This is a genomic window from Nitrospira sp., from assembly GCA_037045225.1.
Lineage (GTDB): Bacteria > Nitrospirota > Nitrospiria > Nitrospirales > Nitrospiraceae > Nitrospira_A.
The window spans coordinates 1-57,671 of the sequence record JBAOHZ010000003.1; the positions used below are offsets into that span (position 1 = coordinate 1).

The 57,671-nt window shown below is 55.4% G+C and carries 50 protein-coding genes (1 of these 50 running past the window's edge); 21 read left to right on the forward strand and 29 right to left on the reverse strand.

Annotation, left to right across the window (positions count from 1 at the left end):
* From traN to V9G17_00105, 5 genes are all read right to left on the reverse strand, one after another.
* On the reverse strand, positions 1-735 hold a 735-nt coding region (gene traN, locus V9G17_00085; GenBank protein MEI2750970.1), incomplete at its 3' end, for a conjugal transfer protein TraN.
* 15 nt (positions 736-750) lie between these two features.
* A complete protein-coding gene (locus V9G17_00090) occupies positions 751-1,242 on the reverse strand; it encodes a heavy metal-binding domain-containing protein (GenBank protein MEI2750971.1) in 492 nt (163 codons plus the stop codon).
* A gap of 6 nt (positions 1,243-1,248) precedes the next feature.
* A complete protein-coding gene (locus V9G17_00095; GenBank protein ID MEI2750972.1) occupies positions 1,249-2,220 on the reverse strand; it encodes a hypothetical protein in 972 nt (323 codons plus the stop codon).
* Between the two features lie 44 nt (positions 2,221-2,264).
* Entirely contained in the window at positions 2,265-2,909 is a 645-nt protein-coding gene (locus tag V9G17_00100) for a hypothetical protein (protein MEI2750973.1), read from the reverse strand.
* 15 nt (positions 2,910-2,924) lie between these two features.
* Positions 2,925-3,554, reverse strand: coding sequence for a hypothetical protein (locus V9G17_00105; protein MEI2750974.1), 630 nt, complete (start codon positions 3,552-3,554; stop codon positions 2,925-2,927).
* Positions 3,555-3,930: 376 nt separating this feature from the next.
* On the opposite strand from V9G17_00105, the gene V9G17_00110 reads away from it, so the two are divergent.
* Entirely contained in the window at positions 3,931-4,959 is a 1,029-nt protein-coding gene (locus V9G17_00110) for a hypothetical protein (protein ID MEI2750975.1), read from the forward strand.
* Complete coding sequence (locus tag V9G17_00115) at positions 4,956-6,080, forward strand: hypothetical protein (GenBank protein MEI2750976.1); 1,125 nt, start codon at positions 4,956-4,958, stop codon at positions 6,078-6,080. Before V9G17_00110 ends, V9G17_00115 begins: the two co-directional genes overlap by 4 nt.
* Positions 6,081-6,518: 438 nt before the next feature.
* On the opposite strand, the gene V9G17_00120 is transcribed toward V9G17_00115, so the two are convergent.
* The 17 genes from V9G17_00120 to V9G17_00200 all read right to left on the reverse strand — a co-directional run bounded on the left by V9G17_00120 (position 6,519) and on the right by V9G17_00200 (position 26,483).
* Positions 6,519-7,343: a hypothetical protein gene (locus tag V9G17_00120; protein ID MEI2750977.1), complete on the reverse strand. Its 825-nt coding sequence runs from the start codon at positions 7,341-7,343 to the stop codon at positions 6,519-6,521.
* A 91-nt stretch (positions 7,344-7,434) separates the two neighbouring features.
* Entirely contained in the window at positions 7,435-10,986 is a 3,552-nt protein-coding gene (locus V9G17_00125) for a conjugal transfer protein TraG N-terminal domain-containing protein (GenBank protein MEI2750978.1), read from the reverse strand.
* Positions 10,987-11,030: 44 nt separating this feature from the next.
* Positions 11,031-12,365 (reverse strand): conjugal transfer protein TraH, encoded by a 1,335-nt coding sequence (locus V9G17_00130; GenBank protein ID MEI2750979.1) that lies wholly within the window; start codon positions 12,363-12,365, stop codon positions 11,031-11,033.
* A 10-nt stretch (positions 12,366-12,375) separates the two neighbouring features.
* Positions 12,376-13,278, reverse strand: coding sequence for a conjugal transfer protein TraF (locus V9G17_00135; GenBank protein ID MEI2750980.1), 903 nt, complete (start codon positions 13,276-13,278; stop codon positions 12,376-12,378).
* Positions 13,248-14,336, reverse strand: coding sequence for a TraU family protein (locus V9G17_00140; protein MEI2750981.1), 1,089 nt, complete (start codon positions 14,334-14,336; stop codon positions 13,248-13,250). Before V9G17_00140 ends, V9G17_00135 begins: the two co-directional genes overlap by 31 nt.
* Positions 14,329-15,405 carry a TrbC family F-type conjugative pilus assembly protein gene (locus tag V9G17_00145; protein MEI2750982.1) on the reverse strand — a complete coding sequence of 359 codons (1,077 nt, stop codon included), beginning with the start codon at positions 15,403-15,405 and terminating at the stop codon, positions 14,329-14,331. The genes V9G17_00140 and V9G17_00145 overlap by 8 nt, the downstream gene beginning before the upstream one ends.
* Positions 15,406-15,579: 174 nt before the next feature.
* Positions 15,580-16,158 carry a signal peptidase I gene (gene lepB, locus V9G17_00150; GenBank protein MEI2750983.1) on the reverse strand — a complete coding sequence of 193 codons (579 nt, stop codon included), beginning with the start codon at positions 16,156-16,158 and terminating at the stop codon, positions 15,580-15,582.
* Positions 16,088-18,601, reverse strand: coding sequence for a type IV secretion system protein TraC (traC, locus tag V9G17_00155; protein MEI2750984.1), 2,514 nt, complete (start codon positions 18,599-18,601; stop codon positions 16,088-16,090). The genes lepB and traC overlap by 71 nt, the downstream gene beginning before the upstream one ends.
* Positions 18,602-18,625: 24 nt before the next feature.
* The gene (locus V9G17_00160; GenBank protein MEI2750985.1) at positions 18,626-19,357 is read right to left on the reverse strand and encodes a TraV family lipoprotein; all 732 of its coding nucleotides are present in this window, start codon (positions 19,355-19,357) and stop codon (positions 18,626-18,628) included.
* Between the two features lie 38 nt (positions 19,358-19,395).
* Positions 19,396-20,172 carry a DsbC family protein gene (locus V9G17_00165; GenBank protein ID MEI2750986.1) on the reverse strand — a complete coding sequence of 259 codons (777 nt, stop codon included), beginning with the start codon at positions 20,170-20,172 and terminating at the stop codon, positions 19,396-19,398.
* Positions 20,173-20,201: 29 nt separating this feature from the next.
* Positions 20,202-21,488, reverse strand: coding sequence for a TrbI/VirB10 family protein (locus tag V9G17_00170; GenBank protein MEI2750987.1), 1,287 nt, complete (start codon positions 21,486-21,488; stop codon positions 20,202-20,204).
* Positions 21,489-21,508: 20 nt separating this feature from the next.
* Positions 21,509-22,282, reverse strand: coding sequence for a type-F conjugative transfer system secretin TraK (locus V9G17_00175; protein MEI2750988.1), 774 nt, complete (start codon positions 22,280-22,282; stop codon positions 21,509-21,511).
* A 10-nt stretch (positions 22,283-22,292) separates the two neighbouring features.
* Positions 22,293-22,874, reverse strand: coding sequence for a TraE/TraK family type IV conjugative transfer system protein (locus V9G17_00180; GenBank protein ID MEI2750989.1), 582 nt, complete (start codon positions 22,872-22,874; stop codon positions 22,293-22,295).
* Positions 22,875-22,879: 5 nt separating this feature from the next.
* On the reverse strand, positions 22,880-23,161 hold the full coding sequence (traL, locus tag V9G17_00185) for a type IV conjugative transfer system protein TraL (GenBank protein MEI2750990.1): 282 nt from the start codon (positions 23,159-23,161) through the stop codon (positions 22,880-22,882).
* A gap of 78 nt (positions 23,162-23,239) precedes the next feature.
* Entirely contained in the window at positions 23,240-23,560 is a 321-nt protein-coding gene (locus V9G17_00190; protein ID MEI2750991.1) for a hypothetical protein, read from the reverse strand.
* Positions 23,561-24,892: 1,332 nt separating this feature from the next.
* Positions 24,893-25,681, reverse strand: coding sequence for a hypothetical protein (locus tag V9G17_00195; GenBank protein ID MEI2750992.1), 789 nt, complete (start codon positions 25,679-25,681; stop codon positions 24,893-24,895).
* Positions 25,671-26,483, reverse strand: a complete 813-nt coding sequence (locus tag V9G17_00200) for a hypothetical protein (protein ID MEI2750993.1) — start codon at positions 26,481-26,483, stop codon at positions 25,671-25,673. The genes V9G17_00195 and V9G17_00200 overlap by 11 nt, the downstream gene beginning before the upstream one ends.
* Positions 26,484-26,845: 362 nt before the next feature.
* Here V9G17_00200 and V9G17_00205 point away from each other — a divergent pair, with 362 nt between their 5' ends.
* The gene (locus tag V9G17_00205) at positions 26,846-28,252 is read left to right on the forward strand and encodes a transposase (GenBank protein ID MEI2750994.1); all 1,407 of its coding nucleotides are present in this window, start codon (positions 26,846-26,848) and stop codon (positions 28,250-28,252) included.
* 285 nt (positions 28,253-28,537) lie between these two features.
* Here the strand turns inward: V9G17_00205 and V9G17_00210 are convergent, their stop codons facing one another.
* Positions 28,538-30,325 (reverse strand): AAA family ATPase, encoded by a 1,788-nt coding sequence (locus V9G17_00210; protein ID MEI2750995.1) that lies wholly within the window; start codon positions 30,323-30,325, stop codon positions 28,538-28,540.
* Positions 30,326-30,484: 159 nt separating this feature from the next.
* On the opposite strand from V9G17_00210, the gene V9G17_00215 reads away from it, so the two are divergent.
* Together V9G17_00215 and V9G17_00220 are read left to right on the forward strand one after the other, a co-directional pair.
* Positions 30,485-31,621: a hypothetical protein gene (locus tag V9G17_00215; GenBank protein MEI2750996.1), complete on the forward strand. Its 1,137-nt coding sequence runs from the start codon at positions 30,485-30,487 to the stop codon at positions 31,619-31,621.
* Between the two features lie 38 nt (positions 31,622-31,659).
* Positions 31,660-32,994: a hypothetical protein gene (locus V9G17_00220; GenBank protein MEI2750997.1), complete on the forward strand. Its 1,335-nt coding sequence runs from the start codon at positions 31,660-31,662 to the stop codon at positions 32,992-32,994.
* A gap of 102 nt (positions 32,995-33,096) precedes the next feature.
* Here V9G17_00220 and V9G17_00225 read toward each other — a convergent pair whose 3' ends face one another.
* The gene (locus tag V9G17_00225; GenBank protein MEI2750998.1) at positions 33,097-33,771 is read right to left on the reverse strand and encodes a helix-turn-helix transcriptional regulator; all 675 of its coding nucleotides are present in this window, start codon (positions 33,769-33,771) and stop codon (positions 33,097-33,099) included.
* Between the two features lie 265 nt (positions 33,772-34,036).
* Here V9G17_00225 and V9G17_00230 point away from each other — a divergent pair, with 265 nt between their 5' ends.
* The 7 genes from V9G17_00230 (at position 34,037) to V9G17_00260 (ending at position 41,326) form a co-directional block, all read left to right on the forward strand.
* Complete coding sequence (locus V9G17_00230) at positions 34,037-34,387, forward strand: hypothetical protein (GenBank protein ID MEI2750999.1); 351 nt, start codon at positions 34,037-34,039, stop codon at positions 34,385-34,387.
* Between the two features lie 22 nt (positions 34,388-34,409).
* Positions 34,410-35,087, forward strand: a complete 678-nt coding sequence (locus V9G17_00235) for a sigma factor (protein ID MEI2751000.1) — start codon at positions 34,410-34,412, stop codon at positions 35,085-35,087.
* Positions 35,088-35,602: 515 nt separating this feature from the next.
* Positions 35,603-36,697: a ParB N-terminal domain-containing protein gene (locus tag V9G17_00240; protein ID MEI2751001.1), complete on the forward strand. Its 1,095-nt coding sequence runs from the start codon at positions 35,603-35,605 to the stop codon at positions 36,695-36,697.
* Between the two features lie 120 nt (positions 36,698-36,817).
* Complete coding sequence (locus tag V9G17_00245) at positions 36,818-37,432, forward strand: hypothetical protein (GenBank protein ID MEI2751002.1); 615 nt, start codon at positions 36,818-36,820, stop codon at positions 37,430-37,432.
* Positions 37,433-37,506: 74 nt separating this feature from the next.
* Positions 37,507-39,618, forward strand: a complete 2,112-nt coding sequence (locus V9G17_00250) for an ATP-dependent helicase (protein ID MEI2751003.1) — start codon at positions 37,507-37,509, stop codon at positions 39,616-39,618.
* Between the two features lie 65 nt (positions 39,619-39,683).
* The gene (locus tag V9G17_00255; protein ID MEI2751004.1) at positions 39,684-40,214 is read left to right on the forward strand and encodes a hypothetical protein; all 531 of its coding nucleotides are present in this window, start codon (positions 39,684-39,686) and stop codon (positions 40,212-40,214) included.
* Positions 40,211-41,326 carry a site-2 protease family protein gene (locus V9G17_00260; GenBank protein MEI2751005.1) on the forward strand — a complete coding sequence of 372 codons (1,116 nt, stop codon included), beginning with the start codon at positions 40,211-40,213 and terminating at the stop codon, positions 41,324-41,326. Before V9G17_00255 ends, V9G17_00260 begins: the two co-directional genes overlap by 4 nt.
* Here the strand turns inward: V9G17_00260 and V9G17_00265 are convergent.
* Positions 41,295-42,704 carry a TraM recognition domain-containing protein gene (locus V9G17_00265; protein MEI2751006.1) on the reverse strand — a complete coding sequence of 470 codons (1,410 nt, stop codon included), beginning with the start codon at positions 42,702-42,704 and terminating at the stop codon, positions 41,295-41,297. The two genes, V9G17_00260 and V9G17_00265, sit on opposite strands and share 32 nt — an antisense overlap.
* Positions 42,705-42,863: 159 nt before the next feature.
* Between V9G17_00265 and V9G17_00270 the strand changes: the two genes are divergently transcribed.
* The 8 genes from V9G17_00270 (at position 42,864) to V9G17_00305 (ending at position 49,898) form a co-directional block, all read left to right on the forward strand.
* Complete coding sequence (locus V9G17_00270) at positions 42,864-43,574, forward strand: hypothetical protein (protein MEI2751007.1); 711 nt, start codon at positions 42,864-42,866, stop codon at positions 43,572-43,574.
* A gap of 44 nt (positions 43,575-43,618) precedes the next feature.
* Complete coding sequence (locus V9G17_00275; protein ID MEI2751008.1) at positions 43,619-43,840, forward strand: hypothetical protein; 222 nt, start codon at positions 43,619-43,621, stop codon at positions 43,838-43,840.
* A gap of 92 nt (positions 43,841-43,932) precedes the next feature.
* The gene (locus V9G17_00280; GenBank protein ID MEI2751009.1) at positions 43,933-45,486 is read left to right on the forward strand and encodes an AAA family ATPase; all 1,554 of its coding nucleotides are present in this window, start codon (positions 43,933-43,935) and stop codon (positions 45,484-45,486) included.
* A 34-nt stretch (positions 45,487-45,520) separates the two neighbouring features.
* A complete protein-coding gene (locus V9G17_00285; protein MEI2751010.1) occupies positions 45,521-45,838 on the forward strand; it encodes a hypothetical protein in 318 nt (105 codons plus the stop codon).
* Between the two features lie 21 nt (positions 45,839-45,859).
* Positions 45,860-46,063 carry a hypothetical protein gene (locus V9G17_00290; GenBank protein ID MEI2751011.1) on the forward strand — a complete coding sequence of 68 codons (204 nt, stop codon included), beginning with the start codon at positions 45,860-45,862 and terminating at the stop codon, positions 46,061-46,063.
* 11 nt (positions 46,064-46,074) lie between these two features.
* Entirely contained in the window at positions 46,075-46,986 is a 912-nt protein-coding gene (locus V9G17_00295) for a hypothetical protein (protein ID MEI2751012.1), read from the forward strand.
* A 58-nt stretch (positions 46,987-47,044) separates the two neighbouring features.
* Positions 47,045-48,100: a hypothetical protein gene (locus tag V9G17_00300; GenBank protein MEI2751013.1), complete on the forward strand. Its 1,056-nt coding sequence runs from the start codon at positions 47,045-47,047 to the stop codon at positions 48,098-48,100.
* Between the two features lie 223 nt (positions 48,101-48,323).
* Positions 48,324-49,898: a DUF4942 domain-containing protein gene (locus V9G17_00305; protein MEI2751014.1), complete on the forward strand. Its 1,575-nt coding sequence runs from the start codon at positions 48,324-48,326 to the stop codon at positions 49,896-49,898.
* Between the two features lie 323 nt (positions 49,899-50,221).
* Here V9G17_00305 and V9G17_00310 read toward each other — a convergent pair whose 3' ends face one another.
* On the reverse strand, positions 50,222-50,941 hold the full coding sequence (locus V9G17_00310) for a response regulator transcription factor (GenBank protein MEI2751015.1): 720 nt from the start codon (positions 50,939-50,941) through the stop codon (positions 50,222-50,224).
* On the reverse strand, positions 50,938-52,431 hold the full coding sequence (locus V9G17_00315; protein ID MEI2751016.1) for a PAS domain S-box protein: 1,494 nt from the start codon (positions 52,429-52,431) through the stop codon (positions 50,938-50,940). The genes V9G17_00310 and V9G17_00315 overlap by 4 nt, the downstream gene beginning before the upstream one ends.
* A 1,228-nt stretch (positions 52,432-53,659) precedes the next feature.
* Here V9G17_00315 and traT point away from each other — a divergent pair.
* The gene (traT, locus tag V9G17_00320; protein MEI2751017.1) at positions 53,660-54,475 is read left to right on the forward strand and encodes a complement resistance protein TraT; all 816 of its coding nucleotides are present in this window, start codon (positions 53,660-53,662) and stop codon (positions 54,473-54,475) included.
* Positions 54,476-56,415: 1,940 nt separating this feature from the next.
* Here the strand turns inward: traT and V9G17_00325 are convergent.
* Both V9G17_00325 and V9G17_00330 read right to left on the reverse strand, forming a co-directional pair.
* A complete protein-coding gene (locus V9G17_00325; protein ID MEI2751018.1) occupies positions 56,416-57,291 on the reverse strand; it encodes a hypothetical protein in 876 nt (291 codons plus the stop codon).
* Between the two features lie 82 nt (positions 57,292-57,373).
* Positions 57,374-57,671 carry the end of a hypothetical protein gene (locus V9G17_00330; GenBank protein ID MEI2751019.1) on the reverse strand. 3,578 nt of this gene lie beyond the right edge of the window, so 298 of the gene's 3,876 nt are visible here — the last part of the coding sequence; its start codon lies off the right edge, out of view; its stop codon occupies positions 57,374-57,376.

Here is a 57,671-nt window from a genome sequence, read left to right on the forward strand (position 1 = left end):
CCCTTTATCCACGCAATGTGTTCCAATCAAATGGGCCTTCCAATCCTGTTTATCACGCGCTAGCGCGATCTCCTCCTCAGAGCATTTCCCAATCAATTTGTCTGGGTCCGAATCACAGCAATTGATCAGCGAGCGCCCGATCGTGCTGAAATCACAGGTGCTCCTTTTGCCCGTGAAGATTCGCAGCCGGTCCGGATCCCAATCCTCTTCGACATTCTTCGTCATCGATAACCAGGTTGCCGCTAACGCCAAATTCTGATTTGGGGGAGTGTTGGTATCCACGCAAAAAGGCACTGAACTATCCTGGCTGCCGCATGGGATGGAATCCGGCGGCAGGGTCTCCGCTGCGGATTGAGCTGTCGTCACTGCACCGCTCGTCCGTAGGTCCCATCCATCACGGTCCACCCTGCTCTGCCGTATTTTGGTGTACCTCTCATCGCTACCGGCGGCCGTTCCGCCAGCCGTACTCAAACTTCCAGGATCATCGTAATACTTCTCTTCGGCAGCCCCAGAACACCCTGCCGTGACACAGCCCGGCGTTCCTGAGTACTGCGGTACTCTTGTCATGTTCGGCGCCAAAATCCCCCCACCAATCAAGCCTGAGGCCTTTTGCCCCTCCACCTCGCACTTTGCTTTGAGGTAGAGATCATCAATCCCACTGCAATCTGCGCGGGCCTCCACGACACCACACACCAGACAGATCGCGAGGCAAATCCCCATGAGCATGCGCTTCATCACAGACAGCCTCCCCTAGCGACGCGTGCCTAACCGAGCCGTATCCAATGAGGGCACCGTCATCTCGTCCATCCCTACTGCTTCTCCCAGTGAATTTCCGTCCGGCGGATGTCGCGGAGACTGGTCGCTTGCAACGAAGGGGGACAGTTCACCGGCCAAAATCGTCCCAAGCGTGTCACGATCCATAAACTGAATCGGCGTTCCCCGCATGATGATTTGTGCCATCCCCCACCCCCAGTATCGTGCCGTCACTTGATGAATCTGAATGTCGAAACCAATTATCAGGTCAGCCCCCAACGCCGCAGCGCTTTGCGCAAGCCTATTCACCATGCTCTGAGTCGCATGGACGATCGGACTGTCATACGTCTTCGCGCGCCCTCCCCAGAAATCCGTGAATCGGACCACGGCATCCCGCCAAGAAGCGATCCCGACGGTCTCGATCTGAATCAACGCCTGAAAATACCGATAGGTATGTCCGGGAATGACATCGACCGTAAGAATTTTCATTCGGGCCTATCGCTTTTCGGTATCAGACGGTGACGCCTCAGCCTTCTTCTGAGCATCCGCGTCAATACTGATCGTCAATGTGTTCATCGGCGCGGCCATCACTTCGCCATCAGTGGGCGGAGGTAGGACACGACCAGGTGAGGCTTTCCCCGCCACCCCAGAAGCCAGCGGCGCCGATACCGGTTCCGCGTTTTGCCCATTTCCCCCACGGAAGCCATCCAGAAAACGCCGCAACCATCCTTTGTCCGCATCGGGCTTGGCTCTAGGCGATTCGACCTTAGCCTCTATCACCCTCTGAGGAACGGGCATCGGCGCATCCAGTTTGGCAGGGACAGTAGTCGTCGCCACTGGACTTGGAGCGACCGCTAGGCTCGTCCCGCTCGGTTCAAGACCCGAGCCCCCAGCGCCTAAGCTCCCCTCCATATTCGGACTGCCAGCCTTGGCGACAGGTTCCGTTTTGGGAGCACTTCCTGACTTACCCTCACCCAACTGGACACGCGTTTTCTGGACGTCGGGAGCACCCCCTCTAGCCTGCAAGGACTTCCCAAGTTTCCCAATCGACAGTTCAACACGTTCGAAGCGATTGGCTAAGGCGACCGTCGTTTCTGTGAGGGTTTCGATCTTCCCCGCAATATTTTGCAGGCGCGCATCGACCCCGGACAGTTGTTGCGCCTGCTGCGCAAACTGCGCCCGTTGGGACTCGTACTGATTCTGGGTGTCTTTCACCACACCCTTCACGGTTAGGATGTCCCCCTGCAGTGTTTCCGCTTGAGCCTTCAACCCCATCTGCTCCTGCGCGACATGCCGATACACCTGGGACACGTTATCGACTCGATGGGACAGCTCGTCATGCTCGGTCTCCATGACTTCCTTCACCGCGAGTTGATGCTGGTACTTGGTTTCCAAATCCTGATATTCCCCGGCGCTGACGCAACCGGACAACACTGCGAGACTAACGACCGCCATGCGTTGCCACATACCGTGCTCCTTTCATACGACAGGGTTGACTGACTCTCTTTTCCCTACTGATGGAGAAATGCCTTCACCGCGCCCCGCGGTTCATACTCCGTCACCGTCACGCGGGCGACATGACCGATGACATCATGCAGGGCCACTACGAGATCATCGACGGCCTGAAAATGTTTCACATACGGGCTGAGATCTTCTGCTCGGAGACGAATGCTATTGAGCGCGTTATCCAGTGCGCGAATCACCGGCACCAGTCTCACCGTGTCTCCGACCCGTGGCGTAATGACCCGCGCATTGCGCCTCGCCGCCATCACGCTCCGCTCTTTCAGATCGGGATACGGCTCCTGGGGAAGCAACTCGAACTCCCCCACTCCAAGTTCTCGTAGGATCCCCTTTGCCCGCGCCACCCATTGCTCCACACGAGCCAACTCGTTGCGCACTTGCTCAATGGAGAGCTGAGATCCTGCTGCCCGCCGAAGCCGATGAATTACCTTGTCGAACATGTACAGCATGGAGACACAGGCCATCCCCGCCTTTGTTTGTGGTAAAAGGAGCACCGAATTCGGATCTTCCAGCCGCCGCTTGTTCTCCTCCGCCCGATCGGGCCTTCGTCCATTCGTCGGAGATGCGCTCCGAAGAGACTGGCCCTCGCGCCGTACCATCCCCAGTTGTCGCTCTGCGTCCACCCCATGAGCCATGCCTCACCTCCTCGATTACGCCCGAGCTGTCTTCCCCAGATCCGCTTCGTCCACGAGCACCAGTCCATACCCGGTCAATTTGCTGGCCACCGCAGCATTCATCCCCTTGCGACCAAGAAACTGTGCGATCGTGCCCCGTTCAACAATGACTCGCGCCTGATGTTCTTCCCGATACACGTCCACTCGTCGCACTGACCGACTCGGGGCAGGCGCTAATGCCTCGCGAATGTAGGCTTCCACCTCCGTGTGATACTTCACGAGTGCGATCGTGCGGGATGTGTAGGTCCGGAACTCGTACAACAGAGGCTTGCAGGTCGCGATGACATCTTCCCCCGTGCGATAAGTCTCGACCGCAATCTTCACAAACGACGCGGCTTGAGCCGTCGCCACACGCTTGATGTGCACATGGTCGTCCGCCAACACCGGAGCCAGCACTAACTCCGCAATACGGCGGAAGTAGTGCATCGATCGCTGCGACAGCATCGGAAACTCGTCACCGACCTTGTAAACAGCTCCCATCAATGAGTCGCGTACCTTGTACTGACGGTCGGCATACTGATGCGGCAAGATGGCGTACCTCCCGATGGAATCCGCCCACAGCAGATATGCGCTGTGCCCCGGATCCATCCGAATGACCCGAGCCATCACTAAGTCTCCCACCTGCACCATTCGTCACTCGCCTGTGCTATAGTTTTTCGACCTGTATACGCACTTGCCACCTGCGTGTAGTTCGAGACTCGGTCTCACAACTATGCCCAACAGGTATTACCGGATCACTCCCACTCCGCTTCTATCCTCATCCAGAGGGAAGATCCGCTCTCTTGCGTACCTTGCTTGGCTGTGGTCTAGTCGGACGATCAGCGTGCTCCTCCTCGTGCTCGTCACCTTGGTATCTTGTGCCCCCGTCTTCACGCCGACCACTTTGCAGAACTTCAAAGAATCGCGTGAAACCACCTCAACGACGGCTGTAGAACGTCCTCGATTGGCACTATCACCCCACAGCGATGGCCTGGGATGGACGGTGAGAGTCACCCAAACCGTTGAGGAGACGAATCGGATCAAGCGAGAAGAAGTCTGGGGAGGATATACCTATGAACGTCGGCTCAATCTTGTCACGATGGTGGGAGGGGGACTACTGTGCGGTCCAAATCTCCTGTTGAATACCCTCTTTTCCATAGGAACACCAAACCAGCCCGGATGGAGTTCACCATGGCAATACTGCCTTGCCGCCGCCGGCTACGACGTGCCTGGCCGCGCCGATACCCGAACTCGGATCGCTGATGACCTCGATCCCCAGGTTCAGACTGTTACGCGGATAATTGTGGACGGTGACCTTCGGCTCACTTTTGCCGCCGATGGACGGGACCGCATTGGGATTGCCGTCCCTGTAAGTAAGGATTCTCAAGGGACGCACATCCGCCTTCGATGGCTTGCACAGGCCTTACGGGAACACGGCGTGAATCCTGCCGACGTCCCAGACGGGACCGTCGAAATTTCCTACAGTCCAACTGTCGACAACCCCGGCCCGACCACACAGTTGCCGATCGACGGGCACGTACTCACCGCCATGCTGCAGCACGATCTCGCGGTGCTCCCCCAAGATCGCTGGCCGAAGCAGCCTCGCCTCAGGCTGGCGGTCAACAATGACTGGGGACACGAACAGTCCCAGTTGATAGTAGACAGGCTTATTGGCCGTATGAAGGAGCGCGGCCTTCCGCTGGTCGTCCGAAACGAACGGTATCGGAAACTAGTTCCTGTCCAGGTCCGGCAACTCGCTCCGTTCTTTACTGATGAGCGGCAACCGTCAGCCGGCATGGGCACCGGAGCCAATCTGCTCGTATCCATCGACATCGCCTCTGCTTCAGATCAGGGGCTGCTGCTCACCACGACTCTTGTCTCTGTTGAGACAGCACAAGTGCTGGCTCAGTTTGTCCTCGAATGTCCGATCAACGCCGTCGCGCCAACGGCCGAAACTCTGGCGGCAGTCGTCACCGATCTCGTCCTGCCCCATGATCCCACTCTCACACGGGGATGGTTCGTCACACCATGACACGATATGGCACATTCCTCATCTGCTTCCTCGCCACCAGTGCGGTCGGGTGTTCGTCTCTCATACTCTCCAACATCCCGGTGCCGGGAGAAAATACCTCGACTCGAGAAATCGCGCGCACTCCGATCGATGTACCAGAGGTTACCCTTACACCCCATCACGATCAGCAACGCCTCACCATTCGCGTGACACAACGCTCCCAAATCACCCTCGAGACGGACACGCCGATGCAGGCCGAGGCCCGACGCTATGTGTTTTCGCCTACCGCTCCCCTTGCCGGCGCTGTTCATTGTCCGGTACTGACTGTTGCCTACGTGATTTCAGCCGGACACCTAGGCTCACAATCTCTTGCTCCCGCCTGCCGACGGCTCCTGATGCAGGAGCCTCTTGCCGGATCGCCGCGGGTTGCCGCCGAGATCGAACACCGCTACGAGACACGCACCACAACAGAGCCCGTGCGCTACGCCACACTGAGAGTGGCATGGGACGATGCGATACATCCGCCACTGGTCTATGACGTGAATCCCGATGGAGAGGTGTCCATTCCTCAACACGCACTCCGTTCGGGGACGGAGCGCGACCCGTCGACGCTTCCCACACTGTCTATCCTCGTCGACAATCGCGTCCTCTGGACTCATCGCCTTACTCCTAGCGAGATGACACCAAGTGGCCCATTGCCAGACGAACCGAACACGGCAGGTACGAGCTGGCCACCGATCGTCGCACTCGTCCTCGAACCGCTCGATGGCGCTGCACCACCTGCGTTGAGAGCATGGGGACGTTTGGTGACACAGGCTTTATTAGAACGCCACATCTGTGTGGTCGCACCAATAACCTTCGCGAAAGACTTACAGGATGAGCTGCTACTCCACCAATCCGGGCGGATCAGTGACCAGACGGCTGTTCACTTTGGCAAATGGATACCCGCCTCTGTGGCGCTCACCATCAGAAACGGGGCCGCCAATCAGGGAATAGCTATTCTAGAATTTGTGGATATTCAGAGAGCGGAACGAATCAGATACGACGTCCTACGATATAGTAGCGACTGGAAAGAGGATGCGCAGATGCTGAAGGCCTATATGCAAACAGTCTTCCCCAAAGGATATCAATCCTGCTCATAGCAATCTCACTTCGCATCCTGTACCTCAAGCACGCAATCGCCATACACAGTGATCAGGAGTGAACCTGGATACATCGTGATGGCCTGTTTATCCGACCCACTCTTCGACATGTCCCCAACAGATGTCTCAATCCTAGTGTTTAAGAGCGCACGCCCCTTTGTCACATCTCGACAATAGCCTACAAGTTCATCCAATACCGCCAGGGCATTGGCCTCGAAGGATGGCCTAAAACGTTTTGAAAGCACGGCGATCGTCGAATGACCTGCCATCTTTCCAGGAATTGCTGATCCCACAAATGCGCCTAGCCAGTTATCTGTTCTGGTCTCTCCTATCGAAGGGTGAGCGGAAAACACGAATAGAAAACTTAGACTCAAAACACTACCCGACCGAAGCAGCCTCATAGCGGTCTCCATAGATCCGACTGGTAATCGTAGTCAGTTACTTGTTGCTACCGGTATTCACATCCGGTGATGACTGTTTCGGAATCTTCAACAGCGACTCTTGGCCTTCCTGCCACTTCGGCATAGCCCCAAAGGCACTCGACGCCTCTTCACCCATGATACCGATAGCCGATGTGCGTACCGCATTATACGCGGCATTGGCAGCAAAATTCTGTAATTCCTCGGGAGACATGCTTTGTGCCCGACCCGTCTTTTCCAAATGTTCGACAGAACTGCGCGCAAACGAGATAGCATTATCCATAACGCCGGAGTATTCTTTCCACCAGGCGCCCATATTTTGATGCGAGTCCAAAAGACCGCTCGGTCCCCCACCTCCACCAGGGCCATTCGGCACGGGTCCACCACCTGGCTGAACCGGTGTTCCTCCAACCCCTCCCCCACCAAATTTCCCCATTCGTCCTTTGAGGATCAAATATCGCGAAGCCCCATCCATTCCGATCCGACCAAATTCAAGCCCATAAGCAATCGCCTCGTCCGTCTGCGTAGGGTTTGAAATATCGGTGCCTTTGGCCGCAAACGCCATTTGGGTAATCGTGAGATTCGCCCCACTATCATGATGAAATTGCACGCGATTGAAGTCATGAAAATCGGAGCCTTTGTGACCGGACGAACTCAGCACATTCCCGCTACCGTCAAGTACATCGTTAACCGCAAATCCATGTGCCGCATACTCATTCTTCGATAGCTCCTTCGTATTTGCAATCACGCTCGCCCCATCAGGAGACTGCGTATACTCCACCACCTGGAAGTGTTCTTGCCCTTGCGCATCTGTGCGGTACTGCCCGATCTTTCCTGTTTGCAAGTCCGTCACTTCGGACGCGATCAACTGACCCGATTGAGGACTATAGTAGAACGTCCCTTGCAGCTCCTTCGTCTGGCCTGGATGCATAGGATCAGGCCACGGTGAAGATGCCGGATTTCCGCTCATTGTTATAGTACTGTGAGTCCAATCCGCCCAACACCGAATGATACAAGACTTCGCGCTGGCCGCCATCATCCTTCATAGGACCAAGGACTTGTGTGTCTATCGCTCCGTTTTTCGCCGCCACGACCTTCACCGTCTGATCAATAGAGCCGCTCATAGCCCCGCTGTTTGGATCCTCCAGTGACCTGGCAATTCCCCACACCTCGTTGCCTTCTCCATCTTTCATAAAAGTGGAATAGGTGTTGTCGGTCACATTGGTAATCGTCCCACCAAGTAGCTTGCGCTCGCCCGTCTCACTGCTGGTCGGGCCGTAGTAGAGATTGGCGTACACATCCATATCGCGATGCCCGTCATTGATCCGCCGCCAGCCTGACTCTTTATCGATCGACTGTACCTCGTTGTTGTACCCTCGTAGGGACTGCTCGAACTCGACGGTCATTTGGCGCGATCCTCTCATCTGATCGCTATACACACTCACCCCGTCTAAGTTTGTGGATGAACTTTTGAAGGCGTCGCCCTGAGGATTAACTGTTACGCCCTGAAAGTTTGATAGCGAGTGAGTCCCCCCAGGAGCACTATATGTTTCCTGTGCACCGATAGATTGAACAACGCCAGATTCAGTTCGTTCAATCACATCTCGGAACTCGTTTCCTGAGGCCCCTTTAAACGAGACAAGACTACCGTTATCAATCAGCCCTGTCACATCGCGAGCCGGTGCCCCCGGTTCCTGAGCATACCCATGAAACATCTCGATTTGATGTCCATCTTGTCCCATCGTATTTAATTGGGTGAACTGACCAGACAAATGCGTGCCATCCATCAGATTACGTTCCCCGGAAATACTCTTGGTGCCTCCCTCCCGCCCATCAAAGAAGCTTACCTGGCCGTCATATAACAGCGCATTGGCTTGAAACGCCGGCGACCCTGGCTTGCTATTGTCGATCGCCGAGCCGAAGAAGGCTGTCGGCACTCCTGGTTGATTGGCTTCCCCATGGCTCAGAGCCGTGAACGTGCCGCTCAGGGTGTAGGAACCGACCGTGTGGGTGTCGTGGGCAACACCGCTCGTGCCTGACTCAAAATGTTCCGTGGCTTCAACCAAGAACTGTCGTCCTGATGCATCGGTGCCCAATGTTCCTGTCACTGTGTGCGTGTGACCACCCTCATCACTGGTCAGACTGTAACTGGAATAGATGTCTCGCGGATGCACCGGGTCCGAGCGATCGACTGACCCAAACGCCCTGACATATCCCTCCATCGGCCGAGTCACCCCATCTTTCCCTAAGACCATCTGTTCCGCTTGCCCAGTCTCCACAAAATAATTGGAACCGTCAGGGGAAACGAACGATTCCCTGTGGACGCCGGCCTCCGTATCCTTGTTGTCAAATCCTCGGACGGCCCCGCCCTCGGTCGCCAGAAAATGAAACTGTCCATCGCGTTCTACCAGTCGCCCGGTATACGATTGTTTCGCCCCCATCGTGCTCTGAAATGTCGACTGTGTGAGGGTGTCTACCCGCTCGCCTGGCCCACGCTCACCCATCATCTGGACAAATCCGGCATCGGGACGTGTCTCGCCCGCGACTTCCAAAAACAACGGCACATTCCCCGATCGTGCAAAACTTTGACTACCGTCTTCAGCAATCGTACGCGTCTCGGACAGGCCTTTCCGAACGGATTGTTCCGTGCGCGCCACTAATTCTCCGGTATCCTGATTTTCCTGCACAAGCACGCTCTTCCTGGAGCCATCCTCCCCCATCGTATCGAAGCGATGCTCCACCATCGAACCAAACACCGAGGTTTGTGCATCGACCTGCTTCCCGGACTGTGGATCAAACATCTTGTGACGGAACACCCCACTCAGCAGATGCCCCTTTGAATCCATTGCATACTGTCCTTCTGGCCCCTTGTAGTTCTGAATGCCGTTCGCGCCAATACTGGTGATGCCGCCCTGGGAGTCGTGGATCTCACTCGTGCCGGATTGACTATCCACACGAAACCCACCCTGACCAGTCGGCACAGTCATCTGTGGTTCGACGTCATGGCCGATCATCTCGCCGAACTGGGCCCCACGCTGTTCGTGTCGATAGGACGGGCCTTCCTCCAAATTGGCACCAAGCCCACGCGAGAACTGTCCTCCCACTTGCCCCGCGACGGTTTCCGCAGTCCGCGATCCTGCCAGGATCGATCCCAACACCTGGCTTCCGCCCCACATCAGACCGAAACCGATCGCTGGCACGAGCCACACATAATCTGCGGCTGTGGAATTCAGCATGGCGACATGTTCATTGATTCTGTCTAACGTTGCATAGTTGACGGATTGGCCAACCCCGTTTGAGCTCAGGATCGCGCCGAGCCGGCTTCGCGCTTCCCAAAACATGACAAAATTCAGCACGGCATACAGAGGCGACCAGGTCTGGAGCCACATGAACAAGCGCCAATAGGTGCCCATCAACCGTGACATCCCAGGCGAAATGGCAAGCACTAGGAGGAACGGGGTCATGATGTACACAACCCCTTCCACAATGGTCCGTAATAGCGGTACGACCTTTTGAGCGACATAGGACTTCGAGTAGCTTTGGAACTTTAAGTCCTTTTGGATCGCCTGCTGCTGCAAAAGCACAGTGTCCGCAGTCGCCGCGCGCCGTTTGGCATCGGCGGATTCGGCGTTTTTCCACGCATGGATGAGCAGCACATTATTAATCATGTCTCGGGCCGATTGCCCGACGGATAACAAGAGATTCGCCCGGATGTCCTCAGTGAGCCCTTCCTCATCGCCGGTGGCCGGATCAAGCTGCAACTGTGTCCGCAAATGCCGCATCGCCCCTTCGTAGTCAGGCTGCCCGGTGGTATACGCAGGAAGGATGAGAGAACTATAGAAGTCGGGACACACCCGCGGGGCCGCTTCCAACGTCCCACCTGTATATCCGAGTGCCGTGAGTGCGTTATTCGTAGCCCCGATATCATTGAGCAGATTCGGAGAATTCATCAGCGTACCGAGGTTCTTCTGGAGCAGGCCCACCTCCCGAAACACACACATCATAAAATATGAATCGGTATTGCGGGCCAGATCCGAGTCTTGCAATCTCGCATTGAGGACTTTTTGCAGATCGAATAGCGGGCGATTGAATGACGCTTGTCCCTGGGTATATTGCACGGGCATCGGAAACGACGCTTCGACAAGCTGAGTCGTGTAGTACCCTACTTGCCCCGAGAGGTATGCCGGTAACGCGATCGCCAGCGGCACACTGTTCACAATTTGATCGGGCACATCGGGATTGACTTGGTCTTCCACGGACACGTCGACCGTGATTCGGACACTGACAAAGAGAATGAAAAAGGCCCCGACGACCAGCGGGACCAAGAAGCGCCGATTGAACACAAAATACACGAGTCCGAACATCGCGAAGACAAGAAGTGCGAGCTCCATCAGGCTTTCGAAGCGTCCGGTGGTCATCATGATCCGGATGCCCAGTAGAATCTGCGTCAGCACATCGCCGTTGCCAAACGTATAGATCGTCCACATGATGCGCTATCCTCTCCCTCACATCGCAGACAGACTTACTCCGACTACCGCAGCGATCGCATTTCGCCCTGCGTCTTCGTCAACTGCATAAGCTGGTTGATGTTATTCACCATACGTTGCCGCTTCGCGAGACTCTCACTAGCCCCCCTTAGGATCTGATGCAGCCGCCCCTGAAAGTCTTGCAGATTGCCTGGCCACTCGGGTTTGACCTTTTGGATATAGCTAACGTTCCTGGACGTTTCGGTGGCCGCCCACTTCACCCATTGATACCCCATGTCCGCAGCGACCACTTCTGAAGACAATCGCGCAATCTGATTGCCGACATCCCGTGGACGCCCATAATCGGCGAGCATGGTCAGAATGGGGACCGGGGTCATGTTGATGATTTGCTGATCTGTCGCGCTGATCGCTGAGCCGGAGTAGAGGTCTTCGATCAGGTTACTCATGGACGTATACACGCGACTCTCGAATCCTTCGATATCGGTCGCGTCAGTAATCGTGGGGTTCAAACATTCCGAGTCGCCCCCACAATTAAACACTTTCACCACGTCGCCCAGATGACTATCGACCAGCTGTTCGAAGGTCATCGTCGGATCGCGGGTTTGAACATCGCCATCGTTCCCGACAATAACGGTCCCGGTGACCGACATCACCATGACGATGAGATTCTGATCCAGGCCAGCCTGCGTCAGGACATCCCACACCAGATTGCCAGTGACATCGTATTCCGTGCCTTTCAATGCTGAGGCCGCATCCGCATTCGACTGGTTCTTGACGGTATCCCGGTCTTCAAACACGTCTCCAATGGCGCCGCCCGCTTCCTTCATCTTCTGCCAGGCATCGCCGAATCGACTCGCGAGCTTTTGTTTGGAGGCTTCGTTCCCGGCTAGCGCTTTGCCCAATTCAATCCCTGTTTGACAGGGTTGGATCCGTCCCGCAGCATTGAGCGCTCTCGCAGCCGCTTCAATCTTGTTGAGCACGTCCGCGCAGTCTTCACAAATGGCTTTCATCGCCAGCTGGAAAGCGTACCCCAAGACGGCACCGGTCCCGATTTGCTGCAGCAATTGGACGTACCGATCTAGTTTGCCGTAGGAAAACGAGCCCAGGTAAACGTCGATGCCCTGGCAGCCCACGCTCAATCGCGGCGGGGCAATCGACCACAACCGCATCGGGTCCTGCCACAAACGGACCGAGACCCCGCCGCCGCTGAAGTAGCCTCGACTTTGACTTTCGTAGGCACCTGGAGGACTCGTGATCCCGACACCCCACGACGTGAACATGTTCGTAAGGGCATCATTCATCGACTGCGCCTGTACCAGGGGAGGCCAGACCAGTACTGCCCACATACACACTCCCACCAGAATCAGTTTGCTTCGCATCGTGTGTCCTTTATCCCTGAGACCGTCGCTCGCCCAACAATCCTCGGTTACGCAACAACACCAGCAAGCGCTCCCGTAGATCCGCATTCGTCATGAGACCGGCTCCGAGCGGCTTTAAGAAGTTCTCCTCAGGAATTGCCAGATAAATCATGGGCACCATATGCACGCCCACATTCTCCGCCATGCCATTGTTAGTGGCGGGCTGCGGGTACTCCGGCAATCCCACCCCGTCCAGCGACACAGGTTTCACCGTCAGTCCGTAGGTATCGGCAAAGACCTTCAATACCTTGGACTGTTCTTGACAAAACGGGCAGGTCGAGGTGAAGAAGAAGAACAGTCCGACCCGGTCGGCTGTGCCCGCCAGAAGCTGCTCTTCGGTGTTCCGCTTGATCTCGGCTTCGACGCTATGCCCATAGGTGGACGTGGGGTGTTGCGACGCATAGTCGAGTTTGGGGTCCGTGTACATGGCGATCTGCCATGCATCGGTGAAGCGTTGCGAGCGGTCATACGCTTCCTTTTGCACTTTGATGTAAGTCGTCACATTCTCGACCGAAGGATGATCCAACGCGCGTTCCTTCTTGGCCGACACCAGTTCACGCAATACCGTCATCGGAAGGGCGTTCAACTTCACGCCCTCGACCGAAAGCCCCTTAAACAGAGTTCGGTACTTCGACGGGTCCAGCCAAGCCTCTGGTGGTAAGCTATCCATCGTAACGGGGACAGGACTCTCTTCTGCGTCCTCCTCTGCCTCGGCTGACGGGTCCTGATAAGAGAACCACCCCTGCCTGGGATGGTCGATAAAAGTCTGAGACCCAGGAGGCTCAGCGGCCAGCACAGCGCTGCTCACCCCTCCCACCGAGCAGAAGGTCACGCAATACCAAGCTAGAGCATGCAGCAGTTTTGTCGTTTCCATAGCAGCCACACAAAATCCTCTCCAACGGCTGGCACGATTTTCCCGAGCCCCCACATCATGAGTGTCCGTCCTAGAGGCTGACAGCACGGGGGAGGGAGTCCTGTGTTTGGAATCGGCCAGAGTAATTGAAACTTGTACTGGCTTTTCACAATGAGTGCGGTCGGGATGTCCTCACACAGCAGCGGACCATTAGCGGAGGTCCAAAACTCTGTTCCCGCGCGGGCCAGTTTCGCTAACAATCGCGTCATCGACAGCGCGGCAGGTTTGAGGTCCCCATCCGCTCCTGAGACATGCCCAGTCGGCGGATACATGAATCCAAAGCTCCCGGCGCACCAGAACAGCGGATCAATTGGGAAACCGACTGCTGCAGCTACCGAATCGGCCGCGCAGGCCGCGAGTGCCACCGGATTGGCCAGGACCAATGCCTCCGGAAAGAGAATGAGTGAAATCAGGTCGTCGTCCCACAAGGGATCAATCTCGGAGGCATAGGCCAAATCGATTTCGTCTGCGATCCCGGTAGGATTCAGACACAGAATGTCCATTCCGATACCAACGATGGCCCATAGGGGAAAAACGAAATAATGCACATGAAAAAAGGCATAATTTAGCTCGGAGTCCATCTGTGTCGTAGCCATGCCACGCCCGATGTAACTGAACCCCCCGGCCAAAGACACACCGAGCGTCGGAAAGCACAGTGGATCGTGGACCGCCTCGACAAGATTCTTCGGCTCCCAGATCCCCAGAGGTAGCCCAGGAATGCAGATCGGACCAAGACACACACACCCACACAACTGCGGCGGAAACGGGGCGTGTCCAGGACCGATGGCCGGTTCGGTAAAATCTTCTCCCAGGTTAAACACCGTGACCCCGCTGAGAGAAATGGGAAACATGCACTCCCAACACGTCGTAGCGAGACTATTCGCCAACACATTGGTCCCTGTCGTGCACACCGCCTCTGCAGAGCCCGACGGCCACAGAGTCGCCACGCCGATCAGGACACAACTCAGGCAGACCAGCAGCAGCATATGCTGTATCCGTCTTTTCGAGAGCTTATTCATGAATCGCCACCTCCTCCACCCGCAGATGCCGACCTAGCTGAGAGACGATACTGGGTACCGCACCGACCCCCATGCGACTGACAAGCAGAGGATTCGCCCAATAGACCCGCTGATGAAGTTGCTCCATCACTTTCTGCACGTCGCCGTCAGAGATGATCAGCTTCACAAACTTCGGATCATGCTCTTTTAAATACTGCTGCACCCAACCTACCTGCGAGGAACTGGTGCCATCGAAAAACACCAGAGTTCGAATCCACCGTACCTTGTCGAAGGGATTAATTTTGGTGCCGGACTTGATCAACACCGTGTTCGTCGTGGGGTCCTTAATATCCTCGGGATACTCGACCGTTGGATCAACGAGCACGACCCTCGCTTCTTCGGCATGCGGAAGGGCCAACCCTGGGCCCTTTGCGAACTGACGTTTGAGGGCGTCGCCAGACCGCCGTTGAATATCCGGCCAATCCGCCTTCGCCAACCGCTCCTTCATCACATCGATCATGTCCCGCTCCGCGATGTCGGCTCCACGTGCGTCGCCCTGCACCTTCACACTCCGCCCAATGGTCGGAACCTGTGGCGGAGCTTCTTCCGTCGGCCCCCCCTGAAGAAACCCTCGGTGCCGGCGCTCGAACCATTCGATCCATGGCGTCACACCGGCCTGTTCCTTCGACAACAACGTCAGGAGATGCGCGACCGAAGCTCCTCCGCTCGCTATTAGGAATTTCTCGTCTTTCACAAACACCAGGGCCGGAACTTCTGCCGCACCAACCGTCCGGTAAATGACTGGATCAATCCCGATTCCAACCAGCAGTGAGTCATCTGGATGATCCCCGGTGAAGAGCAGATGCTTGATCCGCTCCTGTGTAACCTTGAACGAATCCTGCACCAGTCCACGCAAGAGCACCTTGGCGCCCAGTAATTTCGCCTCTCGCAGGTAGTCTTTGAGGGTGTCGTTCGGTAACGAGAAGGAGAGTAGAAGGTAGACGCCGTCGCGGCGCACTTCTTTTGGTGACTCCTGAGGACGCCCATGCCGCAACGCTTGGCGCGAGTACCTTGCGATGTCCTGCGCCATCTCCTCAGGAGATGGGATACTTGGACGTACTGCTGATTGCGAGTTTCCCGCGAAAACAGAAGACCCGATGCTCAGAAGGGAGAGCCCTGCGACCGCTACCACACAGACAATACCGCTCGATACGTTCACGGTACCTCCATTTCAGAATGTCTGTATGGAGTATTACCGACCTAGCTAGATGAGTGGTGTCACCGTGCCGAGAATATCCGCCTTCCGAATTAGGCCATAGTACCGAGAGTCGAACGACCGCGGGTGTGGCAGCGCCACATAGTATTCCCCTTCCGGAATAACCTCCGGAAGTGACGCTAAATCGATCCGTTGCCCGTAACGATCGATCCCAAATCCACGCCCCACGGATTGCCCGTTGATATAGACCTCGTCCTCTTTGATCACGATATGGTCACCCGGCACTCCAACGATTCGTTTCATCCACCGATTCCCCACGTCCGCATAGTCACGGTGTAAATGGCCTGGCTGCACGCGTTCCACGTAGTCCCGCCGCATGATGAACGCCACGAGATCCCCTCGTCCTACGGGCTGCCCTTTTTGAATGAGGAAAAAGTTATGGTGCGGCCAACTCCCGCTCATGCGAGCGGCGACCTCATACCAAGGGGCGATAACGCCGGCAGTAATAATCGCACCACAGAACAACATCAACCCCACATGCGTCCAGCGATGCCGATCAAGCCAGTCGAGGATTGTCGGCGCCCGCTTGAGCACGTTCAGCAGCGATAATGCATTGAATAGCTTCATCGATGGAGAGCTCCTTTGGTCCTTCTTTTCTCACGCGATCAATCATCGACAGTTCATCCGGATTCGTCGTAAACAACAGCTGTGTCTCACGCGGCACGGTTAGCCTGCAAATGCCTCTCCCAAATGGGGTGATCATAAAAATCTCAGAGTACTCCGTGGTCTTTGTGACGGATGACAGGAGTCGGTATTCCATTTCCGACAATACAATGCGCCCATTGTTCCTAAACGCCGCGATGCTTTCGGTCTTTTGCTTGAGCAGTCCCACAAATTCCGCATTTTCAAGCAAATAGCGCCCAACATCCCGCATCTTGTCGTAGTAGTCGTTGATGCCCTGCGTGATGGTGATCATTGAGCCACCGGACTTCCGGACCCGGCGCGCGCCGGTTTCAAAAAACGCAGCGGTATTCCCTCCCTGAGACAACAAATCCCACGCCTCATCTAGAATGACGAATTTCCGCCGGCCACGGTTCTCCTTTTTGTACATCACTGCCTGGATATTCATCTGCATCTGCAGGAGAATGACTGACCGTAACTGCTTCTGTTCATTCAATCCGTCGAGTTCAAGCACCACAAAGTCATTTTCAAAATTGACGTTGTTCGCCCCGTTGAAGAGATGGGAATACATACCCCCCTTCGCATAGGAAGCCAGCACACGCGCGAGATCTCTGGCTCGAGGATCAGTCATGCTCTTCAACACCTTGTGTACCGAATCCGGACATCCCTCACATCCCTCTCCTTCGAGTACGCGCATGATCGCCTCTTCGATGAACGAGAGCTCGACATCGGAGAGCGGGCGCGAAGGTGACGCCATTTGCGCGTGCAACGCTTTGAGGGTCGCCAGTTCATCGGCTCGGTCACTTGGATCGTCAACCCCGCCGGCATTACTCCCCCAATGCACAAGTTTGCTGAACGGATTAAAACAAAGGCGTTGAGCGTTTGCGCCGTACTGGATGTATTGCCCCTTGAGCAACTCCACAAGTTTGACGTAGCTGAAGCCAGCATCGATGACCCACACCTGGCCACCAATACCCAAGTAGCTCTTGATCCAATTGTTCATAAAGAACGATTTACCCGCCCCCGATGTCGCTGCGATCGCCATGTTGTAATTCGTCTGTTGATTGGCGAACACATCCATGGTGATCAATTGACCTGAACGAGACGTCAGCAGCACCACTGGAGCTCCTCCCCCCTTCCAGTCAGCCACAATGGGGCAAATATGCGCCGGGACCTCGGTATGGTAAGTCTTCATTCGTCGCAGACCATCAATGAGCGCTTTGTCGTCCGACGGTAGTCCGAGGGGTAGACCCGTCATAAGGATTTTCCATCCAATGAAGTGATCTTCCTGCAAGTTGATATCCTTCGCCCGATAGAGAGCCCGAAGGGCGCCTGTCTGCTCCTCCACATGTCGCGGTGTATCCCCATACAGAACGACCTGGAAATAGGACCCTATGAGCTGTCTGCCATTTTCAAGTTGCGCTTGGACGCCATTGAAATGATCCAATTTGAACTTGAGGGAGGGAATGAGCCCCAGAAGAAACCCACTGGCCTGCTGATTAATAATGACGTGCTTCTTTCGTAACTTGCCTTTCGCTTTGACCTGGTCAAATTTCAACACATTCAGCGTCAGAAAAAATGGACAGGTAATTTGATCGGTGAACCGGATCAAGCTCCCAATCAACTCGCGATTGTTCCCGCCATGCCACTGCACAGGCCAGGACTGAACAGTCAGCGTCTTGAGAAACTTTCCGTCCAGTTCAATCATCTTGGTGCGAAGCGTCGCCTTCGTATCGAGACGGACCGCCTGATCTCGTATCGGCAGTTGGTCGCTGTACGCCGGCGGCCGACTCTCCCAGCTGTGGCCCGGATTGAGCAACACATGCAAGAGACTCAATAATTGCAGCGGCCCTACGCGCTCGGGCAATAATCCCAACGTGTTCAATTGCCCCTCAATGCCCGACACCGCTTGATGAATCCGCTCGTCTTCCCATCCTTGCGCCGTCGTTTCCTGCGTTGGGAACGCCACGGATACATACACCGTGAAATCTCGTGGGCGCAGAGGTGGGTTAGACGTCAGTTGTGTATCTCTGGCATGCAGATAGAACTCTGCGGTCTTTCTCGCATCAGCTACATAACGTTCCCCTGCCTGACCTCGTTGCGCCAGAATCACGTGATTGTCCAGATATGGCTCGATAATGGGGGACGCATGAAGCATGAATTGAAACGTGGTTCCAATTGGCAGGTCCGACTCGAAGAGATTCGTCAGCTTCTGAATAGACTCTTCCGACAATCCCAGTAGGGGCTTGCTAGAAAACACCACACCGATGCGCCCATCATCCAATCGATAGACCTGATTGGTGTCATCCCAAGCCTCATAGGGCAGCCAGTCACTGATGGCTGTCCGATCGACCAGCTGCTTTACCTTCCACTCAAGGATCGTTGACATATTCGCTCCTCTGGGTTCCTTCCACTACTGGGGTGGCAGCGGCCCATCATCGGTCAGATAATTGGACGCCCCGGTCTGAGGGAGCTGAGGAAATCCCTGCGGCATGATGCCACCCGAGCCAAGAGGGTTCACGGACATCGGCGCCGAACGTTGTCCAACTTCAGGAACATTCTCCGTCATGGCGTTCGCCGCCGCATTCCCACTGGGTGTTCTCTTTCCGTCTCGTTTCTCGACCATCCGCCCCATTCTCGGATACAGATCCTTTCCATGCCCCGAACTCGACCCAGCACTCACCCCCTGCGCCATGTGTCCGAAAATAAAATCTGGTTCGTCGACAATGAGATAGTGCCGCGACTGATCATGGAGGCGCTTTTTCGTATCCTTCCATGGAAATACCGTCACACGAAGAGCCGACACCGGCGTAATCACCGGCTTGCCTATGGCGCTGTCCGTCTTGCCGCTGAAGATCATCGGAGGAGTGACCTGACCAGGGCCAGAGCTTGAGCTGGTGTCTTGTCCACCGCCCTTTTGGTCTTTCGTGTACTGCGTCACCTTCTGCCCAGCAGAGAACCGCTTCTCGTAGGCTTCCGAGACGGACTCACACGTCGCTTGATCCGGATACCCCTTACAACTGAAATTAGACTCATAGCCCCCACAGCCCGCCAGAAGGACAGACAGGCCCATAGCTACCCCAGATCCCAAGCCGTACCATGATCCGCCTCGTGTGATGTAGCGCCTGATATACCCAGACATCATGTCGCATGCCTCCTCCAGAATCCGCCCACTCGACTTCTCTACTTCTGCTGGGCCTCTATCTGCAGTAAAGCCAATACTTCACTGGCAGGACGATAGCCGGCAAACGATTGTCCATTTGGCAAAAACACCATTGGGGTGGAGTTCACTCCCAAACGCTTCCCCAATTTGATGTTCTCGTCGATCGGATGACTGCAAGCCCCTACCTCACCCATTACTGGTTTTGACATCAGCGCGCGCCCCAGCGCCTCGGCTTGATCGGGAGCACACCAAATGGCGACAGACTTGCGATAGGCATCCGGATGCGTCCGTACCAGTGGATACAGAACCACGGCCACCGGAACACCTGCCTCAACAAGCTTCTGCACCTCCGGATGAAACTGCTGACAGAACCGACAGTCTGGATCGTCAAAGACCAGCACCGGACGCTCCAACTTCGATTGCATGGGAGACAACAGAATGGTTTTCGAGGTATCCATTCCGGCCAAGAGCGCCTGCTGACGGTCTCTCACATACTCTTGCGTAACATTTCGGCCCATTTGAATATCGAAGAGTGCCCCGGAGAGCACGTACCGCCCAGACTCATGCACGTACATATAGTTTTCCACCCGGTCACTGTCGCTCTCCACCAAGAGCCATCCAGGAATTTCCGTCTTGGACACTCGCAACACTTTCATGCCAGGAAACTTTTGCTCGATCACCGTTTTGATAGGCCTCACGGCATCATCCGTTTCGGCTCTCAGGATCGACTCTCCCGCAACCGACACACACACGGCACACACCAGCCCCGCGATTATCTGCTGATAGGATCGTCTCATCGCCATCATGCCCCCTTTCACACTACGAATTACTGGAAGAACCCCTCTAACTCACGTCCTGTCCCAACGATGAAATCCACTTCCCGTTGCGCGTCGATTTCAATCACCGGGAAAATGGAGGCAGCCATCATGCTGTAGTGGCGAGCCAACAATTCAGCCGCCCGACCGGCACCACCGGCCATTCCCGACATCGCCACAGGCCCGGCCGGCGGTAAGTTGAAGGCTTGGCTCGGGCTTTGTGCGACGAAAAATCCGGACTGGTAGGGCATAAAGGCTCGGGAGATGCCTGACACAAAACCAGCGAGCAGCGTGCGACCCAACAATGCCCCCTCTTTCAAGACAACCCGCCCACGCATTCCCTGTTTGCCATCTTCCCCACTCACAAACCCTTTCAATTCGATATCTACCGCTTCCCCATTCTTCTTCACGCACGACAAGGCATTGCCACGAATCATCACGCGTTCCGAGGACAAATCTCCCAAGCCTTCTCCCACTAGGAAACAGTCCTTCGCATCAATCCTCGCCTCATTCGGGAGCTTCATGATGTCACGCACCATCATCAGCACCGGGTAGGGACTGTTTGCGGAGGCGCCCCCACCCTGCGCCCCCGTCGAACGGGCCGGTGCATCCATGCCAGAAAGCAATTTGACGGGAATAATCGTCCCCGTATTCAGCCACAATTTCTTCTCGTTCTTTTTGGCGCCAGGCACTATCTCTGGCCGAAATACCTGAAACCCCTCGGTCAACCCGCCCCCGGCCCCAGGGGCCGGTAGCGTCCCGCCTGCCGGTTTCGGGGTGCTTTGCACCGGAATGGGGCCTTTCGGAACCGGCATGGCCGAGACAGGCGTCGCACTTCCTCCACCCACGGGATTGGCACTGAGCGGAGGCGGCAGCGGCGGCAACGCGCCACTCTTCGTCCCGGCTGAGACCACGCCACCAGACCGCGCCACTGACTCAATCCGCTTCTGCAGGTCACTCAACTGAGTCTTAATCTCGGTCTTGTCTCGTCCGTCCTGCTCCAACAATCTCCGCATTTGATCCCGCTGCTGCTCCAACGCTTCGATCCTGGCCCCGGCGTCTTTCATATAAATTTCTTTGTCGGTTTCCTCGCGATTGATCGACACGGTCTTGGCTGGAGACTTCCCACGGACAATCCCCGGTTGATTCCCTCGGAATTGCTGAAGCACCATGCTCAGCACGATGAACCCACCCACCAGAACCACTCCCGCGAGCAGTTTGGATGGAGCGGGTTTCTCTGGACGAATCGGGTCGCCAGGGTTGAGAATCGCGCTCTCCGTCGGTTTAATCGATGCCATCCTAGGTCTCCGGTCTGAGGTTAGCTTTTTGCGTCTGGATCCACTTTCGGCTCGGGCTTGGGTTTGGGCGGTTCAGGCGGTGCGTCATCCAGCAGGTACACCACCACTTCTTCCCCTGACTCGACCACCTCGCGATTTAAGGCGATTGCTTTTTGAACCCCGGTCAGGAATTCTTGTTCCCGCAGTGTGTATTTGTGTCCCGCGGTATTCACCAATCGATACACAATCACCCGGTACTTCGGCCCTCGATACTCGATTCCCTGCACCACCTTCAGCTCAAGCCACTTCGGATACCGTTCTTCGGCAATCGACGTCTGCCGATACCCTTTCGGTAACGCTCCCCGCGCAGCCATCTGCAAAGTCTCGAGTAGCCCATCCACATAGTCAGCGGCTTGGCGAGCAGGATCCGTGTCATAGACCACAGTCCCCACGCGCCTATCTTCAATACTAATGGTCTGCGCGCCTAACGACACGCTCACCCCGACCTCAAAGACGTAGGTTTGCTCGCCGGCCATCACGACCAGATCAGCGGGGCCAGTCTTCACCTGGACAATCAAGTTGCGCCCTTCCGGCTTCGCTTTGAGATCCGCCCTAGAGCTCGTCGCCATGGTAATCGGGGCAGGAAAGGTCAGGACGTTCAAATCTCTTCCAGACAATGTGAGGGACGTCGCACCCTCATCACCAACCACCACCGCAGCTCCTACCGACCTGGCCCAAGACAGAAACAACAGCAGGCCAAGGACGCACATCGCCATCGCCCGGTGCTTCGAGTCTCGATACACGCTGGATGTCATACGTCTCCCCCTACCCCTTTGCCGGATCTGATTGACTATCCTGCCGTGAACGATCTAAATGAGCCGCAGAGAGCCCAACCACCCACGGCCTGCCCTGATCCCACCGCATCGAGATACGGTACTCCCGCTCCTCTTCCCGTATCTCGCTCTTTCCCACAAATCGGCGCTCAATGCCCTCGAACACGGCCACGTCCCCGTCCACACGACTAGCCGTCACAAAAAACACACGACTGAGATTGTTGGTCTTCACGTACACGGCCTCCGCCCCGAGAGACTCTGACATAAGCCCATAGTGGCTTGACGGTACCCACTGCAGAAGCTGCCGATGGTGAAACTCAACAGAGGCCGGCGTGACATTGGCAATCCAGGGCAACATGGCCATGGCAATGGACTTTTTGTAATACTCGTCGCCGCCCATTGCGTTCGCCCAATATTCCTGCGTCGGATTGATCGGCACCACATGAACCGCGACGTTCTGCCGAAAAAATCCGTTCGCCACCAACGCCACCGCTAATACTGTTGCCAGGGCGGCGAACACCAGATTCAAGACCTGGGCGTTATGCAATTTTGATTTCCACAGCTCGATTGTCATCGTCGTTACTCCATCATCTCTCGGGTTGTTCCGTGAGGTGATCCCGTCAGCTGAAACGTGGGCACACCAGACCAATAGGCCCAATGGAAGAGGAATCCCTCGGATTTCCCGTTCTTCATTTTCGACAAAATCAACGTGCTCACGATCCCCACCACTATCAGGTAGGTCAGGAACTTCGTCACAATGCCGAGAAAGATGCACACAAAGAGCACGGCCAACTCATCAATCTCCCACCAAAAGATCTGGGGCAGGCTATCGAGATATCGTGGAATAAATGTGCCGTTCATCTGTCCCTCTTCTGCTTCATTGTGACGGCGGGGCCATGATCTGTCCCGCCGTCACGACACCATGCCTGTACCGCCCGCTTACATCAGTCCCGTGGTAATGGTCGGAATGATGTTGGGGATATAGAAGGCTGCTGCCGCCACACCGAATCCGGTGAACATGCCGGCCCACCGGCCCGCCATCGCCGATCCCAACCCGATCGCCCCCGCCACCAGGGCTAACAACGTCCCCAGCGACCCCTGCATATAGTTGGTCAACAACGTGACCAGCGGACCAAACGTCGCATCCGCACCTGCGAACGCGGGCACGGCCAGCACCACAAACGAGGCAAGCACCATGAGCCCCAACAAGAGACTCATTCGCCACATTTCTCCGGTCACTCTCTTCAAGACGTTGCCCATACTCCAGCCCCTCCTCTGGCTCGTCGCTCACTGTTTACAAGACGTGTGGTTGCCAAACCGAATGAGCGCCCTTAGTTCATTCCAGCATAGCCATGCTCCTCCTCAGCCTCTCCTTATGGTTTTACTGAGTCGCCTGTGACACCAGTGGACACAACAGATGTTACTGGAGGTATTTGGGATCGCTCCTCAACCGATGAGGGATCTCCACACCTACCTCGCAGCAGCATCGTGATCTCCACGCGTCGACTGTCCGCATGGTTCGGCATAAAGCAGCAGCCTCCGCGGCCGACCACTTCCACCTGAGTCGAGACCTTCAAGCCAGCCTGCAATGCTTTCGCCACCGCGTGTGCCCGAGCCGTCCCAAGTTCTTCGTTTGTCTCCCGAGACCCCGTCGGATCGGTGTATCCCTCCACCCGCAGATAGAAGACCTCCTCTGTGGACAGTTCCGTTAAGTCTCGTTGCGCACGCTCCGGTACAGCAGCCGAACCCATGGCAAACAAAACGGTTCGATGCCGCACCTCAGGATCGCGACGACAGGCGGACGGGGACGTCCTTCCTGTGAAACCAGGAGGTGCTGGTTTGTCCACGCTGCTCACCGCAGCGCGAGACATGTCACCTGGACGGCCTGCCAGCGCACCCGCAGAAAACGTCGGCAATGTCTGGAGCCGATGCATCACCGCCTTAATCGGTTTCGGTGTGAGATCCGCCACCAACGGTTTGTTTGGGACCTGCGTCAGGGGTGTTGGCTCTGGGCATCCAGCGGGACGAGACAGAAGCCATTGCGGACCAGATTGGACGGAAACCACCGTAGTCGGGAAGGTGTAGCCTTGCCCGCAGAGTCGCGTTGCCTCGGACATTGTTGGCGACGCAGCAGGTCGCGTCGTACAGCCCCCGACGGTCAGCAGTCCCATACAAACGAGACCGGCCCATGGCATGTAAGTCGTCCGTCCCCCTGTCATACTCCCCCCTTTCACCACGGCTTCCGAGTCGCCAGGTTCATCTTTGGTATTACCGACTGCCACGGTGTATCGAACAGAAACAGGGGTTGCCGGATGTCGGAAGGGACGTCGTCGACGCGACGACGGAACCAAGAAAAGACGCCAGCGGGTTAAGAAGCGATCAGATTAACAGTAGCCACCCCCCCACCCCAGGCCCGGAAGGACCCGTCGGGACATTGCTGGAATAAACGCGCGCACTGAAGACACTGATGAAGGTACCTATCCATGAATTCGTCACCATCGTGTGAACGATACCCAAACAACTCTCCGTTACAACGAGGACACGGTTTCAACAAATTTGCATACAGTCCCATTGTTTGCTCTCCTCGCTTCACTACAAGACACTCGTATTATTATCTGGGATAACTGCATGCATCACCGGTGCATGGATCAGCGTGCCGAGGGTCGCCATTCTGGAGGCAATCCTCGCGATTGCCTCCTGCGACTCACGCAGCGCCTCCAATTCGACGCCTCGCTGCTGAGCTTTTCCTTCCAGTGCCTCGCACAACACATCAAGCCGCCGCACAATGGTTCTGACGGCCATCTCTTGAAATTCTGCGGATTGCGTACAGGCCCCCACGAACCCTTCGGCTTCGAGATCCGTCGATCTTTCCTTGCCACCTTCCTGCTGCCGCGTACGATGAGCCTGCACACGCGCCTCGATACGCAAGACCGCACTCTCGAAGCCCCGTAATTCAGAGTCGTTGGAATACGTCACCTGTTCGGCATTCCAGGCACTATCCATAGTCAAGGCCGGCAGACAGAATCGGACGAGATAACTATAGGAAAGGGGAAAGCTCAATTGGGCGCGCAGGGCTTCAATCCGCTCCCACTGCCCTCCGAAGGCGTTGTAGATCCTCGCGGACTCGTACAGCATGTGTGGACGAATACACTTCCCGACCGCTGCGGACATACGTTCTGCCATCTTCACGACGACAGCATCCCCATGCTGGCTCCGTTCCAGGGCTTCAACCACTATACCGCCAAGCCGAAAGCGTTCGCGGATCAACTCTCCCGCCACATACGTGATGGACCTCGCACACTGTTCAGCCCGTTGCACCAACGATTCCTGCCAATCAGCCGCGTACTCCAGCATCAGCCCTCCTACTGCGCTAGAAGGCATAGATCACTCCCACTGACCCACGAAACGCCGCTTGCCCAACAGATCCGAGGAAATCACGGGAGGCACTCAACGAGAACAACCAGTGTTTGTCCAACGCCAAGACATACCCCAGCTCCGGACTAGCGACTTGCTTCTTGGAATTGAGCGGGTCTTCTTGGAATCGCAAGCCACCCACAATCGCAGAAGATTCATCCAGGGCTTTTACAAACCCCAAGTTCACAAAAATGATGCTCGAACGATGCGGGACCCAATGGCCTGGCTGAAATGACGGCACGACCTCATATCCCAGATTGCCATGGAGCCACCACCGATTCCCAAGATTCCAGGACGTGACCAACGCCCCGCGCAAGCCAGGATTCGTTCGGTCTCCCGCATAGGGCACCTCACCCAATACGCGCACGCTAATCGATGGCAGCAGCTCTCGTTCTTCGGCCTGTTTCCGGAACCGCGCTAGAATTCCCACCTGGATCGACCTAGGATCGTCCATCGTCCCAGGATTGAGCGGACCTCGGAGCGACGTCCCACTGACCGTCAATTCCATATTTTCTGTGGCGCCATAGCGAATATCGTGAGTCGCCCGGAAGCGCCCACTCTCAGAGCCCGAATCATTCCGCGTGATGTCGGGCCGGATCGCCGACTGGATCACCACTTGATCTGTGGGCACCGGGTAGGCGTCATCGAGAGACGTAGGGTAGCCCGGACTGATATTTACCGGGGAGAGTGCCATCACCACGTTGCCCCCCAGGCATACGAGCCCCAGGGCCCCCGCAACCGCCAGTAACCACTTCCTGCCTCCACGCATTAGTCCCAAGCTCCTTATAGGAATTGCACAACATAGAAGGTTGTTACCCTCGTATTACCGAAGGACCAAGGACAGGAAAGGCAGGAGATTTTGGATCGAGTAGACGTCAGGGGCAGAGGAGAGAAGATGTCAGTGTCACGCCCCCTGACAGGTCCCTAATGGCCCATTCCAGGGACCATGAGGCAGGCACAATTCGCAAGGAGAGCCGTGGATCAGCGCGATCCATTGGCCGTGTGATCCGGTAATTCCTGTATGAGCCTGCACCTCAGCCCAGCAGGCAGCTCAATACCTCGTTGAAGCCTTTCACAGAGCGTGCGGACATGGTCGTGCTCACTTCTCAGAGGCATCACTAGCAGTTCGTCATGAAGCGCATACAGGCCTACAAATTTGAATTGATGCCAGATGGCCAGCAGCAGAACCACATGCGTCGCTTCGCTGGTTCGTGTCGATTCGTATTTAATAGGGCTTTGGCGCTGCAGAAAGAGCGCTATGAGCGACGCGAAAAGAAATTGGGCTACGCCGGCTTATGCAAGCTACTCACCGAATGGCGCAACAGCCAGGAAACGGCATGGCTGGCCGATGCACCGGTGCACCCCTTGCAGCAATCGCTCAAGAATTTGGAGCGAGCCTATGCCAATTTTTTCGCCCAGCGTGCAGCCTGTCCACGTTTCAAGAAAAAAGGCCAGAGTGAGAGGTTCCGCTATCCGGATACTCGACAGATCAAGCTGGAGCAAGGTAATAGCCGCCTATTCCTCCCAAAACTTGGCTGGCTACGATATCGCAACAGCCGTGAAGTACTCGGCACGGTCAAGAACGTCACCGTGAGCCAGTTGTGCGGAAAATGGTTTGTCTCCATCCAGACAGAGCGAGAGGTTGAGCCGCCCCTCCCCAATGGCGACGCAGTCGGTATCGACATGGGGATTGCACGGTTCGCAACATTCTCTACTGGCAGCTATTTGGCCCCACTGAACAGCTTCACACAGCACGAAACTCGCCTGCGCAAAGCGCAGCGGGCGATGAGTCGTAAAACCAAATTCAGCAACAACTGGAAGAAGGCGAAAGCCCGCATCCAGCGTATCCATGCCCGCATCGGCAATGTCCGCCGTGACTACTTGCACAAAGCCACGACCGCGATCAGCCACAACCACGCTCTCGTAATCGTCGAGGATTTGCAGGTAAGAAACATGTCCGCGTCAGCGGGAGGGAGCCTCGAAGCACCGGGTAGACACGTTCGGGCTAAGTCAGGCCTGAACAAACACATTCTCGACCAGGGCTGGTTCGAATTCCGCCGCCAGTTGCAGTATAAGCTGGCATGGAATGCTGGACGGCTGCTCGCTGTGCCACCACGGAACACCAGCCGAACCTGCCCACACTGCGGCCACGTCTCAAGGCACAACCGACAGACTCAGACGGAATTCAGGTGCGTCGAATGCGGGTTCGAGGGCCACGCCGATGTGGTCGGGGCGATTAATGTATTAAGGGCGGGACACGCCCAGTTAGCCTGTGGAGAGGATATCAGTCACCCCACACCTGCAAAGGTGAAACGTGCAGCCTCTGCGAAGCAGGAACCCACCGAAGCGACTCTGGCGCGGTTCGATCACTCGCCCGAGCGCCGTAAGAATCCCCGGTCTTCAGGCCGGGGAGGATGTCAAAATCCCAAATCGTTCGCACATATGCCAGACCGCATCCTGCATCCCCGGGAGATCCCGTGTGATAAGATCGCCCGGCACATACTCCACAATCGCATAACACTCCCCCTGGATCGGTAGGTACGGCTGCATCCCCTTTAGCTGAGTCCTAAACTCCCGTTCCACATTCGTCAGCCACCGCATGAAGCGCTTCGTTGGATACCGGCGAATCCGGCCATCGACAACCAACAGCCCCATCTGATTCTTCCCCGACGGACTCGTATCGTGATATTCCAATGTCAGAATACGGTCCAGGCTCCGTGTCGCCATGGGCTTTACCACTGTGGCTCCGAAAGCACGCAAGGTCATGGGCCTCCGTTGCTGTGAACCTCGCCATTGACCGGGCCTCATGCACCAGCCCCCACGCTAATACACCATACAGACTGTCGCCTCACGTCCACGTGTTCTGCCAACATATTGCATGCGCTCCTCGACTGCAAAGGCCCCACATTCCCGCTCTGGAATGATAAACACCACGCACTGGTAGCGACTCCCCTGCGCTTTATGCACGGTAATGCAATAGCTTAACTGCAACTCATCCGCCCTGAGTGCTACCTCGCGCCCAGAGTCCAGGCGCAACGCTATCGTGTCACCCATTCCCCCAAGCACCCGCCCTTGCTCACCATTGACTGCTCGCTGACCGCCATCGTATCGAGTCTTCGTGACAATGACGCGATCGCCCGTTCGAAACCCACCGTGACATGGCAGTCCGTCCGGATTCACAATCTCCTGCAGCAATCGGTTCAACCGATCCACACCAAGGCCTCCTGCGTACACAGGGGACAACGCCTGCCACTCGACCCCAGTGTCTTGATAGCCACACACCACTTTCCGCAACTGATGCAGCAAAAGCGCCTCGGATGCGAAGCGAATCACCTGGACCTTGACCAGCAACGACCCCTTGGATCCTTCTTCGCCCAAGTGCACCACAGGCAAGACAGTCAACAGCTCCGCCATCACAGGAGTCGCTCCCACCGGGGCTAGTTGCGCCGGATCGCCGATCAACACGATTTGCCCGCGACAGCTCAACAACAATCGATACAGGATATGCCAGGTCAGCATGCCAGCCTCATCGACCAAGACCAAGTCGGCACCCACACTCGACACCGAATAGCCGCCGCCTCCATACCCCAGCAACTTGTGCAACGTCGTGGCGTCTTCCCCGAGGAGGGTCGCCGCTTTCCCGGTCATCGCCGTGGCCGCCACCGTCCCTCCTCGCTCACGCACCTGAGCACTGAGAGACCTCGCTAGCTCAGTCTTTCCACTTCCAGCCCCACCGGTAACCACCGTATACCGATAGCGCAACGCCCTGGCTTGCACGCTGGGACTCGCGTTACCTGAGTCCTGCTGATTCGCTCGAATCATGGCCAGGGCTTTCTTCCGCACAAAATACACCCCTGGGGAAAACCACAAGCCCTGCTCGCATTTCCCCGCACGTCCTGCCTGCAGTGTGATTGACGACGCTACCCGATCCGCAGGCAGTCCAATCAGCTCTGCGCACCGTGCCACAAGATGAGCGTCAGAAATCCCTCCGATCCCTTCTTCATCGGCTTGTGCAAGGGCCTCCATCACTGCGGCCTTATAGTGTTCGTCACTATACAAGTCGTGCCCCAACACCTGTGCGGCCGCCACCGCAGCCTGAAATGGGAGGCCTCGACGTCGATATAGTAGAAACGGATCTGCAGCGATGGCCTGCACCGATCGTAGCGTTCCCTTGACGAGTTTGCGCGCCACGGCTTTCCAGCCTGCACAACACAGCCATTCCACCAGCGGGCCCAACAATTGAAACACCTTCACGACCTGACGTGGGGGCGAACGACGCAAGCCGAGCACCCCCAACAACTCCGATGAGCTCGCGCAGGCTTCGAATCGTCGTGATCGTATCCTGGACACCATCAGAAAGGGATCGGGCCCATTGGCTATCACTCGCCCCCAGCACTCTCCCACCTCTCCGACCGAAGGGACTGACAGTCCGTCCGGAATAAACGCCCGATGCTTACGAGCTATTTCGATCCAATCGCCAGACCCACGGCGCGCACGGGTCCGACTCGTGATCACCCCAACCACCTTAGGCATTTCCTCAGGACTGCCCGCCATCTCGGCTGAGACGACCTCCCCTTGCACGCGCACTTCTAAGGATCCAGAGCAGACCATGCTTCTCCCTCCCCATGCTTCAGCCATCACGCACTCATCTCTGCAACTCTGTGACATACCGTTTTGGAACCAAAACGGTATGTCACAGCTCGTTCACTTCAGCGAACCGCACGACCTCCCGGTCGATCGACGCGCTGCACGAACTCACCCGGAGGCCCTATGCTCGCTGAACTCATTCATCCACTCGCTCTCATGGAACATCAGGAATGGGAGTACCGGCCTCGTCCCTCGAATGCCGGTCCAGACCACTGCATCCGCAAACTCACGTACCATGCCCGGCATGCTCCCGCAAAAAGTCCAAGCGGTCGATTCCTCGTTGTCCTCGACGACAGTACTTGGCACGAAGAACTGGTGTTAAACTGGATTGCTAAGAGCACGTTTCATCTCCACAGCCAGCAGCTTGAACTGACCTGCGCGACCACGACCTTCCAGGGTCAGCCCTTCCCAATTAAAGGCCACATTGACGGCGTCATCACGGACCTCTTGGGAATTGATCGCCTTCTAGAGTTAAAGGCTGTCGAACACTTCACCTTCACTCGCTATGCAGAAGGAAATTACCCGACTAACTATCTCGTACAAGTGGTCTTCTATCTGGTTGGTTTGGCCGCACTGAATCCTCATATCGACGAAGCTCTCCTCCTCATCAAAAACAAGAACCAAAGCGCATTCCTTGAATATCGAGTCCGCTACGACCGGGAAAACGACCGCCTGACGGTCCTGGAAATCACCCACAGTACAGGCACACGCGTATACCCCCACCAAGACTTCGTGGGCTTGTATCAAGAGGCACTCCGACGCTTTGAAGAGGTGGAACAGTACCGTGATCAGGACGCGTTGCCCCCACGCCCGTACCCCAATGCCGACAACTTCCATTGCGCCTACTGTCCGTATCAGTTTTGCTGGGAAGGGGTCGACCAGGTCCCCATTGAGGGAATCGCGGAACTTCGTACTGGGCTGGTGCCGGCCGTGGAGGAGTATCTCGACCTACAAACTGAGCTTGCAGCGCTCACTCCGAAACAAAAGCGACTGGACGCCCTAAAGCAGCAATTTAAGTTGGAATTGCGCACCGAGGGGATCACGCGCGCGGAGGGGCATGGCTACTACATCGCGTCATCACCCTATGAACAGAGCAAATTGGATCAAACCAAACTCTCTAAAGCCACTATTGAACGCGCGACCGTGAAGGAAACTTACAGCCGTTTCTCAGCAGGCCGACTGTCCAAAGTCGTCGACGCAACCAAACCGAAACGCCGGTCCCCTCTCAAAAAGCCTAAACCGACGACTCAAATCGCGTAACTGTATTCATCAGCTGATTATCATGACTAGGAGGCATCATGTCCGACGCAGACAAACCCACGTTCATTCCCATGAACCGCATTAACGGCATTTCTAACCGACGCCGCATGCCTATCATCGGCAAGATCCGTCTCGGCGTAAAAGTGAGCGGCCCCAGCGGGTTCTACCCCAAGGAAACGCCTCATTTCGTGGTCCCAGAAGAAGTAGCCAAGGTCTTCGGGGCGCAACCCAAGGAGTTGGAGGTGATGTTCGTCTCCAACGATCCCACGGTCAACTGCCCGCAAGCTCTCCGCTGGTATGGAGAATCCGCCGGACTACAATGCATTGGGAACAATCAGGTGGCTCGTCGCCTGAATCAAGACACCTGGAAAACTGAATCGCGATCTTGTCCATGCGAGAAACTCGAGTCCGGAGAATGCGGACCACGCGCAAATCTCATCTTCATGATCCCGAAAGTCAGCAGCGGCGGCCTGTTTCAGATCGATTCCAGCAGTATCAACTCGATGGAGAAGATTAACTCCTATTTCGATTTCCTCGCGCTCACCCTCGGACGTATTGCCATGATCCCGCTGAAACTCCGTCGCGTGCCCGTCACAAGACGCCGCGAAGGACGCCCGACCACTCATTATCCGCTCGAATTGCGCTATGAAGGCTCAGCGGACGAGACGACCAGGCACCAACAGGAAACGGAGACGGTCCTGAGAAAGATTAAGATGTTGGAAATTCAGGAGCCGATTGAAATCAACCCGGTTCTGGATCCAGGCGCACACGTCGTCATGGAAGAGGAGTTAGAAGAAGAACCCAGCCCCATACCAGCAGAGTCCGTGGGAGAGCCCGGATCTGAGACGCACAATCCGGCGATCCCACCGATGTCCACGCCCGAGACAGCCGCCGCGAAAGCGCCGGAGGCCACTCACCCACCAGCAGGTCCGCCCATCTCACTGGCCCAGACCAACTACCTGCTTCGGCTAACCAAGGACTTGCCACTCACAGAGGATGAGGTCCGCATGAAAGTCCGCGCACTCACACAGCGCGAAGCGTCGGGACTCATCAAGAAACTCCTCGCTGAAGACTTTTCTTTCTTCACACCGAGCCCGAACGCTCCTCCGGCCACGCCTGTGAACACAGGGTCAGCAGCCGATACCATGACCGATCCTCAGTTTAAGAAAATCATGGGCCTCGTCCTCTCGATGGGTATCCCAGAACCGCACGTGAAAACTCTGACTGCGGGATACACGAAACGACAAGCTTCGACGCTGATCGACCAACTTGTTAGTGGAGACTTTTCAGCCTTCCAGGAGATGAAGGAGGAGGAACTGCCAATCCTTACCACTTCTGGGACAGTACCAGGGGAGGAGGAACCGGAGTTCTAGGCCACTGTCAACCAGGCAAAGGGAATGTGAGAGTGCCTCAAGGGCGGCTCAAGGCCGTCCTTGAGCACTTATGACACGAGCGCAACACATTCCGGGACACGCTTACTCATGGGAAGCTGGTAGGCGCGCGCCATCCGTCACTGAAAGACTTCCGGACGCCTCGCCAAAACGCAACAATTCTTCCTGCGTTTCTGGGCGTAAAGACCCAAATATTTGAAGGATATTCACACAGTTGGGATTGCGTCCGAACAATAATCTCGCGGATTCAGATAGATACCCGGCATCCACCAGGTAGGTCTCCGACGATTGGCCTAAGACCTGGGCCAAGCGCGCCACTTCTGCTTGGCTCAACCGACCAATGCCTGACAGCATCTGCTTCAGTCGTCCACCCAGCTGCAGCTGCTCCGTAACCCGAGAAAGATCCTCGTCCGAATATTGACTTACGTCTTGCCGGACCCGCTCCAAAAAGGCAGCAGGCATACCCGAAAGAATCTGATCATCTAAAAGCTCTGCAACTTCGGGCGAACACACCTCCCGAGCTCGGGCGAGCAGGAGTTGATACGTTCGCCGTTGCACATCGAGCGGGGAACCACCTAGGCACTGCGCAATCCGCCGCAACATATCATCACTCGGGAGAATCTTTTTCCGCCCGCTGCTCTTTCCCCCTTCAATAATCGATATGTGCGAGGCAGTACACCCCAATTTTTCAGCCAACTCCGTTTGAGTTAGATTCTGGGCAATCCGCATGCGGACTAACAAATCTTTGACCAGCACCATACCCGCTGCACTCTCCCGATCAGACTTAGACAGATGCGCAACCGTCGCTTGCGAAGTGATTAAACGCTTGTTCGCAAATTATAGGAAAACCCCAATCTATTGTCCATACGCCTATGGGGATTACTCTACCTTCCCAATTTCAGACCCCAAAAAACCTGCGTATAGTCCTGCTGACATTCCCGAGGGCAGTAACACAGTGATGAACAAACAAACATTTGTTTATGTTGATCATCACCACTTACACCAAAGGAGAAAGGACAGCCGCATGAATGTCACGTCCCATCCTGTTCCTGAAGAAGCGGGAAAACTTCTCGCACTCATCCAGTGCGAACTCAACCTCAGTACGAAGGCGATGTCCAATCAATTAGGCATTACCGACGTCTGGATGCGCCGGCTGCTCAACAACGACATCATTCCCTCACAGCACCTCCTGAAAGCCATCGTCACCCTCTATGTCAACCATCCCGATCCCTGCACACTGAACCATCGCCGGGACCTGGCGCACAGATTCACACAAGCCTGCGCACGCACATATTACGCACGGAACCATCATCGTCTCCAGCAACGTTGCCACACGCTCTTTCATTTTCCGGAACTCACGGCCTCACTCATCTAACCCCATCGGAAAGGACAACCACATGTCGTTTCGAACACAAGCTCAACAACTCGCCATCGACTCAGACGATACTTCGCCACTACTCAAGCTGTTTCAGCAGAGCAAACCCATCATCCACTCGATCGCGAAGCGCTACTGCAATTTAGATCGCTCCTATGAAATTGAAGATTTAGAGCAGATAGGATTTCTGGCCGTCAGAAAGGCCACTGAGAAATGGGATTTTTCCCGTGGCAACGCCCAATTCCAAACCTTCCTCTATCGCTATATCCAGAAAGCATACCAAAGCGAATTTGATGGCCGGGACAAATTGGTCGAAATCACAGATAAAGACGACCAATACGTCAAGACGCTGCCCTATTCCACATTCATCAAAGAAAAGCGGCGCTTACACAGCCAGGGCTTTAAAAGTCGCATCTTCCGAAGGCTTGTTCCTCTGGCGACTCACGAACCGCCCGTATCCCCTGACGCCTCGCCTGAATCCATGGGACTGCCCGATCTACCCAACACCGATGAGGTGCTTGCGTTCACGGCCATCGATCGGTTCATCGAGTTCTCTCGCAAACGCGCCAGGACGATTCCGCAGCCAACCGCCCTCGATCACAACCTGTTGACCGAGTCGGAGCAGACCATCACGCGATTCTCTCCTGACAGTGGCAGCTCCGTTCGTCATGCACGGAAACGTCGAAACTATGCCAACTGATACGACACGAAGCCTCGCGGAAACCATCTGCCGGGAGGTGGGGCTCCACGCAGGGCCTACTCCGATGCCCATGGAGCCAGTTCTGCCCATGAGCGGGTTCAGGGAGATTTGCCGTGCCCACAATATTCCCTGCAGTGATTGGAAGCTCTATCGGTGGTTAACCTTGGAACGCGATAGTCTGCCAAGGCTCGTGCAAACCATTCTTCAGCATGCACCGGCCCAGTGGTACATCGTTACCACCCCGTCTCAGGGCCGCTATCGAGGTCGGCAATATGTGGTCCCTCTGCACTATTTGTCCGCGCTTCATCGCAACTTTGCAATCCAACGTAGACTGACAAAAAACCTCGCTGAGCCGGACTCCAGCGCTCAACAAATTGCCAATGGAATCCTCCGCCGACAGCCCACGATCACCAGTCATCAGCTCCAACGGGAACTTCATCGTCGCGGGCATGAGCTGTCCCGACGTCACATTTACAGAATCATCGCTCGTCACAGTCAGCAACAAGGAGTCCGGCATGCAGATCATCATGATTCCCATCTCGCAAATCCGAGTCCATGAAGAATACGCCACCCTCTTTCCCCCGCTCACCCCAACCGAGCGAGAGAGCCTGAAAGTTAGCATCCAAGAGGCTGGAATTCACGATCCGCTGCGAGTCGAACGACAACCCACTGACATAGCCTCCGCGCAACCCTATGTAGTACTCGCAGGACACCACCGCCTGAGCATCGCGCAGGAACTCAACATCCCCGAAGTGCCCTGCATCGTTGTGACAACCTTGGAACTGAAGGTCGCCGCGCTGTTCGATAACATCCATCGACGCCAATTGTCGGACACTCTCCGCCAACAAATGCAGGATGAGGAAAAGCGCTACCGCACCAAGCTAAGGGAACGGCTGATTCCAGAGCTCTTGGATGTGCTTCCCATGCTGCCTCCTGAAGTGCAACTCCAACTCACACAATCCAATCACGATACTCAACGTGATTTCCTCTCAAAGTGGATGGCCCAAATACAACAGGTGAGCATTCAGCGCTTCCCGGAACCACAGAACAACAAATTCGCCGCAGAAGAACCGGACACTTCGGAAACACCAACCCCCAAGGGGCACAAACACCTGATCCGCCAGATAAATCAGCTGACCAAGGATTTTGAAAGACAGGTCGCACAGCAGAAGAAGGAATTAGAGGAAGTACGACAACACAACGTTTCGCTTTCTCGTCAACTGCGGGCACAGACTGACGAGAAGGAAAAGTTACACGAGGAGCTCCAGTCCCTTCAACGGCAACTGACGAGCGACGATCTCGACCACAAGGCCGAGCGCATTCTCAAACTACAGCGCAAAGGTCGCTCCCAGAGCCTGACGATCGACGAGGCAGGCCCCCTCATTTCTGGGCTGCTGCACACACGTAAAACCATCCAATTGCTTCAGGCCTTTGCCCAGCGCATTGCCACCTTGACCACCCCTGATCAGACTACGATTCTCGAACATATCAAGTTCACTAGCCAGGCCCTAGGAGAGCTCGAACAAGTGCTCCCGAGCCCCACAGCCTCGCCGCTCCACACACCGCGACAAACGCTGTCAGTACACAAGGGGCTCTCTGCTGATACCTAGTGCTACGTAAGCTTATGGGGAAATCCCCAAGTCAGCGCCCCAATGCAACAGGCATTTGGCCACTTGTCCGAGACATCTAATACTTGTACTACTGAACTGTGGAAACTGGAGAATCTACACATGCAGTGTTCCTCTCCTGAATCGTTCGCATCCGTCGATCACGCCCAACCGGGCGAAGATCATCGGTCTGTGCTCCGCACAACACTTTCCAAAATCACTCTGTATAATTTTGCCGCCGCACACAGTTTGGATACACCAATCGAACTGACCGAACGACTCCTGTTGTGCATCTTATTGGCCAATGAAGACCGACACCTCTCGCGCACCGAGCTACACCAGATTACCAAGATCAACCCATCCACGATCGATAGCGCTCTCCTCAATCTTGAGCAACGCAATGAAGTACATACGCTACCGCAGCACGCCCCTGAACAGACCAGCTACGAACTCACGGCGTCCGGACACACTGTAGCTATCTCACTGGAATCGTGGACCACCAGCTTCTACCAGTATGCGGAATGTGGATCAGATGCCGGGGTACGAGATCTGCTCCACCAACTCCAACGGGCCATCTATAGCCTTATTGCGACCAACACAATCCCAACAACTCGGGCATGCATTGCTTGCGACTTCTTCGCGCCTGAGTCCCAAACAGGCGGATACTGTCGGTTCCTGAGCACGCCACTCACAATCCAGACGACCAGGCCTACCGCTTCTGACACCCGCACTCCCTAACCCGACCAACATCCCTCGTCTATCAATTCCCGAAAACCTCACTCCGTCCAATTCCGGTAACACATAGGTACTTCATGTCTATCCATGACGCCAACACGACATCCGTGGTCCCGCTCCCTCTCGATCCGTCGTTGCCGATGGAGGATCCGTCTGAACCATCCTCCCACACACTCCCGTCTCAAACACTCCCAGACTGGCTGCACGCACGCATTCAGACCCCAGATAGCATCACCCAAGAGCGACAAATAACTGTCTCGCTGGATCTCGCCACGATCTCGCCCCTCATTCAGAATGCGCAACTCAATCCAGAGCAACTCGCCGTGGTGACAGCCCCAGCCGAACCGACACTGGTTTTGGCTGGCGCTGGCAGCGGTAAAACCCACACGCTCATTCATCGCGTTGCACACCTCGTCACCCAAGGGCTTCCCCCCGATCAAATCCTTCTCATTACGTTTACACGCAAAGCCGCAGAAGAAATGATCCACAGGACGCAACTCCTTCTCCAGCAACACTCATTGAAGATCCAAGGCGGCACCTTCCACGCCATGGGGTTGATATGGCTAAAGCACTATGGAGGCGCACTGGGTCTCCCTCCCAAGTTCAGCATCATGGATGAAGACGACGCGCAGGGACTGGTGCATTTGTTGATGAGCAAACTGTCTTTTTCCCGTCGGAAAGGGTTTCCCAAGAAACAACACATTCTGGCCCTCTTTAGTCGGGCCGTGAATACGCTTCGCTCGATTGCGGATACCGTCTCCAGCGATTTCCCTTGGCTTGAAACACACACCCCTCAGCTCGTCGTTCTGTTTCGGGCCTATACGGAAACGAAATGGCGCCAACATCGCGTTGACTACGACGACTTGCTTTTCCTGGTGTACAAGTTACTCTGCCTCCATGAGCCTACCCGTCGCAGACTCGGGACACACTATCAGGCCATCCTTGTCGACGAGTACCAGGACACGACCAAACTCCAATCCGAGATTATTAGGCTCCTGGGCAGTCACCATCACAACGTGATGGTCGTCGGTGACGACGCCCAGAGTATCTATGGCTTTCGCGGTGCCCACACGAAAAACATGTTGGAGTTTCAAGACGTCTTCTCCGACGTGCGGCTCTACAAACTCGAACACAACTATCGCAGCACAGCCCCTATCCTCACCCTGGCCAACACCGTTCTCCATGATGCAAAGGCTCTCTATCCGAAACGACTCTTCACCACGAAACACGGCGGCCAGCCACCGGAACTAATCGCCTGTTATTCAGAACAGGCGCAAAGCGATTTACTCACGGAACGTATCCTGCAATGCCGCGACGAGGGTATTCCCTTCCACCGCGTGGCGGTCTTATTTCGCTCCTCTGCCCACTCGAACAACCTTGAACTGACGCTAGCACGGCATAAGCTTGCCTTCGTCAAATATGGTGGTCTCCAGCTAACCGAAACAGCACACTTTAAAGACGTGCTCGCGTATCTCCGCGCGGCAGACAATCCTCTCGACAGCAATGCCTGGCATCGGCTACTCCTGCTCCTCGATCGCGTCGGGCCGAAGCTCGCCGAGCGGCTTATCGCCACCATGCAGGAGGCCCCCCACCCTCTGGACGTGCTCGATCATGTCCCTGGCAAGGCGGAATCAGCTATCCGGCTTTTAAATAACGTTATCCGGACGACGCAGGACGATACGATTTCTTTAGCCGATCGTCTCACCTTCGTAATCAAACACTACGAGCCGATTCTTAAACGCGATTATCCAGAAGATGCCAAAGTCCGGCTCGAAGATCTGAAGCAACTATGTTATCTCGCGAGGCAATCACTCAACTTAGGGGCATTCTTGGAAGACCTCACGTTGAACCCTTCGACCACACCGGGTACCAAGCATGCCCACCCAGAACACCACCTCGTTCTCTCGACAATCCATAGCGCCAAAGGTTTGGAGTGGGATGTGGTCTTTGTTATCTGGGTCCTCGATGGGCAGTTTCCTCCGGTCAGAAGTTGGCATGACGAGGACGCCCTTGAAGAAGAACGACGCCTCCTTTATGTAGCTATTACGCGACCGCGGAACCAGCTCTTCCTCACATATCCGTCAGAGCACTATCACAACGCATCTCAGCAGAACCTTGACTCGCTCTGTCGGTTTCTCGCGCCGATCCCAGACGACATTCTTCCTGGATTCGCGATGGATCAAGTCTGATGAAGTCTCCCTGCATATTCCGTTTCGAGTTCCGCACCCAATGCGAACGTAAGGATCGCCCCTTTGTGGCACGCGTGACATGGGACACCGAGACCAAATCTCTGGCACGCGGTTTTTACGCCATTCAAATCACCCCAGTAGGTCGTTTTGGGGCCGTCGGCGAATGCACCTTCGATGCCGCGGTCGGGGACATTGTTGAAGTGAAACGCGGTGAAACAAAAGACCGGGAATATCGCGGCTTCTATCTCGTCGTCCCTAAGGGATACTTGATCCTCGTCGCGATTGCCGATGAAGTCGATGACGCCCTCAAAGTGGTCCAATACGTGGCCGGGCAGGCTTCACCTCAAGACCTCGCAAAGGGACATTGGCGGTTCGAATCTGCCGCAAGCTCGTGGAAGGGCAGAACGGCGCCCGTCGATCAGCCACGAATGGAACCACATCCCCCGCGACCTGTGGCGCAGTTGTCACCGATCGAGAAGCGACAGACTAAAGTCACGGGAGAACCAGCTTCCACCGCACCTCGAAGCAGCACCACTCGTTCCTTCACACGGGTTCGCAGACACACACCCCAGCCAAGCAAGGATGAGAAGGAATGACGTTCCTCGTCGCCAGTTTCCATGTACGGCTCCATTACACATGGCTCATCGGATTTGGTCTCATCACCTGGAGTCTCGCAGCCAATTACTTTCACGACACGCAGGCTGACCTCCCCGTCAGCTACCAGTGGGCGTCCGGAGCAATCGCCACCCTCCTCATTCTCGTCTCAGTGTTTTTGCATGAACTGGCCCATGCCGTCACCGCCCGGCGACTCGGGTACGCCGTCAAGACCATCGAATTGCACATTCTCGGAGGTTGGACAATTTTTGAGCGGGAACTCTCAAGCCCTCGGGTGGAAATTCTGGTCGCCCTCGCAGGTCCAGCTTGCTCCTTTCTCCTTACCATCCTCCTCTATGCGCTGAAGGCAGACCCTCTGGCAAACTTCCTCTACAAAGTTAATCTCACACTCGGCGCCTACAATCTCTTCATTCCCTGCCTGCCAATGGACGGCGGCCGCATCTTACGGGCAGTCTTGTGGACTCAAACCCATTCCTTTGCGGTCGCCACTGAACGTACCGCTCAAATGAGCAAACAAATCAGCAGCGGCATGATGGCCATCGGCATTCTAGGGATAATCTTTCAGTACCAAACGCTATGGCTTGCGATTATCGGCGGCATTCTCCGCATGATCGCCGAGACCGCTTATCGCACCGTACAACAGAGTGAACAGCTCACCAGACCGCTGCAGGAAGTGATGATTCCGCGGGATCGCATGGTGACGCTGGCCCACGATACGCCCCTACAAGAGCTGCAAGACCAGTTTCTTCGTTACGGGTACCGAGCTTACCCCACCGCCGAACACGGGCAGATCACAGGATTGGTATATTACAAAGACGTGCGCACCGACCCCAAGTGGCTCGCTCCGAACGGAACGACCATCACCCCGTTCATTCGCAACTTGTCCTCAGATCTAATCGTGCACCCGGTTCACACTTTGCAACGGGCGCTCGATGCGATGCTCCTCAGCGGTTCGGATCAACTGTTGGTGTTTGCAGGTGAGACGTGTGTCGGAATGGTGACACGCTCGATGATTGCCCGAGTCCAAGACGCAATCGGCGATCCGGACTCCGGTCCTACGCTTACGCGGCAGAGGGAGGGGTTTCCGATTTAGGGCTATTGACCGCAGGTGTAGGAAACTTCACCTGGACGTAGGACGCACTGCTATCCAGCGTCTTCCCTTTGTACCACTGCCCATGAGTACGCATGTAAAAACACCGCTTTGGCAAATGCAACACGCGGTCTCGCAACACCAAGCGTTCTTCATTCAGATGCAAGGTGACGTTGCCTTGCACAGACACGACCGACCGTGGCCGTTGCACCAGCGGGGAAGCATCCTCAACACTTTGCGCTGTCTCTGCATGATTGACTCGAAAATAGATCCAGCTGTTGATATTGTCGCTGATACTTCGGGCCAGATCCGCTCCAATCTCAGCCGACATTTGCGCACCTGATTGCTCATAGAAGTGCAGCCAAACGTTTGCCCCGCCGGCCTTATTGAAAATTTCTTGAATCCCCGGATACAGCACGTTATGCCCTTCGTCGATATGCACGCACAACGGAGGATCCAACTGACGGCCGGACGCGAAAAGACGTCCAACGAGACTTTGAATCATAGACACAAACACCCGTCCGAAAATGAGGGACGCGCGAGGACTCAACAATGACCCAGTATGACATACCAGGATGACCCGCTTGCCCTGCTCCAGACGAGTGATGAATTCATTGGTTCGCGCCTTCCCAATAATCCGACCAATATTCCCAAACGTCAGCGCGCTCAGCATCGTGCGAAGGGACGACGACACCTTGGCGAAATGCTCCGCGATGCCGGGACCATGGCACACTCTATCAATCAAGCCGCACAGCTCCTCCGTATCATTTAGAACCTTTAGGACATCACGGAAATTGATCAATTCAGTGTAGCCCACCCGTTGATTGACATCGTTGAAGGAGATGGTCGGGACTTGCCCTCGACTTGTCGCGAGTTTGATTAGTCCCGAGACGATCACCTGGGAAACCTCAGACGCAATGGAGAGGTAGTAGTCATCCTTCACCTTGATCCCTGAGACGATATGGCTGACCAACTCATCTTCCATATAGTAATTCGCCAACGGATCGAGATAGTTGGAGTAGTCTGGAAAGATCGGCGTCACCAGCATCACTTCGTCCAGCCTCCCGGCCTCTGCGGCGACCTGCACGACCTTTGAAAAGAGGTCGATGTCCCCTTTGGGATCGATTGCAACCACCGATTTGTGACTCCGGATGTCCTGCTCGAGGATGGACTCCATCAATCGCGTTTTCCCGATACGGGTCGTCCCAAAAATCCCCACATGCCCAGAACGATCCTCATCTCGGATCACAAGGTATCCTTCTCTTCGCTGAGGGTCCTGCAAACATGCGCCATATCCCACCAAGACCTTCCCGTCCACAATGGGATCTCGCTGCCCTGCTCGATTACGGATCCTCAATTCCTCAATGCCTTGTTCCGACATGGCTCCCCCCTTCTCATCGTGTATTACCAGACCATTGTCTCAGCCATACACAGGAGTAGGTCATATCCAAGCTCCTTCTGCCGCCCACACCCTCACTCATTTAGACATCAGTAATACAAAGATATCGACTAAGTCGAAATCAGAACAACCCGGAGAGCCATGGAGATCACTACAAAAATGTTGGCCCAGCCCAGAGATAACCAAGATGCCGATAGACACGCCCTCACCCCCGAGCCGCGCCAGCTCGTAACGGCCAGAGGAACACATCGGAACCTGCCGAATCGCCGGACAGGCTATACCCAGAAAGCCACGATAGGCGGGCACAAGCTCTATATCAGGACAGGAGAGTATGAAGACGGAACTCTGGGGGAAATCTTCCTGGACATGCACAAAGAAGGTGCCGCATTTCGTAGTCTCATGAACTGCTTTGCAATCGCGATATCCTTAGGACTGCAATACGGCGTTCCGCTCGAAGAATTCGTTGAATCCTTCACGTTGATGCGCTTCGAACCTAACGGACCGGTATCGGGACACGATCAAATCAAGATGGCCTCGTCCATCCTCGACTACATCATGCGTGATCTGGCGATCAACTACCTCGACAGACAGGACCTCGCTCATGTCCAGGTTACTCATGACGACCTCCGGGGAGACTCCGTCAAACCCTATGCCAAATCCACAAACCACCAAACACGGCAAGAATCTTCATCGCTCAACACCATGGCCTCGCACCCAACAAACGACATTGAAGAAGCCCGAATCAAGGGCTACGAGGGCGACCCGTGCCCAGAGTGTCATCGATTCACTCTCGTCCGACGGGGCACGTGTCGAACATGCTCAACATGCGGGAGCTCCACCGGTTGCAGCTGAACCTAGCTAAGAAAGTCCCTTTACTCAGGTCACACGGAGTTTCTATGTCAGTCCCACTGCCCACCCCTCCACACAACATCTGGCTCCAACGGTTCAAACGCCTTGCTCAGTTGACGGCCTCGCTCAATTCCGAAGACCCCCGCTTCCCCATCATCATGACACTACTCGATAAGTGTGATCGCGACTACCGGACAGACAACCATGCCTCGTTTATCGAGACCGGCAAACGCATTCGTTCCCTCATGGACACCCCAATCACCAGCTAATACCTACCCCAGAAACGACCGCGCCACCAGCGTGCCTCTAACACCATTTCATGGATCACGACCTCTTACCCTCCGAAACCAAAAGGATCCACATGTCAGAACAATACCCGCTGGCCATCGATTTTCGTACTGCCAGAAACGTCAGTGTGCCGCTCATTGCCGTCAACTCACTGGACCCAGCCGCCACCATGCGAGCCCTTGCCTGGTCATTGGTCAATGTCGCCAGCGCCTCCCAAGCTGATACCGACAACGAATTCGGCCTCCATGCTTTCCCAATACTAAAATGGGATATTGGGCATGGCCTGATCCCGCTCAATGAGGAGGGTAAGAACTGGCATACCCAAAATGTCGGGCCCTCCAAGCAAAATACGACCATCAACCCTGCAGAAGCCCTCCGCGTCCTCGAAAAGGTGCCGCAACGGACACTGACATTCATCCTGAACGGACACCGCTACCTCTCAAACGATTTCTTCATTCAAGGCCTCTGGAATTGCCGCGACCTCTATAAGACGAACGGAAGTACGATCGTCCTCCTGGGTATCGGATTTAAACTGCCACCGGAGCTCGCCAATGACGTGGTGCTCCTAAACGAGCCGCTCCCGACGGCCACACAGCTGGAATCCATTATCAAAGAGCAGCTCTCTGCAGCATCGCTGCCATTACCCGATCATGCCACATTGGCCAAGGCCGTCGATGCCACGCTTGGCCTTGGGGCCTTCACCGCCGAACAGGAAGTCGCTCGGTCCATGCAAGCGAGCGGACTTAACGTGGACAAATTGTGGGAACGCAAGCGACAGATCATCGATGCGACACCAGGACTCAGCGTCTGGCGAGGAGGGAGCAGCTACGCGCAAATCGGGGGAGTCGCTACCATCAAACACTTCCTCAAACAGGTTTTGGTCTCCAAACGCGCTCCCCGCTGCATCGTCTGGCTAGACGAGATTGAAAAAAGCCTCTCCGGATCCACTGGACAAGCCTCAGATACATCAGGCGTCTCTCAGGCCTTACTCGGCATTCTTCTGAGCTACATGCAGGACCACCAGGCCTCAGGTTTACTCCTCGTCGGCCCCAACGGCACCTCGAAGAGTGCCATTGCGAAAGCCACGGGAGCCGAGGCGAACATCCCCACCATCGCCTTAGACATCTCTGGTCTCAAGTCTTCACTGGTAGGCTCAAGTGAACAACAGATGCGGCAAGCGCTGAATGTCATCTCAGCTATCTCTCAGGACAAAGCCTGCTTTATCGCCACGTCCAACAACATCAGTCAGCTACCGCCCGAACTCATCCGTCGGTTCGGCTACGGCACCTGGTATGTGGATCTCCCCAGTCAGGATGAGCGCGAGGCGATCTGGAACATCTACTTCGCCAAGTTCGGTCTCGCCGCCGACACAGACCGACCGAATGATCACAACTGGACAGGCGCAGAAATCGAGCGCTGCGCTCGGCTCAGTTGGGAACTCTCTATGCCACTGTCCGAGGCAGCCAAGTACATCGTTCCCACGGCCATCAGTGCAAAGGAAAGCATCAAGGCACTCGAAGCACAGGCGCATCAGACTTATCTGAGTGCGAACCGTGAGGGCGTTTTTGACCAGAACCGAGACACGCCGCATCACACACGTCCTCGCACCATTACCCTGGCGCAATAAGCCAGCGCTGTCGCCTAGAGAAAAGGAACACGCCATGCCCTGCTATCTCGAACAAAGAGTCTCGGTGGAGTTGAATATGGCCGATGTCCCCCTCCTCATCTCCGCAGGATCTTCTCTCGGGTGGGAACACACCCTCAACGACGACGTCCTGGTATTCACCACTCCACAAAATCAGCAAGTCTCCATTTCGAAAGGAAGAGCCACGCTGGACCAGCGACACGAAGCCCTGATTCTGGAGCTCAAGCAAGCCTATGCACAAACCATCATTCAGACGGCCGCTGAACAATTCGGGTGGACGTTAGAACGCGTTGAGGGGGCAGAACAAGAATTACTGCTCACTCGTTTCTCCTAACCCGGCTGGAGTGACCTTTCCATGCAGACCGACAGCATACGCATCAAGATTGAACCAGATGGAACCATCAAACTGATTACCGACGAGATCAGCCTAGCCAACCACGCCACTGCAGAAGACGTTATACAACAGATCATCACACTCTCAGGCGGCTCACTCCAAAGCAGTCGGCGCTCAACACACACTCACCACCATCATCAGGCCGACGAACATCTTCACCACTAAGCGAGGTCATCATGCTCAATGCTCAATCGGCATTTAGTTCACTGTGGTCCAACGCATTCTGCCTCATGCTCACGTATCGCAAACTCGGCATTCACCGACGGATGGACAGCGCCTCGGTGCTCTCCATTGATACGGAACCCAGTCGTGTCCGTGTGACTAAATCTATTCTGTCCTGTCCGGAATACCTGGCCATTACGAGACTGTACTCACGCGTCCGCACCAAATTGGAGAAGTTGACTCTGCCGGCCGGCCTTCGTTCAGGCATGTACCTCATTCCTGTCTCGCTCGCCTCAGAGGTCGACGCCATTATTGCAAACGCAGAAGACGAGCTACGACAGCTCGTTGATGTCTTTCTCGCACAATACGATAAACGTATTGTGGAAGAGGAGTCTCGCCTCAAGGCGGCCTATCGCACCAGAGATTACCCCGATCCAGACACTGTGCGGGCGGCGTTCGGACTCACCTACTCCTATATTACGTTTGATCTTCCCGGCACCCTAGAGACTATCAGTGCCACGATGCTTAAACGAGAAGAACGCCGGTCAATGGAAAAGGTGAACAATATGCTCGAAGACGTAAATACCTACCTCCGAGAAGCCATGCGCTCGCTCGTTAACCACCTGGTCGATCGGTTAAGTCCGAGTGAATCTGGCAAGTCCAAGACCTTCAAGAGCAGCACGCTCACCAATCTCCTGGAATTCCTGAACACCTTCGACGCGCGCAATTTGGGTAATGATATCGAGCTCGCTCAACTCGTCACAACGGCCAAAAACGTGCTGAGTGGAGTAGACTCGCAATTGCTCCGCAGTGATCAATCGATCGCTAACGTCGTGCAAAACGGGATGGGTACGATTAAGGCCCAACTGGACTCCCTCCTCATCAAGAAGCCGATACGCCTCTACAGCTTCGACGAAGCGGCATAACCTTACGAACTAGACCCCTCACCACGACACACCCTCTTTCTCGGTACTGATAACGCACATGTCCATTTCTCCAGACGCCATCGCCCACGCCCGCAGTATCAACCTCATTGAGTTTCTCATCGCTCGGGGCCACAAACCGGTGTCGAGAAGGCCGCACCATGCAGATTTTCACGCCCCTTATCGTGAAGATAGAAATCCTTCGTTCTCTGTCTCGCAGCGACCGGATGGCACCTGGGTGTGGTATGACTTCGGGCGCAACGAACATGAGGGGTGCAAACAGCACGGAGACCTCATCGACCTCGTCCAACTCCTCGACCATGTGCCGTTCGCAGAAGCCCTGCACCGGATTCTGCACAACACCGTCAGGAGTATGGTGGCCCCGAGCAACCCCTCCACGGCCCCCCCAACCGACAAAGAGCGTATTGCTCACGCCAAGAAGCTCTACTATGCCGCCCAAGCCAACATGACCCCGGAACGTGAGGAAGAGCTCCGGTCGTATTTCCATAAATTGGCGCTCCCCTACAACCAGCATCTTGGCGCTGTATGGATGCGGCTAGGCGACGACGGCATCCCATACGTAGCCTTCCCGCTTCCCACACCCAACATCCATTTCATGCAAGGGCTGATGGCACGAGCCTTGGGCGAGGCCCCACCCGCCCTGATGCGGGTCGCCCGCGGCCTCAAGGGCCCCTGGATCCTTAAACGCGGGAACGCGCCAATTCTGATCACGGAAAGCATCGTGGATTGCCTTGCAGGCGATGAGCTCTTCGGACCCTCGTTTACCCTCTGTGCCCTGAATGGGCTGAATACGGTTGAGCGCCTCCAGGAATATCTCAAACGGCTCCCCTCACGAATCATCTATGTCGCGTTAGATAACGACGCAAGCTGTATCGCCGTGGGAAATGCGCTTCAGAACAGCTCACGAAAGAAGGGGCCACACGTCCAGAAAGAACTGGTCTCGCTGCTGACTCACATGGGCTATCACGTTATGGAAGTGCTACTCCATCACAACGCCAGCGTAAAGGATCTTCACAAGCTTTGGCTGAAGCATCCGCAGCGAGTGTCGCTGCTCGATTTGGCAAAAACGGGCCTCCACCATGCACCAGCGTGCTAGCGCAGCCGCGTCACATTCCATGGCCTCGTCCGTGACCTCGGACACCCCGTCACACTCACGGTATGACACCCACTACTAGGACCACAGGAGCTGAATGACCACGGCGTGACCTACCTGGTAGACACTGTGTCGATGAAGCCCTAGATAGGGCCGCACTCCGGAATCCCCAACAGCGTCAACCTATTCAAGTCACAGTTGCCTGCGTCTGTCGAAAAGGAGCGGTATGTTCAGCGAAGATTTCTACCCCACGCCCGGGGCCGTCGCAGCGAAAATGCTTCAGAAAATTGATCGCAATGCTGTCCATTTTCTTGAGCCGAGTGCCGGCAAAGGCGATCTCGCTAAAGCCATATTGGGATTCGGTCGGACTCGGTCTCCCTACGATCACGGTTCACGCCATCGCGTCGACGTGATCGAACTCCACCCAGATCTCTTGAAGATCCTCCAAGCCCATGAGGAGCTAACCGTCGTCGGATACGATTGGTTGACCTACGACGGCGTCTCCTATTACGACGCCATTGTGATGAATCCTCCCTTCAGCAAAGGTGCCCTCCATCTTCTCCGCGCTTGGGATTTTCTGCACAACGGCGAAATCGTCTGCCTCCTGAATCAAGAGACCATCGATAATCCTTACACGGAAGACCGTCAACGGCTGGCCGCGATTATTGCTGCACATGGCTCGGTCGAACCTCTTGGCCCCTGCTTCCTCACGGCGGAACGGCCCACCGATACTCAGGTCGCCCTCGTCTACCTTAAGAAGACTACGGAAGATGATCGCATCCATCTTTGGCATTCGGCCGACCGCGAACAATCTGTTAACGATGACATCGGCACACCTGAAGCGATCCCCGCGCTTCGCGATACCCTTGGAAATATGCAGCACTACTACACACAATCCCTAGAAGAGATGTTTAAGGCCTTCGCCCACATCCGCAAAGCCAGTCTCTTTATGGGCGCACTCGGCACGGAGCTTCGCCCGAGCCGATCGACGCGAGACGAGTCCGATCTTAAAAAGATCCTTGGCTTGGCCCAAACCAACACCACCGCCGCGCGCGCCGAATTCGCACGGGCCCTTCGCCGAAGCGCCTGGATGCACGTCTTTGAACAAATGGACTTCCGGAAGTGGCTAGATACGAAACAGACAGAAGAACTCTTACAAGACCTTGAACGCGATAGCACCGTGCCCTTTACCACACAGAACATCAAAGGCACCCTCTCCAATATATTCCAACAGCGCAAACGCTTGTTTGAGAAATCGGTATGGAATGTGTTCCTCGCGCTCACACGACACTACAAGGGCAACACCACCGGAGACATCGGGAGCGGGGACGGCAAGGCGGGCTGGAAGAGCAACGACTCGTACAAGGTCAATTGCCGGCTTGTGTTTCCATACGGCTGTCGATTTTGGATCGGACGATTCGATCTCTGGTCTGCCCGTGACGCCGGCGAGATTTACTCCGATCTGGATCGCGTCCTCGCCGTGCTAGATGGACAATCATTCGAAGAGATTGTCACGGTGCGAGACGCGCTGGAACGCTCATTTCACAATCATGGGGTGCACCCCCACCCCTGTGAGAGTACCTTTTTTCGTATACGCTATTTCAAAAAGGGAACCGTGCATCTCAAATGGAAACGAGAGGACCTGCTGGCCACCTTCAACACGACCGCAGCCGCAGGACGTCAGTGGATTGGGACCACTTGCCATAGAGATCAGGACTCCCAAGCTTCATATTCTCATCCAGACAGTAACGACCCCCACAGCTGGCCATCGCCCGTACCAACATGCCAGATTTGCGCCTAGAGAGTAGCCCCAGACTCCAAGCCTAAAGGCCGATCGGCCTTGGATATGTTGCCAGCGGTCTCGTCAATAACACCATTCTTGAACAGCACAACAAGCGCTGGGCAATCAAGGGCACCACAACAAAGACACGCGTCGATCTCGAACCGATCGTCGAAGTCACAGACAGAGCAAATGAACGGGAGGAAAGAACAACGGAGAGGACAATAGAGAGGTTTACACCCGTAATCCAGGGATGGGACCTCACCCCGGGTGAGAGCTTCGGCCAGCACCTCATCATCGACTGCGAAGCGCCACCACCCAAGCCCGAAAGCAAAGCCGGGTAGTTACTTCTGAATCCAATCGGTCCCGGTCAGACCATGCTTGATCGCGAACTTGGTTAGGTCGGCATCTGTCTCAATGCCAAATTTTTCCCTGAACATTGCCTTGTGGTGTTCAACGGTCTTTCGACTCAGACCCAATTGAAACGCAGTCTCTTTGATCGTCTTGCCTGACGCCAGCAACGTCACGACTTCACGCTGCCGCTGCGACATCCCCAAGGAGGCGAGTTGATCCTCTTCGTCATCAGAACCAGGCAGAGCCCCTGTCGGACGACTACCAAGCAGGCTCGTCACATACGCGTTGCCTCTCATCACTTCATCGATCGCATGGCAGAACTCCTGAGCACTGCAACTCTTCATCAGATACCCATTCGCCCCCACAGATAACGCTCGAGTCATGTATTCAGGTTCTTTGTGCATGGTCACGACGATGATCTTAATGTCAGGCCTGATTTCTCGAACCTTCGGCACTGCATCAAGGCCAGACATATCCGGCATCGAGATATCGACAAATGCCAAATCCGCAGGAACCCGCTTCACGAGTTCGAGCAATCCACGGCCTGAAGAGGCTTGGCCCACCACGGCGAATTCATAGTCACGCTGCTTATGGTTAACTCCATGTAAGATGGTAGTCATCCCATCCGCGACCAACGCATGGTCGTCAGCAAAGACCACGCTAATCGTTTTTACCGGAGAGTTGATCGGAGAATTCACACTGGTCGTCATGCTTCACGCTCCCTATAAGGTGCCCGAGCCACTACGACAGCTCCTCGCCCTTTCCCTGACTGAACCGCCAATTCCCCTGCCACCATGTGGATGCGCTCTTCCATCGCGACAATCCCTAGTCCCTTGGTTCGACGCGATTCTGTCTCTGGACTGAACCCCATTCCATCATCTTTCACACTCAGTTGCACCCAACCCTCTTCTCGAGCCAAGGATACCATGACCTGTTGCGCACCAGCGTGTTTCTTCACGTTCATCAAGGCTTCCTGAGCAATCCGATAAAGACAGGTCGCGACCTCCCGATCCAAGGCCTCAGTAAACTCCATCGATATATTACTGACGATCTTCATCCCCGACCAACTGCCATACTCCTTCAACATTTTCTTGAGCGCCACCGAGAGCCCAAGATTATCCAAGATCGAGGGGTGCAACTCGTGCGCAATCGTTCGCACCCGATCACTGATTCCCCGTAGCTCGTCAGTGACATTTTTGATGACCGCCGCCTCAGGGCTCTTGTTCTCCAACAACACCAATTTCCCTTCGGCCCTCAAAATCACACTTCCCAATCGCGATCCCAGATCATCATGCAACTCCCTGGCAACCCTGCGTCGTTCGTCCTCTTGCGCGGTCAGCAACTGTGAATGGAGGGCCCTCAACGCTTCTTGGCTGCGACGCAGGGCCTCAGCTCCCTCCTGAATAACACTTTCGGCACGCTTTCGCTCTGACACGTCTCGCACGATGGCACACACATACCCTTCCCCATCATGCTCCAAGTAGCGCATCGACACTTCGATGGGAAAGACCGCTCCAGACTTTCTTCGGAATGTAGTCGCATACTGAACTACTTCGCCCTGTTTCAGCCGCGTCAGATCGTTAAGAATGTCGATTCGGCTCTGTAAAGGAGCAATATCCGGCATCGACAAATTCAAGAGTTCTTCGCGTGAATAGCCCAACAACTCGGTTGCCCGTACATTCACATACATGATGCGACGATCAGGCCCAGCCCAAAGAATGGCATCAGCCGCATGGTCCGTCGCAAACTGCGTAAACCGCAGCTTGGCTTCAGCCAACCGTCGCTCAGTCACATCGGTTAACAAACCGTGAAACAGTACTGTTCCGTCTACCGTAGGCCTCTCAGGCAGAGAATCCCCACGCAACCATTTCACGCGACCATCGGGGAGTCGCAACCTAAACTCATGCGCCCACCGCGATCCACTGCGGATTGCGTTTTCAATGGATGCCATGATCCCCGGCATATCTTCTGGTAGGACCAATTTCCAGACCGCACTATAATCTGACACAATGACGTCTGATGGATACCCCACCATATCCATGGCTCCACGACTGATATAGCTAAACCGCTGACATCCATCCCGCGTAATAACATATTGATACACCGCACCGGGCACAGCATCCGCAATCCGTCGCATCTTGAGGTCAGTCTGGTGTAACTCTTGGACATCCTCGAAATACTTCTTCTCCTGATCGACCACGAGCGACTCATTCAGCTTCAAGAGCCGGCGATAAATCTCTTCAGCAAATGCGAATCCAACCTCTCTGGAGTACGGCTTCCCTTCACCACTCTTAGCCTTAGCACTCCAATACTGCTCGTCCCCAGTAGAACACGCCAGACAAATATTGCCTGATAACACTTGCAACAACGATCTGATCCTAGAATCGACTGTCACCCTCGAGTAGAGGAAGACACAGTAGCTCCCTCCAGAAGGCAGCAGCCCACCCAGGCAAATAACCTGTTTCACTCCATGCCTCCGCAGAAAGTCTGCTCTGCTTTCGGCGAGGTTATAAGAGCGTGGGATCTCATGCACCAGGATTCCAAACAATTGATTGTGTGAATTAGCGACAGTAAGACTCTTCTCAAAATTATTCACCGGACTGCTCAGCCCCAAATCCTCCCACGATTGCGTGTACCACGCAGTTTCCTGGGAACTGAACTCCGCTTGAATGGGGACACAATGTAGTCCGAACGGAGGTCTGTCGATCGTCCACTCCGCAGAATCTCCGGCCACGCCCATCAATGCAAGGACTCGCGTTTGAGCGGGGGCGTGGTCCCCATCAACCGAAGACACCCATCGGTCTTGGTAGCGCGCTGGGAGATCACCAAGATTACGAGTGTGAAAGACCTCGACGAGAGACAATTGAGACTGACGACTCTCCTGGGAACAGAAAGACCGGGCCAGAGACATCGCAATGAGTTGACAGACCTCCTCGGAAGATTTTCCAACTGTCTCTAAATCTCGTACCCACGAGCCTAAACGACACGCATCACCGAGGGAGAGCTCTCGGAGATCAAACGTCGATTCTTGGCCTTTGACGCTCAACGACATACTACCCTCCAACTCCCTCTCACCAACTCACAACTCAGTAGGCCGCTCTCCGATTCACTCTGCCGTCAGAGAATCGCTCGTGGACGTCACGCCAACTCTATGCACATTACACGTATTACGACTACTCGTCCCAAGCACAGGCGGCAGTATGACAAAAACACGCTCTGTGACTCAATACCCAGCTTTCCTGCGCATGGTTTTTTCCATACACACACTCCTTTCGGTCTGATTGTTTCAAATTGGCACATGGCAACTAGTTCGGTCTCATCCACTCTGTGACGACGACGCAAACGGGTATCGCCAAGGACCATCCACTGCCATCCAGTAATACATAGCAGAAGCGGTTCACACTCGTTCACATACCCAGGAGGAAGGCATGTCACGTATTAACCGTCGCACCCACTGTTCAGTCGGCAGAATTCTCGCCAGCCTTAGTGTCGTTATCGCCACAGGATCGATCGTTGGGTGTGCTGGCCACATGACGCTAAGTCATGAGGTGAATCTCACAAGCAGTAACGCCATCTTTCTAACCCCGTCGGAAGAGAAGACAATCTATCTCCAGAATCGCAACACCAGCGACAACCCCAATATCAACTTTGCTGAACTCCCGAACAAGATCAAAGCAAAGGGATATGCAATCGTTGATAATCCCGACAAAGCTCAGTACATCCTCCAGAGCCAGGTAGTACTCTGCAATAAATTAAAGCCCGGGCAAACCGTCGATGCCTTGATCGCCGGCGGGTTCGGTGGGGCCATCGGAGTCGCAGCTGGCTCGGCCGCAGCACTCAGCGGGGCGTCGCTTAGCCAGATTCCAATTCTCGGAGCGGTAGGAGCGGTTGGGGGATTTGCCGCGAGCAAATTCTCAGAGGACTCTATCGTCGCCTGCGTGGTCGACGCGATGGTACAGGAGCGCACCAAGGAAGAAATTCAACAATCTGTCACGACCAATAGTATGCCAGGGCCAGGCACACCACAGTCACAACCTGGAGCTTTTGGCTTTCTGAATCAACAAAGTGTCTCCCCGCCTCAAGCTGGACAGGTCACCCAACAGATCAGCGAAATCCGAAAAGGCACTCGCCGCTTCCACCAAGCGAGAATCGTGGCGTCTGACCAAAAGATGTGGCTGTCCGTTCCGGAAGCCAGCAAGATACTCAGTGACAAACTTGAGGATTCACTGGCAGGCCTCTTCTAATGCCACACGGTGCAGACAAGCATTGCTCAGATCTGGAGTTCATCACAGTCATATCCAAGCGCTGCGATTTTGAAATCCTCGTGGAGACCTCCGCCGAAACCCGTGTCCGCGGAGTGACACCCCGCTCCAGGAGATGAGTTTGAATGTTTCTCGGTCTCAGTTCGACTCGGTTGAAATCAGGTGGCATTTGGCGAATCTTGCTGCAGAGAGAACACCTACTGTTAATACTTAACTATTGCAGCCCCTTGCGCAACCCAGGTCGTGATCGCTTTGTTCGCCTGTTTGGTAGGCTCCACACCCTACCTCACCCAGCCGTCACTAACATCCCTTGCCGTGTCGGAGGTCGGACTTTTAAGGAACATCATGCTCCCCATTGAACCGACATATCAACACAGACGTGCCACCCCACGACGAGAATTTCTGAACCTCCCCAATGTCTCTGCGCACGCCGCTACCACTTGCAAGAGCAGCCAGGTATCATGCGCGATTAAAGGATAGGTTATGTCGCCCACCCTGAATCATAGATGCAGCATCAAGGTCGCCAGCGTCAATCGTGGGCTTTCGATCAAATTTCAAGAACCGAACCAACTAACAAAGGCCAGTGATCCCAATAACCACAATCGCCGTCGGGTCTTGGGCTCCCAGTGTGTATACAAACCGGTTATATACATTTCCTGAAATTCGTAGAACCGGCTACGCTTACCAAGAACATCATCTGTAATGGCGTGGCCTGCTGTCGATTTCAAAGGCATCGAGTTAGGTGTGTAAATGACACCGGAGGTAGGCCAGACATAGTGACCGACATTTGATTTCTCCATTCTCAGTGTTTGCGTACGTTCTGGCAGAGGATTCTCCTCCGGGTCTATGTTCGGCATGGGAGGCTTACCCACTGCCTTAAACCCGGTTTCCATTCCGTTGATTCCTATCAGCCCAAGTCCATACTTCGAAAGATCGAGTCCGATGGGGGGACAGGGACACATCATCATTTTGCACTCGATCACTTGCTCATCTAGCCCGATCAAATACCGCAATCTGCGTAGGCGGACCCCATACGGGGTGTATGCTGCCCAGCGGAATAACATGAACTCCATACCCATGGGCCGTACCAATCTTCTGTGACCATTCACCAAATTCATTGCGAGACCACTCAAACCGATGGTCAGGATGTCGTCGACCGTGTGTTCTCCGCGTATACCAAACGGCGTTGTACTCAGCGTTTGGCGTTGTGACGACTACTCTTCTTGGTTGAACATAATCAAACGCGACACCGACAAATGCATCTAACTGCCGTGGCTCCAAATGTTCCACAACCTCGATAGCCGCCACGACGTCATGGCCCAAGAAATCTGGATCGCGATGAGTGAACAATCCCTCCAGCAATTTCATCTTGTGCGTTCCACGTGGTCCCACTGCTCTACCTATTCGCCATCTCGCTCCTGCAATGCATTTATCGTCGAAATCTACTCCGGTTAGTTGTTCGATTTCCGTATCCACGGCCAACTCGGCGAGGAGCCAACCATGCCCGCACCCAAAGTCGATAATTGACCGAGGACCGACATCTCGAATCAGTTGTGCGACAGTTTGAATCCGCATCCCAGCAAGTGAATCCGGCAGCGGTGGCCGGCTACGCGATTCAACCTCGGAATAGACAACGCGGGGCACAAGGACTCGGCGTTGGGCAATTCCCCAACGCAAGGCTGGGGTCGCCGATTCCACACGTACAATATCCACCTTTCCGCGTAACTCACGCGATGCTTGGGGAATGACGCCAACTCCATTTGGCAAGCCTTCCACCGCCAAGTCGAAGTCGCTCAAGCGGTCCGCTGCTCGCGCGCCGGCTCTAGACCCGAACAGCCACACCGCGGCTGCCCCTGCGTCATATAAGATTGCCGCCGCGCGTCGGACATCCGCTACCCAATACTCGCTGCCCAGAAGCTCCTTCACCACTCGCTCCACGGCTCCGCGGCATAGACACTCAAGCGCGGTGGTTGCAATGCTGAAGTTTTGACACTGACCACATGCACCGGTAATGTGCCGACCTTCTCAGGACACAACATTGAAACCCAGCGTCGAAAGGCGACGAGGGACACTGGTTGCAACAACCGGCGTATGCGGTCAATTAGCCCATCTGGGCTCATTGCCGTGCCACAAACCAGCTCCACCTTTAGCTCAGATTCTTTCCGATGGCGGCGGATCCCGAGCAGGACAGAGTTCGGCGGAAGATAAAAGTGACCTTCAGTCAACTCAAGCATGGTCATGAGCAGCGCTGGGAACCGATGCGACATTCCAAGCGCGGCACAGACTGCTTCGAGATCCATTGCGCGCAAACCGTCGCGACAGATGTAGTAGATCCGTTGAGATACGGCGCTTGCACCGATTGAGACTGAGACAAAGTGCGGCGCGGCGTCGGCAATATTCGACAACTCGCTGCTCGACAACATGGGAGCTTTAGGATCGCATTCGACGTAGATCTTGAACTCGTGTTTGCAACTTGGACGCTGCACCAAACCCACAAACGCACCGAAGTTCAGCTTCGGCTCCTCTGCAGATACGCTCTGCACGGCTAACTTGAATCGTTCAGCCAGATCCCTGCCGTGATAGCCCTCTACGATCCGCGCCAGCACTCCTACTGTACGCCGGCGGCGCTCTTCGCCTGCCAGCGTGGGATCGAATGGTTGAAATTCGAATCGCAGAGCATCTAGCTCGGTCTCGGAAAACGACCATTCTATGGGCAGTGCGCCAGGCTGAAGTCGATTCGATCGGTACTGCGCGTCAGAAGTAGCGCGCGCAAACGTCTGATCGAAAAGATCACCCACTTCTCCTTGCAGGGGGTCTACGACACCGAACTCGCGCGTTATGGCCCCGAAACGAACCCGGAGATGATCCGACGCGACCTGCTTAGATCGTGTATGCGCATAGCATGACAACATCGCTCACCTTCACTGGGTCGATTCGGCTGACATCTGTGCCGTTCACGTTCACGGTGCGGGCCAAATTAGCGGAGATGTGTGTCACCTCGAGTTTCCAGGGAACTGGGGCCGGATCGCCTGGTTTAGGCGCCGCCACAAGCACAGGCGCCGGTAAGGTAACCTCGTCAAATGGAAGGCCGCCGACACGATTGGGTTGCGCCTTGAGCGTCAGCGGCTGCGCCGCTCCCGAAGGCGGCGTCAAAGTCACGGTGCCCCGGTCATTGTCA

Coding starts and splice junctions, on each gene's coding strand:
- V9G17_00090 (MEI2750971.1), bottom strand. CDS start 1,242: ATGAAAATTCTTACGGTCGATGTCATTCCCGGACATACCTATCGGTAT.
- V9G17_00095 (MEI2750972.1), bottom strand. CDS start 2,220: ATGTGGCAACGCATGGCGGTCGTTAGTCTCGCAGTGTTGTCCGGTTGC.
- V9G17_00100 (MEI2750973.1), bottom strand. CDS start 2,909: ATGGCTCATGGGGTGGACGCAGAGCGACAACTGGGGATGGTACGGCGC.
- V9G17_00105 (MEI2750974.1), bottom strand. CDS start 3,554: ATGGCTCGGGTCATTCGGATGGATCCGGGGCACAGCGCATATCTGCTG.
- V9G17_00115 (MEI2750976.1), top strand. CDS start 4,956: ATGACACGATATGGCACATTCCTCATCTGCTTCCTCGCCACCAGTGCG.
- V9G17_00125 (MEI2750978.1), bottom strand. CDS start 10,986: ATGTGGACGATCTATACGTTTGGCAACGGCGATGTGCTGACGCAGATT.
- V9G17_00130 (MEI2750979.1), bottom strand. CDS start 12,365: ATGCGAAGCAAACTGATTCTGGTGGGAGTGTGTATGTGGGCAGTACTG.
- V9G17_00135 (MEI2750980.1), bottom strand. CDS start 13,278: ATGGAAACGACAAAACTGCTGCATGCTCTAGCTTGGTATTGCGTGACC.
- V9G17_00140 (MEI2750981.1), bottom strand. CDS start 14,336: ATGAATAAGCTCTCGAAAAGACGGATACAGCATATGCTGCTGCTGGTC.
- V9G17_00145 (MEI2750982.1), bottom strand. CDS start 15,405: ATGGCGCAGGACATCGCAAGGTACTCGCGCCAAGCGTTGCGGCATGGG.
- lepB (MEI2750983.1), bottom strand. CDS start 16,158: ATGAAGCTATTCAATGCATTATCGCTGCTGAACGTGCTCAAGCGGGCG.
- traC (MEI2750984.1), bottom strand. CDS start 18,601: ATGTCAACGATCCTTGAGTGGAAGGTAAAGCAGCTGGTCGATCGGACA.
- V9G17_00160 (MEI2750985.1), bottom strand. CDS start 19,357: ATGATGTCTGGGTATATCAGGCGCTACATCACACGAGGCGGATCATGG.
- V9G17_00165 (MEI2750986.1), bottom strand. CDS start 20,172: ATGAGACGATCCTATCAGCAGATAATCGCGGGGCTGGTGTGTGCCGTG.
- V9G17_00170 (MEI2750987.1), bottom strand. CDS start 21,488: ATGGCATCGATTAAACCGACGGAGAGCGCGATTCTCAACCCTGGCGAC.
- V9G17_00175 (MEI2750988.1), bottom strand. CDS start 22,282: ATGACATCCAGCGTGTATCGAGACTCGAAGCACCGGGCGATGGCGATG.
- V9G17_00180 (MEI2750989.1), bottom strand. CDS start 22,874: ATGACAATCGAGCTGTGGAAATCAAAATTGCATAACGCCCAGGTCTTG.
- traL (MEI2750990.1), bottom strand. CDS start 23,161: ATGAACGGCACATTTATTCCACGATATCTCGATAGCCTGCCCCAGATC.
- V9G17_00190 (MEI2750991.1), bottom strand. CDS start 23,560: ATGGGCAACGTCTTGAAGAGAGTGACCGGAGAAATGTGGCGAATGAGT.
- V9G17_00195 (MEI2750992.1), bottom strand. CDS start 25,681: ATGCCTTCTAGCGCAGTAGGAGGGCTGATGCTGGAGTACGCGGCTGAT.
- V9G17_00200 (MEI2750993.1), bottom strand. CDS start 26,483: ATGCGTGGAGGCAGGAAGTGGTTACTGGCGGTTGCGGGGGCCCTGGGG.
- V9G17_00205 (MEI2750994.1), top strand. CDS start 26,846: ATGAAGCGCATACAGGCCTACAAATTTGAATTGATGCCAGATGGCCAG.
- V9G17_00210 (MEI2750995.1), bottom strand. CDS start 30,325: ATGGTCTGCTCTGGATCCTTAGAAGTGCGCGTGCAAGGGGAGGTCGTC.
- V9G17_00215 (MEI2750996.1), top strand. CDS start 30,485: ATGCTCGCTGAACTCATTCATCCACTCGCTCTCATGGAACATCAGGAA.
- V9G17_00220 (MEI2750997.1), top strand. CDS start 31,660: ATGTCCGACGCAGACAAACCCACGTTCATTCCCATGAACCGCATTAAC.
- V9G17_00225 (MEI2750998.1), bottom strand. CDS start 33,771: ATGGTGCTGGTCAAAGATTTGTTAGTCCGCATGCGGATTGCCCAGAAT.
- V9G17_00230 (MEI2750999.1), top strand. CDS start 34,037: ATGAATGTCACGTCCCATCCTGTTCCTGAAGAAGCGGGAAAACTTCTC.
- V9G17_00235 (MEI2751000.1), top strand. CDS start 34,410: ATGTCGTTTCGAACACAAGCTCAACAACTCGCCATCGACTCAGACGAT.
- V9G17_00240 (MEI2751001.1), top strand. CDS start 35,603: ATGCAGATCATCATGATTCCCATCTCGCAAATCCGAGTCCATGAAGAA.
- V9G17_00245 (MEI2751002.1), top strand. CDS start 36,818: ATGCAGTGTTCCTCTCCTGAATCGTTCGCATCCGTCGATCACGCCCAA.
- V9G17_00250 (MEI2751003.1), top strand. CDS start 37,507: ATGTCTATCCATGACGCCAACACGACATCCGTGGTCCCGCTCCCTCTC.
- V9G17_00260 (MEI2751005.1), top strand. CDS start 40,211: ATGACGTTCCTCGTCGCCAGTTTCCATGTACGGCTCCATTACACATGG.
- V9G17_00265 (MEI2751006.1), bottom strand. CDS start 42,704: ATGTCGGAACAAGGCATTGAGGAATTGAGGATCCGTAATCGAGCAGGG.
- V9G17_00270 (MEI2751007.1), top strand. CDS start 42,864: ATGGAGATCACTACAAAAATGTTGGCCCAGCCCAGAGATAACCAAGAT.
- V9G17_00275 (MEI2751008.1), top strand. CDS start 43,619: ATGTCAGTCCCACTGCCCACCCCTCCACACAACATCTGGCTCCAACGG.
- V9G17_00280 (MEI2751009.1), top strand. CDS start 43,933: ATGTCAGAACAATACCCGCTGGCCATCGATTTTCGTACTGCCAGAAAC.
- V9G17_00285 (MEI2751010.1), top strand. CDS start 45,521: ATGCCCTGCTATCTCGAACAAAGAGTCTCGGTGGAGTTGAATATGGCC.
- V9G17_00290 (MEI2751011.1), top strand. CDS start 45,860: ATGCAGACCGACAGCATACGCATCAAGATTGAACCAGATGGAACCATC.
- V9G17_00295 (MEI2751012.1), top strand. CDS start 46,075: ATGCTCAATGCTCAATCGGCATTTAGTTCACTGTGGTCCAACGCATTC.
- V9G17_00300 (MEI2751013.1), top strand. CDS start 47,045: ATGTCCATTTCTCCAGACGCCATCGCCCACGCCCGCAGTATCAACCTC.
- V9G17_00305 (MEI2751014.1), top strand. CDS start 48,324: ATGTTCAGCGAAGATTTCTACCCCACGCCCGGGGCCGTCGCAGCGAAA.
- V9G17_00310 (MEI2751015.1), bottom strand. CDS start 50,941: ATGACGACCAGTGTGAATTCTCCGATCAACTCTCCGGTAAAAACGATT.
- traT (MEI2751017.1), top strand. CDS start 53,660: ATGTCACGTATTAACCGTCGCACCCACTGTTCAGTCGGCAGAATTCTC.